Source organism: Pseudomonas sp. CC11G, assembly GCF_056174845.1.
Window position 1 is genome coordinate 1 of the sequence record NZ_JBWBZC010000018.1, and the last position, 56,442, is coordinate 56,442.

47 protein-coding genes, 2 other RNA genes and 7 pseudogenes (1 of these 56 only partly in view) are annotated in these 56,442 nt (G+C 60.0%); 35 read left to right on the plus strand and 21 right to left on the minus strand.

Features of this window, described 5'->3' with window-relative positions; translation table 11 throughout:
- The 3 genes and pseudogenes from AC0V2S_RS19430 to ligA all read left to right on the plus strand — a co-directional run.
- Positions 1–1,046: pseudogene (locus AC0V2S_RS19430) on the plus strand (chromosome segregation protein SMC); the annotation flags it as partial.
- Positions 1,047–1,239: 193 nt separating this feature from the next.
- Positions 1,240–2,069, plus strand: a pseudogene (gene zipA, locus AC0V2S_RS19435) (cell division protein ZipA).
- Between the two features lie 150 nt (positions 2,070–2,219).
- A complete protein-coding gene (ligA, locus tag AC0V2S_RS19440) occupies positions 2,220–4,592 on the plus strand; it encodes an NAD-dependent DNA ligase LigA (protein ID WP_475511154.1) in 2,373 nt (790 codons plus the stop codon).
- A 106-nt stretch (positions 4,593–4,698) separates the two neighbouring features.
- Here the strand turns inward: ligA and AC0V2S_RS19445 are convergent, their stop codons facing one another.
- Positions 4,699–4,977: an HU family DNA-binding protein gene (locus AC0V2S_RS19445; protein WP_475511155.1), complete on the minus strand. Its 279-nt coding sequence runs from the start codon at positions 4,975–4,977 to the stop codon at positions 4,699–4,701.
- Positions 4,978–5,485: 508 nt separating this feature from the next.
- Here AC0V2S_RS19445 and AC0V2S_RS19450 point away from each other — a divergent pair.
- From AC0V2S_RS19450 to AC0V2S_RS19470, 5 genes are all read left to right on the plus strand, one after another.
- Positions 5,486–5,935, plus strand: a complete 450-nt coding sequence (locus AC0V2S_RS19450; protein WP_475511156.1) for a hypothetical protein — start codon at positions 5,486–5,488, stop codon at positions 5,933–5,935.
- A 130-nt stretch (positions 5,936–6,065) separates the two neighbouring features.
- On the plus strand, positions 6,066–6,926 hold the full coding sequence (locus AC0V2S_RS19455) for a methyl-accepting chemotaxis protein (RefSeq protein ID WP_475511242.1): 861 nt from the start codon (positions 6,066–6,068) through the stop codon (positions 6,924–6,926).
- A gap of 60 nt (positions 6,927–6,986) precedes the next feature.
- Complete coding sequence (locus AC0V2S_RS19460) at positions 6,987–8,411, plus strand: PAN domain-containing protein (RefSeq protein ID WP_475511157.1); 1,425 nt, start codon at positions 6,987–6,989, stop codon at positions 8,409–8,411.
- A 123-nt stretch (positions 8,412–8,534) separates the two neighbouring features.
- Positions 8,535–8,631: signal recognition particle sRNA small type (gene ffs, locus AC0V2S_RS19465), an RNA gene on the plus strand.
- 82 nt (positions 8,632–8,713) lie between these two features.
- Positions 8,714–10,123, plus strand: coding sequence for a DUF6538 domain-containing protein (locus AC0V2S_RS19470; RefSeq protein WP_475511158.1), 1,410 nt, complete (start codon positions 8,714–8,716; stop codon positions 10,121–10,123).
- Positions 10,124–10,148: 25 nt separating this feature from the next.
- Here the strand turns inward: AC0V2S_RS19470 and AC0V2S_RS19475 are convergent, their stop codons facing one another.
- A complete protein-coding gene (locus AC0V2S_RS19475) occupies positions 10,149–10,712 on the minus strand; it encodes a type II toxin-antitoxin system Phd/YefM family antitoxin (RefSeq protein WP_475511159.1) in 564 nt (187 codons plus the stop codon).
- A 132-nt stretch (positions 10,713–10,844) separates the two neighbouring features.
- On the opposite strand from AC0V2S_RS19475, the gene AC0V2S_RS19480 reads away from it, so the two are divergent.
- Entirely contained in the window at positions 10,845–11,282 is a 438-nt protein-coding gene (locus AC0V2S_RS19480) for a hypothetical protein (RefSeq protein ID WP_475511160.1), read from the plus strand.
- A 67-nt stretch (positions 11,283–11,349) separates the two neighbouring features.
- On the opposite strand, the gene AC0V2S_RS19485 is transcribed toward AC0V2S_RS19480, so the two are convergent.
- The 5 genes from AC0V2S_RS19485 to AC0V2S_RS19505 all read right to left on the minus strand — a co-directional run bounded on the left by AC0V2S_RS19485 (position 11,350) and on the right by AC0V2S_RS19505 (position 15,279).
- Positions 11,350–11,850, minus strand: coding sequence for a ribonuclease H family protein (locus AC0V2S_RS19485; protein WP_475511161.1), 501 nt, complete (start codon positions 11,848–11,850; stop codon positions 11,350–11,352).
- A gap of 353 nt (positions 11,851–12,203) precedes the next feature.
- Positions 12,204–13,013 (minus strand): hypothetical protein, encoded by an 810-nt coding sequence (locus AC0V2S_RS19490; protein ID WP_475511162.1) that lies wholly within the window; start codon positions 13,011–13,013, stop codon positions 12,204–12,206.
- Positions 13,010–13,267, minus strand: a complete 258-nt coding sequence (locus AC0V2S_RS19495; protein ID WP_475511163.1) for a hypothetical protein — start codon at positions 13,265–13,267, stop codon at positions 13,010–13,012. Before AC0V2S_RS19495 ends, AC0V2S_RS19490 begins: the two co-directional genes overlap by 4 nt.
- A 325-nt stretch (positions 13,268–13,592) precedes the next feature.
- The gene (locus tag AC0V2S_RS19500; RefSeq protein ID WP_475511164.1) at positions 13,593–14,120 is read right to left on the minus strand and encodes a hypothetical protein; all 528 of its coding nucleotides are present in this window, start codon (positions 14,118–14,120) and stop codon (positions 13,593–13,595) included.
- 580 nt (positions 14,121–14,700) lie between these two features.
- Positions 14,701–15,279, minus strand: a complete 579-nt coding sequence (locus tag AC0V2S_RS19505) for a recombinase family protein (protein WP_475511165.1) — start codon at positions 15,277–15,279, stop codon at positions 14,701–14,703.
- Between the two features lie 611 nt (positions 15,280–15,890).
- Between AC0V2S_RS19505 and AC0V2S_RS19510 the strand changes: the two genes are divergently transcribed.
- Positions 15,891–16,604, plus strand: a complete 714-nt coding sequence (locus AC0V2S_RS19510; protein ID WP_475511166.1) for a PIN domain-containing protein — start codon at positions 15,891–15,893, stop codon at positions 16,602–16,604.
- 1 nt (position 16,605) lies between these two features.
- Complete coding sequence (locus AC0V2S_RS19515) at positions 16,606–18,879, plus strand: hypothetical protein (protein WP_475511167.1); 2,274 nt, start codon at positions 16,606–16,608, stop codon at positions 18,877–18,879.
- A 148-nt stretch (positions 18,880–19,027) separates the two neighbouring features.
- Here AC0V2S_RS19515 and AC0V2S_RS19520 read toward each other — a convergent pair.
- A pseudogene (locus AC0V2S_RS19520) lies at positions 19,028–19,306 on the minus strand (NADPH-dependent FMN reductase family protein); the annotation flags it as partial.
- An 860-nt stretch (positions 19,307–20,166) separates the two neighbouring features.
- Here AC0V2S_RS19520 and AC0V2S_RS19525 point away from each other — a divergent pair.
- Positions 20,167–20,850: a hypothetical protein gene (locus AC0V2S_RS19525; protein ID WP_475511168.1), complete on the plus strand. Its 684-nt coding sequence runs from the start codon at positions 20,167–20,169 to the stop codon at positions 20,848–20,850.
- 129 nt (positions 20,851–20,979) lie between these two features.
- Here the strand turns inward: AC0V2S_RS19525 and AC0V2S_RS19530 are convergent, their stop codons facing one another.
- Positions 20,980–21,441: an endonuclease VII domain-containing protein gene (locus AC0V2S_RS19530; RefSeq protein ID WP_475511169.1), complete on the minus strand. Its 462-nt coding sequence runs from the start codon at positions 21,439–21,441 to the stop codon at positions 20,980–20,982.
- A gap of 239 nt (positions 21,442–21,680) precedes the next feature.
- On the opposite strand from AC0V2S_RS19530, the gene ffs (AC0V2S_RS19535) reads away from it, so the two are divergent.
- An RNA gene (ffs, locus tag AC0V2S_RS19535) (signal recognition particle sRNA small type) lies at positions 21,681–21,777 on the plus strand.
- A 155-nt stretch (positions 21,778–21,932) separates the two neighbouring features.
- The gene (locus AC0V2S_RS19540) at positions 21,933–22,133 is read left to right on the plus strand and encodes a hypothetical protein (RefSeq protein WP_475511170.1); all 201 of its coding nucleotides are present in this window, start codon (positions 21,933–21,935) and stop codon (positions 22,131–22,133) included.
- Positions 22,134–22,141: 8 nt separating this feature from the next.
- On the opposite strand, the gene AC0V2S_RS19545 is transcribed toward AC0V2S_RS19540, so the two are convergent.
- The gene (locus AC0V2S_RS19545; RefSeq protein WP_475511171.1) at positions 22,142–23,371 is read right to left on the minus strand and encodes an alpha/beta hydrolase family protein; all 1,230 of its coding nucleotides are present in this window, start codon (positions 23,369–23,371) and stop codon (positions 22,142–22,144) included.
- Positions 23,372–23,531: 160 nt separating this feature from the next.
- On the opposite strand from AC0V2S_RS19545, the gene AC0V2S_RS19550 reads away from it, so the two are divergent.
- Positions 23,532–24,185 carry a peroxiredoxin gene (locus AC0V2S_RS19550; protein WP_475511172.1) on the plus strand — a complete coding sequence of 218 codons (654 nt, stop codon included), beginning with the start codon at positions 23,532–23,534 and terminating at the stop codon, positions 24,183–24,185.
- 69 nt (positions 24,186–24,254) lie between these two features.
- On the opposite strand, the gene AC0V2S_RS19555 is transcribed toward AC0V2S_RS19550, so the two are convergent.
- The 3 genes from AC0V2S_RS19555 to AC0V2S_RS19565 all read right to left on the minus strand — a co-directional run bounded on the left by AC0V2S_RS19555 (position 24,255) and on the right by AC0V2S_RS19565 (position 25,262).
- Positions 24,255–24,578: a hypothetical protein gene (locus AC0V2S_RS19555; protein WP_475511173.1), complete on the minus strand. Its 324-nt coding sequence runs from the start codon at positions 24,576–24,578 to the stop codon at positions 24,255–24,257.
- Complete coding sequence (locus tag AC0V2S_RS19560) at positions 24,571–24,849, minus strand: hypothetical protein (RefSeq protein WP_475511174.1); 279 nt, start codon at positions 24,847–24,849, stop codon at positions 24,571–24,573. Before AC0V2S_RS19560 ends, AC0V2S_RS19555 begins: the two co-directional genes overlap by 8 nt.
- 224 nt (positions 24,850–25,073) lie before the next feature.
- Positions 25,074–25,262: a hypothetical protein gene (locus AC0V2S_RS19565; RefSeq protein WP_475511175.1), complete on the minus strand. Its 189-nt coding sequence runs from the start codon at positions 25,260–25,262 to the stop codon at positions 25,074–25,076.
- A 170-nt stretch (positions 25,263–25,432) separates the two neighbouring features.
- On the opposite strand from AC0V2S_RS19565, the gene AC0V2S_RS19570 reads away from it, so the two are divergent.
- A complete protein-coding gene (locus AC0V2S_RS19570) occupies positions 25,433–26,131 on the plus strand; it encodes an endonuclease (protein WP_475511176.1) in 699 nt (232 codons plus the stop codon).
- Here AC0V2S_RS19570 and chrA read toward each other — a convergent pair.
- The 3 genes from chrA to AC0V2S_RS19585 form a co-directional block, all read right to left on the minus strand.
- The gene (chrA, locus tag AC0V2S_RS19575; RefSeq protein ID WP_475511177.1) at positions 26,111–27,454 is read right to left on the minus strand and encodes a chromate efflux transporter; all 1,344 of its coding nucleotides are present in this window, start codon (positions 27,452–27,454) and stop codon (positions 26,111–26,113) included. The two genes, AC0V2S_RS19570 and chrA, sit on opposite strands and share 21 nt — an antisense overlap.
- 25 nt (positions 27,455–27,479) lie before the next feature.
- A complete protein-coding gene (locus AC0V2S_RS19580) occupies positions 27,480–28,763 on the minus strand; it encodes an arsenic transporter (RefSeq protein WP_475511178.1) in 1,284 nt (427 codons plus the stop codon).
- A gap of 152 nt (positions 28,764–28,915) precedes the next feature.
- Positions 28,916–30,310, minus strand: coding sequence for a DUF1254 domain-containing protein (locus tag AC0V2S_RS19585; RefSeq protein ID WP_475511179.1), 1,395 nt, complete (start codon positions 30,308–30,310; stop codon positions 28,916–28,918).
- Between the two features lie 113 nt (positions 30,311–30,423).
- Here AC0V2S_RS19585 and AC0V2S_RS19590 point away from each other — a divergent pair, with 113 nt between their 5' ends.
- Positions 30,424–30,966 carry a WG repeat-containing protein gene (locus tag AC0V2S_RS19590; RefSeq protein ID WP_475511180.1) on the plus strand — a complete coding sequence of 181 codons (543 nt, stop codon included), beginning with the start codon at positions 30,424–30,426 and terminating at the stop codon, positions 30,964–30,966.
- 3 nt (positions 30,967–30,969) lie between these two features.
- Here AC0V2S_RS19590 and AC0V2S_RS19595 read toward each other — a convergent pair whose 3' ends face one another.
- Positions 30,970–31,515, minus strand: coding sequence for a DUF1003 domain-containing protein (locus AC0V2S_RS19595; RefSeq protein ID WP_475511181.1), 546 nt, complete (start codon positions 31,513–31,515; stop codon positions 30,970–30,972).
- Positions 31,516–31,750: 235 nt separating this feature from the next.
- On the opposite strand from AC0V2S_RS19595, the pseudogene dnaX reads away from it, so the two are divergent.
- The 9 genes and pseudogenes from dnaX to AC0V2S_RS19640 all read left to right on the plus strand — a co-directional run bounded on the left by dnaX (position 31,751) and on the right by AC0V2S_RS19640 (position 42,495).
- Positions 31,751–33,824: pseudogene (gene dnaX, locus AC0V2S_RS19600) on the plus strand (DNA polymerase III subunit gamma/tau).
- Between the two features lie 27 nt (positions 33,825–33,851).
- Positions 33,852–34,177 (plus strand): annotated as a pseudogene (locus tag AC0V2S_RS19605) (YbaB/EbfC family nucleoid-associated protein).
- Between the two features lie 136 nt (positions 34,178–34,313).
- Positions 34,314–34,912 (plus strand): annotated as a pseudogene (recR, locus tag AC0V2S_RS19610) (recombination mediator RecR).
- Between the two features lie 77 nt (positions 34,913–34,989).
- Complete coding sequence (locus tag AC0V2S_RS19615) at positions 34,990–35,511, plus strand: sigma-70 family RNA polymerase sigma factor (RefSeq protein WP_475511182.1); 522 nt, start codon at positions 34,990–34,992, stop codon at positions 35,509–35,511.
- Positions 35,508–36,455 carry a FecR domain-containing protein gene (locus AC0V2S_RS19620; RefSeq protein ID WP_475511183.1) on the plus strand — a complete coding sequence of 316 codons (948 nt, stop codon included), beginning with the start codon at positions 35,508–35,510 and terminating at the stop codon, positions 36,453–36,455. The genes AC0V2S_RS19615 and AC0V2S_RS19620 overlap by 4 nt, the downstream gene beginning before the upstream one ends.
- Positions 36,456–36,568: 113 nt before the next feature.
- On the plus strand, positions 36,569–39,058 hold the full coding sequence (locus AC0V2S_RS19625) for a TonB-dependent siderophore receptor (RefSeq protein WP_475511184.1): 2,490 nt from the start codon (positions 36,569–36,571) through the stop codon (positions 39,056–39,058).
- Between the two features lie 201 nt (positions 39,059–39,259).
- Positions 39,260–40,408, plus strand: a complete 1,149-nt coding sequence (locus AC0V2S_RS19630; protein ID WP_475511185.1) for an acyl-CoA dehydrogenase family protein — start codon at positions 39,260–39,262, stop codon at positions 40,406–40,408.
- A gap of 95 nt (positions 40,409–40,503) precedes the next feature.
- Positions 40,504–41,637, plus strand: a pseudogene (locus AC0V2S_RS19635) (cache domain-containing protein); the annotation flags it as partial.
- A 15-nt stretch (positions 41,638–41,652) separates the two neighbouring features.
- Positions 41,653–42,495 (plus strand): methyl-accepting chemotaxis protein, encoded by an 843-nt coding sequence (locus AC0V2S_RS19640; protein ID WP_475511243.1) that lies wholly within the window; start codon positions 41,653–41,655, stop codon positions 42,493–42,495.
- Between the two features lie 93 nt (positions 42,496–42,588).
- Here the strand turns inward: AC0V2S_RS19640 and rapA are convergent, their stop codons facing one another.
- Positions 42,589–45,435 (minus strand): RNA polymerase-associated protein RapA, encoded by a 2,847-nt coding sequence (gene rapA, locus AC0V2S_RS19645; protein WP_475511186.1) that lies wholly within the window; start codon positions 45,433–45,435, stop codon positions 42,589–42,591.
- A 255-nt stretch (positions 45,436–45,690) separates the two neighbouring features.
- On the opposite strand from rapA, the gene AC0V2S_RS19650 reads away from it, so the two are divergent.
- From AC0V2S_RS19650 to AC0V2S_RS19680, 7 genes are all read left to right on the plus strand, one after another.
- The gene (locus AC0V2S_RS19650; protein ID WP_475511187.1) at positions 45,691–45,990 is read left to right on the plus strand and encodes an aspartate-semialdehyde dehydrogenase; all 300 of its coding nucleotides are present in this window, start codon (positions 45,691–45,693) and stop codon (positions 45,988–45,990) included.
- 10 nt (positions 45,991–46,000) lie between these two features.
- Positions 46,001–46,603, plus strand: a complete 603-nt coding sequence (locus tag AC0V2S_RS19655; RefSeq protein WP_475511188.1) for an alpha-ketoglutarate-dependent dioxygenase AlkB family protein — start codon at positions 46,001–46,003, stop codon at positions 46,601–46,603.
- Positions 46,600–46,764 (plus strand): hypothetical protein, encoded by a 165-nt coding sequence (locus AC0V2S_RS19660; RefSeq protein ID WP_475511189.1) that lies wholly within the window; start codon positions 46,600–46,602, stop codon positions 46,762–46,764. The genes AC0V2S_RS19655 and AC0V2S_RS19660 overlap by 4 nt, the downstream gene beginning before the upstream one ends.
- Before the next feature lie 155 nt (positions 46,765–46,919).
- A complete protein-coding gene (gene ccoM, locus AC0V2S_RS19665) occupies positions 46,920–47,036 on the plus strand; it encodes a cytochrome c oxidase subunit CcoM (protein WP_475511190.1) in 117 nt (38 codons plus the stop codon).
- 260 nt (positions 47,037–47,296) lie between these two features.
- Complete coding sequence (locus AC0V2S_RS19670) at positions 47,297–49,330, plus strand: FUSC family protein (protein WP_475511191.1); 2,034 nt, start codon at positions 47,297–47,299, stop codon at positions 49,328–49,330.
- The gene (locus AC0V2S_RS19675) at positions 49,317–49,523 is read left to right on the plus strand and encodes a DUF1656 domain-containing protein (protein ID WP_475511192.1); all 207 of its coding nucleotides are present in this window, start codon (positions 49,317–49,319) and stop codon (positions 49,521–49,523) included. Before AC0V2S_RS19670 ends, AC0V2S_RS19675 begins: the two co-directional genes overlap by 14 nt.
- A gap of 13 nt (positions 49,524–49,536) precedes the next feature.
- Complete coding sequence (locus AC0V2S_RS19680) at positions 49,537–50,415, plus strand: efflux RND transporter periplasmic adaptor subunit (RefSeq protein ID WP_475511193.1); 879 nt, start codon at positions 49,537–49,539, stop codon at positions 50,413–50,415.
- Between the two features lie 115 nt (positions 50,416–50,530).
- Here AC0V2S_RS19680 and AC0V2S_RS19685 read toward each other — a convergent pair whose 3' ends face one another.
- Together AC0V2S_RS19685 and AC0V2S_RS19690 are read right to left on the minus strand one after the other, a co-directional pair.
- On the minus strand, positions 50,531–51,016 hold the full coding sequence (locus AC0V2S_RS19685; RefSeq protein WP_475511194.1) for a MaoC family dehydratase: 486 nt from the start codon (positions 51,014–51,016) through the stop codon (positions 50,531–50,533).
- Complete coding sequence (locus AC0V2S_RS19690; protein WP_475511195.1) at positions 51,013–51,972, minus strand: lysophospholipase; 960 nt, start codon at positions 51,970–51,972, stop codon at positions 51,013–51,015. Before AC0V2S_RS19690 ends, AC0V2S_RS19685 begins: the two co-directional genes overlap by 4 nt.
- A 275-nt stretch (positions 51,973–52,247) precedes the next feature.
- Here AC0V2S_RS19690 and fadD2 point away from each other — a divergent pair, with 275 nt between their 5' ends.
- Together fadD2 and fadD1 are read left to right on the plus strand one after the other, a co-directional pair.
- The gene (gene fadD2, locus AC0V2S_RS19695; RefSeq protein ID WP_475511196.1) at positions 52,248–53,936 is read left to right on the plus strand and encodes a long-chain-fatty-acid--CoA ligase FadD2; all 1,689 of its coding nucleotides are present in this window, start codon (positions 52,248–52,250) and stop codon (positions 53,934–53,936) included.
- Positions 53,937–54,177: 241 nt separating this feature from the next.
- Positions 54,178–55,866, plus strand: coding sequence for a long-chain-fatty-acid--CoA ligase FadD1 (fadD1, locus tag AC0V2S_RS19700; RefSeq protein ID WP_475511197.1), 1,689 nt, complete (start codon positions 54,178–54,180; stop codon positions 55,864–55,866).
- Between the two features lie 120 nt (positions 55,867–55,986).
- Here the strand turns inward: fadD1 and AC0V2S_RS19705 are convergent, their stop codons facing one another.
- Positions 55,987–56,442, minus strand: the 3' portion of a protein-coding gene (locus AC0V2S_RS19705) for a LysR substrate-binding domain-containing protein (protein ID WP_475511198.1). It continues 393 nt past the right edge of the window; 456 of the gene's 849 nt are visible here — the last part of the coding sequence; its start codon lies off the right edge, out of view — the gene reads right to left on this strand; its stop codon occupies positions 55,987–55,989.

Genomic DNA, 56,442 nt, shown 5'->3' on the forward strand with positions numbered 1-56,442 from the left:
CCACGCGCCAAGCGTTGGAGCGTCTGGAGCTGCAAGCCGAACGCCTGCATGAAAAACGCGAACAGCTGAACCTCGGCCTCGACGAGAGCGCCGCGCCGCTGGAAGAGCTGCGCATGAAGCTCGAAGAGTTGCTGGATAAACGCATGGGCGTAGAGACGAACTCAAATTCGCCCGCCTGGCCTTGGAAGACGCCGACCGCCAACTGCGCGACGCGGAAAAGCGCCGTACCTCGGCCGAGCAGCAATCGCAGTTGCTGCGCACCCAACTCGAACAGCAACGGATGGAATGGCAGTCGCTCACCGTGCGGCGCAAAGCCATTCAAGACCAGTTGCTCGAAGACAACTACGACCTGCACGGCGTACTTGGGACATTGCCCAGCGAGGCGAACGAAAAGTCCTGGACGAAGAGCTGGAACGCCTCGCCGCGCGTATTCAACGCTTGGGCCCGATCAACCTCGCGGCCATCGACGAATACCAACAGCAGGGCGAGCGCAAACGCTATCTCGATGCGCAGAACGCCGACCTGGTGGAAGCGCTGGATACGCTTGAAAACGTGATCCGTAAAATCGACAAGGAAACCCGCAACCGCTTCAAAGAAACTTTCGACCAAATCAACTGCAGGCGCTGTTCCCGAAAGTATTTGGCGGCGGTAATGCCTACCTCGAATTAACCGGTGACGATTTGCTCGACACCGGCGTAACCATCATGGCGCGGCCGCCCGGCAAGAAAAACAGCACCATTCACCTGCTTTCCGGCGGTGAAAAAGCGCTGACCGCACTGGCCCTGGTATTCGCCATTTTCAAACTCAATCCCGCGCCGTTCTGCATGCTCGACGAAGTGGATGCGCCGCTGGACGACGCGAACGTCGGGCGTTACGCGCGGTTGGTTAAAGAGATGTCACAGACCGTACAGTTCATCTATATCACCCACAACAAGATCGCCATGGAAATGGCCGATCAGTTGATGGGCGTAACAATGCATGAACCTGGCTGCTCACGGCTTGTCGCAGTAGATGTCGAAGAAGCCTTGGCGTTGGTAGAGGCATAACTGCTTCGGCGGTGTAAAGTTGCCTTTCGTCGTGCTAGCTTATTGCCCACTTTTTCTAATTTGTGACAAATGCCAGTCAGAACATGGAGTTGATATTGAAGTCTTAAGTTGCTGACGGTGTTTTTGTTAAGTGTTGAGTCAGGGGGCGGATGCCCTTTCTTCATTATTATTTTTTCAGGGGCTACAGAACTACATGGAAATCGGTCTGCGTGAGTGGCTGATCGTCATCGGCATCGTTGTTATTGCTGGCATTCTTTCGATGGCTGGCGCCGTATGCGCGGTGGTAAAGGCAAGTTGAAGTTCAAACTGGATCGGAGTTTCTCCAACCTTCCCGATGACGACGGCGCCCCGGAATTGCTGGGCCCGCCGCGGGTGCTTGAGCGCCACAACGAACCCAAAATTGAAGAAGAAGATTTGCCGGCCATGAGCCCGCGCGAATTGAATCGTCGTCGTGGCAAAGTGGTTGAACCGAGCCAGGGCGACCTCAACCTGGGCATTGAAGAGCCGGTGCCAACCCTGCTCAACCCGGTTGACGACGAACCGAAAAAACGCAACCCCGCGGTGCCGCACGACAGCCGCGATTTGCCGCCGGTTGAAGAAGTGCTGGTGATCAACGTGGTAGCCAAAGAAGGCGAAGGCTTTAACGGTCCTGCGCTGCTGCAGAACATTCTGGAAAGCGGTCTGCGTTTTGGCGAGATGGATATTTTCCACCGCCACGAAAGCATGGCCGGTAATGGCGAAGTGTTGTTCTCGATGGCCAATGGGGTAAAACCCGGCACGTTCGACCTGGACGACATCGACCACTTCAGCACTCGCGCCGTGAGCTTCTTCCTCGGCTTGCCCGGCCCGCGTCACCCGAAACAAGCGTTCGATGTAATGGTGGCAGCTGCACGCAAGCTGGCTCATGAACTGAGCGGCGAATTGAAAGATGACCAGCGCAGCGTAATGACCGCGCAGACCATCGAGCACTACCGTCAGCGCATCGTTGAATTCGAGCGCAAGGCGCTGACCAACAAGCGCTAGGCCACGCGCTACATCGATCCCGTAGGAGCGAGCTTGCTCGCGAAGCTTTTAGAACCATTCGCCAGCACGCTGGCTCCTACGAAGAACGACGTGCAACAGTTTTAATCGAGCAGCTTCGGCTGCTCTTTTTCGTTTCGAGAGCTACGTTCCATGACCGACGCCCAAACCGCCGCCACCCGCATCGCCCAACTGCGCAGTGAGCTGGACGAGCACAACTACCGCTACCACGTGCTGGACGAGCCGAGCATTCCGGACGCGGAGTACGACCGCCTGTTCCACGAACTCAAAGCCCTGGAAACCGAGCACCCGGAACTGGTGTCGCCCGACTCGCCAACCCAGCGCGTCGGCAGCCTGGCGCTCTCTGCCTTCGGCGAGGTGAAGCACGAAGTGCCGATGCTCAGCTTGGGCAACGCCTTCGCCGAAGACGACCTGCGCGACTTCGACCGCCGCGTACGTGAAGGCCTGGCCGATGAGTTGCCGGCCGGCGATTTGTTCGGCGAAGGCGCCACGGTGGAATACAGCTGCGAACCCAAACTCGACGGGCTGGCCGTGAGCCTGCTCTACCGCGACGGTCAACTGGTGCGCGGCGCCACCCGTGGCGATGGCAGCACTGGCGAAGACATCAGCGTAAACGTGCGCACCGTGCGCAACATCCCGCTGAAGTTGCAGGGCTCCGGCTGGCCTGCCGTGCTGGAAGTGCGTGGCGAAGTATTTATGTCCCGCGCCGGCTTCGAACGCCTGAACGCCAGCCAGTTGGAGCAGGGCGGCAAAACATTCGCCAACCCGCGCAACGCTGCGGCCGGCAGCCTGCGCCAGCTCGACTCCAGCATCACCGCCAAACGCCCGCTGGAATTCTGCTGCTACGGCATCGGCCAGGTGCAGGGCGAACTGCCCGATACCCATATCGGCATCCTCAATGCCCTGAAAGCCTGGGGTATGCCCATCAGCCGCGAGCTGAAACTGGCCAAGGGCGCCGAAGAATGCCTGGACTACTACCGCGACATCGGCGAGCGCCGCGACGCGCTTCCCTATGAAATCGACGGCGTGGTGTTCAAGGTGAACAACCTCGCCTGGCAGCGCGAGCTGGGTTTTCGCGCCCGCGAGCCGCGTTGGGCCATCGCCCATAAATTCCCCGCCAGCGAAGAACTCACCGAGTTGCTCGCCGTGGAATTTCAAGTCGGCCGCACCGGCGCCGTAACGCCAGTAGCGCGTTTGCGCCCGGTAAAAGTGGCCGGCGTGATGGTCGCCAACGCGACGCTGCACAACATGGACGAAGTGGCGCGCCTGGGTGTGATGGTTGGCGACACCGTGATCATCCGCCGCGCCGGCGACGTGATTCCTCAAGTGGTGCAAGTGGTGCTCGACCGCCGCCCGGCCGACGCCACGCCGGTGCACGTACCGGAACAGTGCCCGGTGTGCGGCTCCCACGTGGAGCGCACGCAGCTGATCAAACGCAGCAAAGGCCGCGAAACCGTCAGCGAAGGTGCGGTTTACCGCTGCGTCGGCCGGCTGGCCTGTGGCGCGCAGCTCAAGCAGGCGATCATCCATTTCGTTTCGCGTCGTGCCATGGACATCGAAGGGCTCGGCGACAAGAGCGTCGAGCAACTGGTGGATGAGGGCCTGATTCACTCGCCGGCCGACCTGTACAAGCTGACCTTCGAACAGATCGTGGAGCTGGAAGGCTTTGCCGAGCTATCGAGCAAAAACCTGCTGGCCGCTATCGAAAACAGCCGCAAGCCTGAACTCGCGCGCTTTATCTTTTCCCTCGGCATTCCCGACGTCGGCGAAGAAACCGCCAAGGTGCTGGCGCGCTCGCTGGCCTCGCTACAGCGCATCAAGCAGGCGCTGCCGGAAGTGCTCACTTACCTGCCGGACGTGGGCCTGGAAGTGGCCTACGAAATTCATGAGTTCTTCAGCGACAGCCACAACCAGAGCGTGATCGAGCAACTCGAACAGGTGCTGGATATTCAAGGCCAGGGCGAGCTGGGTGCCGAGTACGCTGCCAGCACCACGTTGGCCGGACTGATCGACAAGCTGCATATCTCCTCGGTCGGCCCTACCGGGGCGAAAACCCTGGCGGCCAAGTTCGACGAGTCGCTGGAAAAAGTGCTGGCCGCCGACTGGCTCGACCTTCGGCAAACCCTGAGCGAAAAACCCGCCAACGCCGTGCGCGAGTTTTTCGCAGTGCCGGAGAACCGCGAACGCGCGCTGAAAATCGAAGCACAACTGCGCGACTTCGGCATGCACTGGGAAAGCGAAAAACGCGTAGTGGAAGGCTTGCCGCTAGCAGGCCAGACGTGGGTTCTGACCGGTAGCCTGGAAATCATGAGCCGCGATATCGCCAAGGAAAAACTCGAAGGCCTGGGCGCGAAAGTGGCGGGCTCGGTATCGGCGAAAACCACCTGCGTGGTGGCGGGGCCGGGGGCGGGGTCGAAGTTGGCCAAGGCCAATGAGTTGGGGTTGGAAGTGCTCGACGAGGCCCAGTTTTTGGAGCGTTTGAAGGCACTCGGCATATCGGTGTAACCGTAGGATGGGTGGGGCCGCCTAGGCGAGCGCAGCGAAACCCATCGATTCGCGTAACGATGGGTTTCGCCTTCGGCTCTACCCATCCTACGAGTCGTGCTTTTGCTTAATTAATCGCGTCGGTCAACGCCTTGGCCGGCACGTACTTCACCACTTTCTTCGCCGCAATCTCGATCGCCTTGCCGGTCTGTGGGTTACGGCCGGTGCGGGCCGGGCGGTCGGCCACTTTCAGCTTGCCAATGCCCGGCAAGGTGATTTCGTCGTAGTTCTCCAGCGCGTCGCTGACGATTTCGCTCAGCTGCTCCAGTACCGCACGCACGGTCGCTTTCGAGGCGTCGGTGGCTTCGGCGATATCGCTGATCAATTGGTCTTTGCTCATGGGCATGCTGGTAATTCCTTAAAACAGATATGAAGAGGGTAGTGCGCGAAAGCCGGCACGCTAGCACAAAAGCGTGGCCTGATCAGGCGCGTGGCGGCTAGCGGGCCGATAAAACGGTTAAGAGCGTCTACGCTGCATCTAGTTGTCCTGCCGTTCTGGAGAGTCATCATGCTGCGACTGTTCGCCGACCTGGGTTTCCGCTGGAAAATCGCCTTGCCCATCCTGGTGCTGGCCGTTTTGTTAGTGCTGATGGGCGTGCTTGGGTGCGCGGTATCACCCAGGTAGCCGACTCCAGCAGCAAGCTCACCAACCGCTATCTGCCGGCCATCAGCCTGCTGCTGAACGCCGACCGCGACTTGTACCAGGCCTTTGTTGCCGAGCGCAGCATGCTGGACGAAGGGGCCGCATCGTTTCTGGATGGCCTGAAAAAAGACCACTCCGATAACCTGCAACAAGCCTACGACCGCGTGCACAAGTACGCTGCCATGGGCCCTAGCGACGAAGCCAAAGCCTGGTGGCGCAGTTCGACCAAGGCTTTGCGGTGTGGAAGGCCACCAGCCTCAAGGTTGTGCAACTGGCTACCAGCGAGCCGGATGCCGCCAGCGTGCTCAGCTTCGGCGACAGCGAAAAGCAGTTTCAAACCATGCGCGACGCCATCGACAAACTGGGCGAGCTGGAAGACAACGCCGCCAACGCCGAAGGCAAATCCGCAATCGCCCAAGGCGAACAGCTGACCTGGCAACAAGGTGGCATCGTCGCCTTCGGCCTGCTGGTGTGTCTGATTCTGGTCGTCGGCTTTCCGATTCTGGTTACCCGTCCGCTGGAAAATCTGCTGCACCGCATCGAACAAATCGCTGATGGCGACGGCGATCTTCGTGTGCGTCTGGACGTATGTCCCGCGATGAACTGGGCAAACTCAGCCTGGCGTTTAATCGCTTCCTCGACAACTGCAGCCGCTCATTAAAGAGGTCGGCCGGGTTACTGGCGAAGTGGCCGAGTCTGCACAAAGCCTGGCCGGCATGGCCGCTGCCAACGACCGGCTGATCAGCAGCGAACACGCCGCCGTCGACCAGGTAAGCACTGCCGCCACCGAAATGAGCGCCGCGGTTAACGAAGTCGCTCGCAACGCGCAAAACGCCGCCGACGCCGCCCGTTCCGCCGAAACCCAATCGCGCGAAGGCGCCCAGGTGGTTGGCGCCACCATCACCGCCATGCGCCAACTGGCCCATGAAGTGGAAAGCGCGTCAGGCACCATTCAGACCCTGGAACAGGAAACCGCCAATATCGGCGCCGTGCTCGCGGTGATCAAAGGCATCGCCGAGCAGACCAACTTGCTCGCCCTTAACGCCGCCATCGAAGCCGCGCGGGCAGGGGAGCAGGGTCGTGGGTTTGCGGTGGTCGCCGACGAAGTACGCGCCCTGGCCGCGCGCACCCAGGACTCCACCAAAGACATTCAAAACATGATCGAACGCCTGCAAGTCGGCGTGCAGAACGCCGTGAAAGCCATGGACTCGGGCAGCATCAAAGCCCGTGACAGCGTCGACCGCGCGGCCGGCGTGGACCAGATTCTGTCCGAATCCAGCGACTCGGTCGGCCGCATCAACGACATGGCCGCGCAGATCGCCACCGCGTGTGAAGAGCAAAGCAGCGTCACCGAAGAGATCGCCCGCAACATCAGCGACATTCGCGAACTCTCCAATGAAGCGGCGGCTACGTCGGAAAAAGTACCGAGGCCAGTCAGCGGCTTTCTGAGCTGTCGACCGGGTTGGCCAAGCTCGTGGGCAGCTTCCGCGTTTAACTCCAAAAGCTCGACGCTGAAGCCTCTCCTACAGGGGATCCCAATCCACTGTGGGAGAGGCGGGGCGCCATCCGATTCAGCCTCGATTGGCCAGACCGCAAACGGCGCTCCCATAGCCACACTCAATACATACCCACCAATTTCCATATTGATTTGATAGCCCCCCGGTCATCTGCCTTTTCTACCGTGCGAGCTCCTTCATCGCTACGGAACCGCCATGAAACCAATCTTCCTGAGCCTGTCGCTCGCCGCCTGTTTCCCCCTGTTTGCCCACGCCAGCGGGCTGGCCGATTTCACCCTCACGCCCAACGCCGCCATCTCCGGCAACAACCGGGAAAACCTCACCGCCGTCACTCCCGCGCAATGCGCCGAGGCCTGCCAAGGCAGTGACCGCTCCGGCTGGTGTGTGTCTTTTGACTACAACAAGACCACCAGCGCGTGCGACCTAAGCGACAAGCGCGCTGAAGACGTAGGCGGCCTGAAAACCGACTACAGCGGCAACCCCTACGACCACTACTCGCTCAAGCCCGACCCTCTCAAAGCCTTCGCCCGCGTGCCGAATGCTGCTATCTCCGGCTACAACGTCGAAAACCTGAAAACCGTCATCCCCAAAGACTGCGCCAGCGCCTGTACCGACGCCAGCCGCAGCAGCTGGTGCAAATCCTTCGACTACAACAAAACCACCAGCGCCTGCGACCTCAGCGACAAGCGCGCCAGCGACGTCGGCGGCCTGAAAACCAACTACAGCGGCAACCCGTACGACCACTACTTCATCGTGGCCGGGGAGGGCGTTGCCAGCCCGGTGCCCGGCAACAAACACGTGCTGTTTATCGGCATCGACGGCCTGCGCGGCGACGCCCTGTTCTGCGAAGGCTGCGCCGTAACCCCAGCGCTGAGCGCCCTGGCCAACGGCGGCGCCTTTCACCGCAACGTGCTGGCCGGTGGCCCGCAAGACACCGTGAGCGGCCCCGGCTGGGCCACAAACTTCACCGGCTTCTGGGCCGATGCCCACGGCGTGACCAGCAACACCGAGACGTTGCCTATGCTCAAACCGCACGTGTTCGACCTGCTCAAACAGAGCTACCCCACCGCCACCGTGGGCGTAGTCGGCGACTGGTTCAACATCACCCACAACCTCAAACCCGTGGGTGCCGACTTCGTGGTGGTCAACAGCGCCAAGAACTCGCAACAAGCCACCGACACCGTCAAAGGCTGGCTCGGCTGGAAAAACCCGCCGACCGCGATCTTCTACTACCTGCACAACGTCGACATCCACGCCGCCAGCTACGCGCCGTTGAACGCCAACTACCAAAGCAAAATCCGCGGCGAAGACGCGCAAATCCAGCAAGTGCTCGACACCCTGGCCGCGCGCCCCGGTTACGCCAACGAAGAATGGCTGATCGTGGTGGCCTCCGACCACGGCGGCCTGAACAGCGGCCACGGCGGGCAGAGTGCCGGGGAGCGCGACACCATCCTGATCCTCAACAACACCTACCAGAACCCCGGCAAAACCGCGTACTGCATCGGCGATATGAGCGCCACGCCGCTGCTGCAAATCGACGGCGCCACCCCGCATATCCTCGACTTCCTCGGCCTGCCGAATGCCACGGCCGGGCACAAGTATCCCGGCTGCGGGCAGTAAGCCGCGCAACGCAAGTGCTTGTAGCGGATGATTTTTTAAACCGCACGAGGCGGTTGTAAGTTATCGGCAAGCCGGTACAATGGCGCGGCCTTCAGCCTTGAAGGCACGCGTTATGGTGACCCCCATCGGTCCCCCCGCAACGATTACCCGTGAACCTGGTCAGATCCGGAAGGAAGCAGCCACAGCGGGAACATTGTGTGCCGGGGTGTGGCTGGTGGGGGTTGCCTCCAGTATTCTATCTGGTTGATTTATAAAGGTTTTTCGCTCCGAAACCACGCGGTGGTACAAGGAGTGATACAACCGTGTCGACCGTCCCAACCTATCTTCTGTTGTCCCGCCACTCGGTCTACTACTTCCGAATCGTGGTGCCGGATGTTCTTCGCCCATTGTTTCCCCGCAGGGAGATACGGCGCTCCCTCCAGACCCGTTGCAGACGCGAAGCCTTGATACGTGGGCGTGAGCTCTTGGTTCAGGTTCAGCGGCTGTTCACCGAGGCATTCCAGGGCATCAAGCCGGCTGTTGAACGGCTTTGTGGTGCCTGGGAATCGGGTGGCAAACGGGTCGCCAGCTGGGCGCTATGGCTGCGGCAACAGCAGTTGGAGTCGTTGTCTTCACACGTACTCCCAGCGCTGCCGGAAAGGCTCGCAGCGGCCCCTATTGCGCAGGTTCCGGTGAAGGTTGTGGCCTTGGCACAGGAAGCACCAAGCGCCTCTCTAACGCTCTTGCAGGTCGCTGAAGAACACCTCAAGAATCAGCAGCGCGAGGGCTTACCTATCAAGACCCTGGACGACAAGCGCGCTGTGGCGACTCTGTGCGCCCGCATCATTGGCGACCTGCCTGTCGACCAGGTAACCCGCAAGCACGCCCACCAATTCAAAGAAACAGCGCTGAAGCTGCCCCCGCGCATGCACCAGTTGCCCCCGCAGTCGCTGGAGAAAACCATCGCTGAGGCCAAGACGACCATCACCCTGACCACCTTCAACAACTACGTGAAGAACCTGACGTCGTTCTTCAACTATGCCGTGCGAGAGGGCTACTGCCCACGTAACCCGTTCCTTGGTCTGCGAGTTCGGCAGCGGCGGAAGGCCAGCGAGGAGCGCAGCGCGTTCTCGACCGAAGACCTCCAGAAGTTGTTCAGCAAGGTCACCTACGCGCCTGCGAAGTCGCCCCAGCCGCACAAGTACTGGTTGCCCCTGTTGGGCCTGTATACGGGCGCACGGCTCAACGAGCTATGCCAGCTCTACCTGGACGACGTGGTGACGGTGAACGGCATCCAGTGCATCCACTTCCGCGAAACCAGGCCGGACCAGAAGTTAAAGACGGTGTCGTCTGAACGGTTAGTGCCCATGCACTCCAAGCTGCGAGAACTGGGTTTTCCTGAGTTCATTAAGGCACAGCAGGAGCTTGGCCATCAGCGTGTGTTCCCGGAGCTGACCTGCCACAAGAAGCACGGCTACAGCGCCGCCCCGTCGAAGTGGTTCACGCGTGTGCGGGAGCTGCATGGCTTCCGGGATGACGGTGCGAAGAAAGACTTCCACAGCTTCCGCCATACGCTGGCCGACCACCTGAAGCAGAAGGGGGTCACGGAGGCGTTGGTTGGCGGTGTGCTAGGTCACCTGACTGGGGGGATTACCTTTGGCCGGTACGGCAAGGACTTCCGGCCGGAGGTGTTGGTCGACGTGATAGAGCAGGTCAGCCTGGAGTCATTGTAAGCGTGCCGCTCGTTAATCCAGAGCGTCAGTTGCGTGTGTCCTTGCCCTCGAATAGGTCGGCGTAATAGTCGTCCTTGTCGTGGCCTTCATAGTCGGCCAGGTTGAGCGGTAGGTTTGGCAACCCGCTGCCCTGGAAAGGCAACCTGGTAGAGGAGGCGTTCTTCTCTGCTAGGTCTGGAAGCAGCGTGAACTCGCGACCTTCAAACATCGCCTCGATTTCCGGGTTCATGTAGTGCATGCCGGAGTCTGGAACTGCGTACTTCGCCAACGACCCGAAACGGAGCCTGATTGGTTCAAGGCGAGCATGGGGACGCCCCTCCTTGGTGACGATAATCGACTCCCCTGGAGCAAGCCCATCTACGATGGCTTCCAGGTCGTTCTGCAACTCCAATATGTCGATTTCTTTGGTCGCCATCGAAGCGCCCTCCAGCAAACAGTCGTTTAAGCCTACCCCACCGATGGGGCTACTGCCATGCTGGTCGTTATAGAGCTTCACCAGGAGCTGCTGCCCCTGCTCCAGGACGACGATTTTGGAGCGTATGACCAGCTTGTAGAGGGCTGCCTCGGAAACGGTGTTTTGGCTTCGCACCCTCGCTTAACCTGACGCCAGAGGCCTGCGAGTGGATGGCCTTGACGGACGACCCGCTGCGTAGGATATGAAACCGTGTGCCCTATGCCTGCGCTTGAACTTGAGGCGTATTTGGCGACAAGTACTTAAATCATGGACGAGGTGTATGAAGTGACGCTGATAGGAGAAAAGCAGGTCAAGGTGCAGTTGCTCAAGGGGGCGAATGTAAGCGCCGCGTTGCTTTGCTACGGCCAGGAGGCGATGGACTGCGTGATTCACTTAACCTACGGCGACCGAGTCCTCACCGGCAGTGCCCGTGACTTCTTCGACGCCCTATGTGAAGTCCGCAAAGAACTGGAGAAGGATGACGTTTTCCTGAACTGTTATGGCGCCAGTCTCAACGTGTTTCCATCCGGTATGGGGCGCGACATGGGGCGAGGTCTGAAGCCGTACAGGATGACGATTGGTCAACCTGCTCAGAGGTCGGACCAGGTGGGGCTTTTTGAAACAGGGCCGGATGCACTGCCGACAACAGTGCAGGCCCAGCATGAGCACTTCCAGGCTTGGCTAAGCGCGCTCCAGCAGCCTTAGAAAACATCAGGGGGTCGTAGACGAGGGCTTCGGTCAAGGGACCCCGTTAGGGGCCCCAGGCATGCCGCTACGCGGTGACGACCGGGTCTGCATTGGTCAGCACACGGTGCGGCTTCTGAAACATCGCTGCGTTCTCCGCCAGGGTGTTGGCTTTCTCGTTGCCCGTGTGGCCGCTGTGGCCCTTCACCCAGTTGACCTTGACCTGATGGAAGGCCAACAGCCTGTCGACCTCCAACCATAGATCGAGATTGTCCAGAGGCTTGTTCGCTGCCTTCTTCCAGCCCCTGGCCTTCCAGCCTGCCATCCACTCGTTGATGCCCTTCACGACGTATTCACTGTCGGACGTCAGGTCGAACTGTGCCGGCTTGGAGACGGCCTTCAAAGCAATGATGGCGGCGGTAAGTTCTGCCCGTTGGTTGGTCTGGCGTTCGCCATCGAGGGGGCCGGCGATTTCCAACGTGTCCCCCTGTGGGTTGTGTAAGAGGGCTCCCCAGCCGCCACGGGCATTTGCTTTTCCGTTGTTGATGCAGGCGCCGTCGACATAGGCGGTGTAGGTGTTCGAGGTCATGTTGGTGTTCCTTGTAAGTTTGTGGGTGTGAGTAGTCCCGCAGCCTCGGGATCGAGAACGCGTGATAGGGGCGGTGGTTGGTTATGGAGCGGGTGAGACCTGGTTGGCGGACCAATTCCCGACATAGATATAGGTGGTCCGCTCTGGCGGAGGACCAAGTCATTGTGGCGGTGGAACTAGGTCAGGGCGGTCGTGGAAGACGGGCAGTCGCGCAGCGGCTGTCGGCTTTCCGAAGAGACCAAGCCCAGGAGCGGGGATTGAAGATGAGGGAGGGTGGACTATGAACCAGGTCATCTTGGTCTTCCCCCTCCAGTGTCTTACGGTTGGTACGGCTCTACCGCCCCAGCCAGCCGCTACGCGACTGCCTGTGCCACGCCGTCCCTCTGTGGTCTGGCAAAGGAGGACGGCGTCCTAGGCCGTAGGCCCTCATGGTCTCCATTAGGTGTGTCTTCTATAAAGTATGCGGCGTTAATTCGGTGGTCAGGATCGAAGGCGTCCTCACCCAGGTCTCTATGTAATATGGCTAGGTCTTCCTTAGATGGCGGTGGCACGTCGTCCAGCAGCTCCAGGTAGGTATCTCGGATTTCCTTCCTATAGGCAGCGTTAACAAACACGTCCTCGGGAAGATTCATCTCGTAGACCAGCAGCTTTGGTCGAGACTTCAACAGGAAGGGCAGGGCCAGCTCAATGGCTTTGACGTAGCGCTGGGCCTGTCGTGCCTTTGTTTCAATGATTTCCGCAACGCTTTCTGTCGTTATCTCCTCGACCTCTGCCAGGATGACCATCAGGGACCGCACAGAGAGCGGTTTGGACGATCCCCCTTTGCCGATGGGGCGGTCATGCCAGTCGAGGCGAGCAATACCTTCGATGATTTCCTGCGTGAAGTATGGGTATCGCCCGTACCCTGTTGCCGGGCCAATCAAACCGTAGAAAGGATTGGTTATTCGCTTGGCTGGCCTTCCCCTCTGACCGGCAGGTTTGGTCTTCGGCACGGCCTTCTGTTTGAAGCTTCGCTCGGTCTGCTTTTCCTGATGCTCTTGGATTAGGCGGTCAGCGTTTGCGGTGATTCTTGCAGACAGGGCGTCAAGCTCGAGTTGGGTCAATGGTGGGGGTTCCGGCTTCTTTGGCTTTTCTGGCGTCTCCGGTTTCGACTGGGCCTTCATGCCTTGTGCATCCTTGTCCGCACGATTGGGCCTAGAGCGAGCCAGCACGGCTCCTCCCGGTCGGTCTTGGTGAGGTCCAGAAGGTCGCCATCGTCCCAGGCAAGGCCGGCGGTCAATACCAGGTCCATTGCTTCAGCAAGGCGTGTGTCGCGGCGCTTATGTCTGCTCAGGGCGTTGGCCAGGGTGGTCAATCGGTCGAGGTGGTCGGAGCGCAGGTGCAGGTTGAGGCGCACCGGCTTCTGCGGGGTGTTCATGGATAGAGGTCCTTTTTGATAGGTGTGTAAGCACGTCCCGCCTGGTTGAGTCCGGGCAGGGCACGAGTCGTTACTAGGGGGAGGTTATTTAGATGACGCGGAGGAGAAGCGGGCGGGGTAGGTGGGTTTCGTACAAGGCTTGGCCGAAAATGGATTCAAGCCGCCCGGATAGGCTGCATGGCGTCCAACTTTGCCCTCCTACTACAAGGACTGGCCCTAAATCAGGTTAGCCAATTCCCGGAGGCCATATCGCGCTATACGGTTCTCTTCCTTAAGACTGGGGGTAATTCTTGGTTACCCCCCTAGACCGCCGTCCAGTAGCCCTTTACCCGGCAGCCTTTGCGTTCTTGATGGCTCGCATGACCGTGCTGGTGCTTACGTTCAGGAGCCTGGCTGTTCCCCGGACACTGGTTCCTTTGCCGACCAAGGCCATGATGTTGGCATGCTTCTGCTTGTCGACTCCCCGGCCTTTTTTGTAGGTGCCTTCCTTCGCTGCCTTAGCGATGCCTGTAGCTCGGCGGCTATGACGGACTAGGGCTTCCAGTTCCGACCTCTCACGCAAAATCCGGTGTTCAAGTTTTTGTAAGCTATTCAGAGTATCGAGCAGCATTTTTTCTAATGCGGGTGCCACTACTGCTGGGAGGAACGGGAGTTCATGGAGCACGAAGATAAGAAAATCTTCAGCTGCCTCGCTTTTGTCTACCCAGTAGGTCGAGAGCGCGACCTCTACTAATTTCCCCTGTGTGGCATTAGGAAGTGGATACCGGGTGCCAGGTTTGGGGATGTGATGGGCGCTTTGGGTGTTGTAGAACGCAGCAACGGAGCGGGGTTTTGTGATGTGGTTAGTAGTCATTAGTCGATTCCTTTGATTTTTTTTTGGGGGGGCGGACTTTTCCCGTCAGGAAGTCCTGACAGAATGTGTGTCCGCATCTGGGGTACACGGCACCGACGATGGGTGCGTTCTGGATAGACTGGCTGTAAATACCCAGAGATAGGCTGAAGCCCAGGTATGGCGGCGGGTTGCGGCAGTTTTAGAGTTGTTAGAATTAGCCGGCCGTTCCGTCCTGAGGTGGGCTAGAAACAGAGCCTTAGAATTTCCAAACAGCACCGACGATGGGTGCGTTGTGGATAGACTGGCTGTAAATACCCAGAGATAGGCTGTAGCCAGCGAATGGTGGGAGTTACGGGCCGTTTTGGGATGCAGGAGAGCTCTTCGACCCTCATACCTTGGTAGGTAGGGGGGCGAGGTCGCGGGGTTCCCACGCAGCACCGCAGGTGGGTGCCTTGTGGATAGACTGGCTGTAAATAGCCGATGGGCTATAAAACCTGCATTCACCGGGCCTGTAGCGGATAGGCCAGGTGAGTTCTTGATGATAGGGCTACCGTGGGTCGCCAGGTCGTCAATAGAGCCGGGAAAAAATACACGGCCCTTGTCAGTTGACGATTTGACCTGCTCGGCACGCACGCTTAACAGTTGCCGTCGACACCTTCCAGTGGTTAGCGGTGGCCTGGATACTTGAACCCGTCTCCTTCCTCCACGCGGCGATGGCTGCATCATCATGCTGCTTGGGGGCACCCAGCTTGCGTCCGTCGGCCTTAGCCTTCTCGATGCCGGCCATCTGCCTTGCCTTGATGTTCTCCCGCTCCAATTCCGCGACGCCGGCTAGCAGGGTCAACATGAGCTTGCCAGTGGGGTTGGACAGGTCGAAGCCCTCCCGCATGGAGATGACAGTGATGCCCTTCTTCTTAAGCGCCTCTACCGTCTCCAGCACGTCGATGGTATTCCTGCCCAGGCGGTCGATGGCAGTGACAACGATCGTGTCGCCCTTCCTGGCGTAGTTGAACAGCGCAGCGAAGCCCCTCCGTTCCATAGCCTTGGTGGTGCCGCTAGTTGCCTCGTCGGTGAACCAGCCGTCCTCTGAAACCTTGTAACGCTGGCCGTGGCGTGGTGCTGGCGCTTCGACAGACTGGCCGTCGGAGCTGACGCGGGTGTAGGCGATGATAGCGGTCATGGGTGCATGTCCTGGATCGGAATCTAGGCTCACAATCTATAAGCTGGGTCGTAATAAATCAACACTTATGATCCAGTCTGAAGACCGCGCCGCTGCGCTCGGGTTACGGGCCTGCCGACCTGGCTCACAAGGTGTACTTAATGAGCCATCTGCCGAAGCGCCGAAGTAAGGTTTATTTACTGCTAACTGGATGGTGCACTGGAAATGTTCGAACAGGCGCAGCTCGGGTCCGGCGAGGCTTGAGAGACGACACTTCTCTGGTCTGCCAATGCGAAACACCAAGCGGCAGGTCTGGGGGTCACCGAGCAGAGGGGGTAGGGGGGGGAAGAACCGAGCGCACTACTTACTAAGGTCGAAGAGATTTTTGACCAAAAAATAGTCCTGATGTTTTTCGTGCTTACGGAGGTCGGTCGCGGACTGTGCGTTGGCGGGCTTTGATGCTCGTATGATAACGTCGGACTATTCTCATGCTTCACTGAATGTAGGTAGGAAGGAGCCGCTTGGCTCCACACGCTCGGAATTTCTGAGGCTCCGAGCCGCACACTTCTATACACGAAAGGACGCGAGCCCTGTTCGTATTGTTGTATTAGGGTTTATCAAGGAGCGGTTAATTGAAGGTTTCAGTCTGCATCGACTACGACAATTTACTTCCATCCCAAAAAGATGCTGGGATCTTGGATATAGCCCAGAAGATCTTTCTAAAGCTACGTCATGTTTTACAGCCTGGGCGGGCAAGTTGCGAAATACGCTTGTACGGTGGCTGGTACGAGAGAGATGCAATGACTCCACTTTCTCAACAGGTTTCCGCGACAATACAAAAAGAATTTCCGGCTGTAATTCGCATCCCTACTATTGAAGGCGATGTGTGCTCTCTAGTCACGTCTGCAGAGCTTGCAGTTGCGCTACTAGAAGAACCTGGGCATCACCTTTTTAATACGTTCAGAAAAAAAGGTCGACCCAGCAATATCCGTGTTGAAACTCCCAGTAATGTCGGATGTACAAACTCTGGCTGTATTTTGCCTTTAGCAAAGAAGCTCTTTCAGACAGGAGGTTGTGCAGTCGCTGGATGCGGGCCCAAAAGCTTGCCTCTAGTATTCCGGCATGAGCAGAAGATTGTAGATACGATGCTCACCTGCGACCTAATATATTTGGCTCAGCAAGAATGTGATGTTTTGTTGATCGTGAGCAATGATGATGATTTTCTTCCTCCCATAAGGACGCTTTTGCTGCGTGGGGTAAATGTAATTAGGGTCCACCCTGAGATAAGTGCGTTACAAATGCCGATTCATGTTGGTGGGGCCAGATTGCAGGAGATAGGGGTTTAATATGCAAATTGATCAATTTCGAGAAGCGATTTCGACATTTTCTGACCCTGGTACAGAAATTTTATATGACAAGCAGCGAGTTGTTTTTTCAGTAAATGGAGTCGTTATTGATGTTTTAGTAACTCCAAGGTCTGGCGATATTTTTGTTAGCGAAAATGGTGTGGAGTTTACCGCCAGCAGTTGGGTGCTGAAACGTCTTGCAAATCTGCCCTTGTTAGCCTCACGGTTGATCGACCAAATTCCGACACATACAAATTTTGTTTCGCCTGCGGCGAGGCTTCTTCCATCGTTAGAGTCGAGTCCCGATGGGAATTACTTGGCGACTGAGGATGCGCTCTCTGCAACGCTTGATGCTCTTTCAGACAGGAGTCCATTTGAAACGTCTGTGTTGTATGTGACAAGTGATGCGGGCGAGGGGAAAACTTCGTTAATAAACGCTGCAGCTCGAAAGCAGGCGCAAAAGTTTAATTCTGGAGAGTCGGATTGGTTGCTTGTACCGATTATCCTAGGCGGTCGCCATTTTTTGCGTTTTGACGATATTACAGTCGGCGCGTTGCAGAATATGTACAGATTTCCCTTCCTCTACTACAACTCTTTTTTAACCTTGGTTCGAATGGGAGTGGTAGTCCCTGCTTTCGACGGGTTCGAAGAAATGTTCGTGGAGAACAACTCTGGCGAAGCTTTATCCGCGATGGGGATTCTGGTTGGCGCGCTAAACTCGACAGGCAGCGTGGTGATTGCTGCTCGGAAAGCATATTTTGAATTTGAAAATCTGAAATCGCAGGAAAAACTTTACGATACCATCAGCAAACATCAAGTTGGCTTTTCAAAACTTGAGCTATCCCGTTGGGAGCGTAAGCAGTTTTTGGCCTACTGCATTAATCGAAACGTAAAAAACGCCGAGAAAATCTACGAACTTGTCAGTGCTCGACTTAGAGAGGACCACTCTTTGTTGACGCGCCCTGTTTTGGTTAGACGCTTGGTAGATATCGCCGAGCAAAGTAACTCTCTTGAAGCTTTTATTGAAAAAATTCACGACTCCGGAGCTGATTTTTTCTCCGTATTTGTGCATGGAATCATTGATCGAGAAGCTACGGAGAAATGGGTCGATAGATCAGGAGAAATGGGCGCTGCGTTGCTTACCTCAGAGGAGCATTGCGAGCTGTTATCTTTGATTGCTATCAATATGTGGGAGTCGCGCGTTGACTATCTGAAGCGAGACCACCTTGAAGTGGTGGCGGAGTACTTTTGCGAATCAAAAAGAAAACCCTCGCTCCAGTCTCAGCAGATATTAGAGCGAGTAAGGGGGCACGCGCTTTTAATCGCCTCGCCAAATGTGTCGTCAGCAATCGAATTTGACCATGATGAGTTTCGGCAGTTTTTCTTAGGTAATGGGCTTGCTGATCTAATTAGTCCGGCTAATTCGAATGTTCGCTCCGAAGTTCATAGTGTTCTCCGTCGAGGGGTACTTCCGGAGAACTCTCAGCTGGCGTTTATACGTGCCGTCGATAGAAGTGACGGGTTAACACCGCTCAACGTAGCTAACCTGCTTCTCGATATCAGCAAGATGGACGGTCAGGCGTCATATACTCAAGAGAATTGCGGCAGTTTGTTAGTTCGTTTGGTTAGTCGGATTGATGCATGTGGATTATTGATTCAAAAATTGTCGTTTGGAATTGATTGTCTGCGAGACGGCCACTTCAAGAACGTGAAGTTTGAAAATTGTTACTTTGCGCAGGGAAGTTTAGAAACCACCAGCTTTGAAAACTGCTCGTTTAAAAATTGCAGTTTCGGGCAGATTCGCCTTTTTAACTCAACGAGCTTTGAGAACGTGGTCTTTGAGGATTGTCTTATCGACGCTGTCCGTATCGAAGAGACTGGGTTGGAGATTTGGCAGCCCGCGTCCATCAAAAAGCTGCTAAGCGACCTGGGTGTTGCAATGGGGGCTCAGAGCGACCTGCAACTTGGAGAGGATGTTAACCTCCAAGTGGACGAAGAGCTTACTGACGTTGAAAAATTACTCCGGTATTTTATGCGCAGTACGCATATAAGCGAGTCGGTGATTAAAATCAAACTCGGTGATCGAGGCCAGAGCTTTCTTGATCGAAGCCTTCCGGACTTGATGGAAGTGAATGTGGTTAAAGAAATCGAGAACAGAGGAGGCATTAACCAGCGTCGTTTCAAGCTTGGCCTTCCGCTGCAGCATCTTAATGCTGCCCTCGTAGCGGCTCAGGGCTCGTATGAAACGTTCCTAAATCTCTGCTCCAACGAGTAAAAGGCACTTCTACCATTGCCTCGTGGGAGCCGTGATTTGACTGTTTGCGGCTCTTGCGGCGTGCTGGCAATGCGTGCACTGAGTGTGCGCTCGCTATCCACGCCGATCTACAAGCGCATGCCTATCGGCTTCAAAATCAAATGGACCGCTAATTGACCCGACGGGACAGTTCGTCCGTCGCCGCCTTTCGCTCGGAGTAGCGGTCGACCAGGTCGGGTCGTTCTCGCAGCAGCAGGATGAACTTCACCAGTTCCTCCAGAACGTCGACGACGCCGTCGTAGTAGGCCGATGCCTTCATGCGGTCCTGGTCGTCAAACTCCAGGTAGGCCTTCGGCACAGACGACTGATTGGGGATGTTGAAAATGCGCATCCAGCGGGCCAGGACGCGGTGCTGGTTGACCACGTTGAACGACTGCGACCCGCCACACCTCCGGTCAATTAGGTAGGCTGCGTGTTTAACACGTCCCGCAGGTAGAGCTTGAGATGACCCATCAGGAGCTACAGCAACACCTTAAGCGCCAGATTACCTTCCTCCGCAATTCCGCTGCCGCATATGACCAAGGGTCCCCGGAGGAAGGCATCCGTATCGCAGTTGTCCTTCGCGTACTTTTCTATGACACGGGCAGTTGCACGTCCCTGCTCAAGCAGATGGGCCAGAAAGACACCGTTCAGTTGGTGACCACCGCTGGCACGCTGCCTCCCAGCGTGGCCGCCCAGCCCTTGGAGTTCGGGGAGCTGCTGAGGGGGGTGGTCTTGGGAAAAACGATTCACTATGCCCCAGTCCCTGCTGGCTCCCCAACCCTTACATGCCGGGACTGGTGCAGATAGGTCATCTACATCCACGACAACAAGCCATACAGCCGGGCAGATGTGTTTCTAACCGCCGCCCACCTGGACGGAGGCGCGCACGTTAGTGAGCCGGATGCAGCTCTCAAGGCCCTGCGAGACAGCTTCTGGATGAAAGTAACCAGGGATGCCAATGGTGTGGCGGTACATGAGCTTATAGGGGACACCCACTTCCGGATGCTACGCCGGCTTGCCGATGAGCTGCTTCATAGCCCCGACCTGCTCGGCCTAGCAACGTAACGGTAAGCCCAACCGATGCCTCAAGGGGGTACGGGGGAGCTCGCCATCGACATTACTTACAAAGGCCGCTTGAGTTTTTCGCCAGGAAATAGTCCAAACCCGCAATCGTGCCAAGACCCTCCGTAAGCCGCTGCCCATTGGGTGAAATACCCGATGGCTGGTAGTCTGAAACACTGATTCCTTGAGCGGGAGGGGGGCAAGATGCCAACTAACGAAAGCATGACAATCAATCTGCAACGAGTAGAGCCGGACCAGGCACAAGAAGTTCTGCCCGAAGGCCAGATTCACATGTTCGCTATCCGACACGAAAGCGCACGACGCTGGGTAGACCTCGGCCTTCACCTTTCCGATCTTGAAGTCACGCTCAGTTGGCTTGACCTTCTCATTCATAAACACACTCAGCAAACGCCAGAAGCAGATGCTCTATGGACGGCCGCGCTCACCATGTTTTTCAAGTGTTTCAAACGCAGCGCAAGTCGGGCCAAGCTTGACGCCGCACTAGTCCTCGCGAACGAGCCAGAGGAAGGTCGCGCGCAGTTTCAGGTCCTCCAGGCATTGAGGGATAAGGCAGTTGTGCATGATGAAAATGCGTACACGCAAGGCGCCGTGCTGGTGCCGATTGCCAACCCCGATGGACCGGTGGCAAGGGTGGGCCCACTAGCTATGACTCTCTTTAAGGCATCAACGCTCGATGATTGGCACATCAGCAATCTACGGCTGCTTACCTTGGCATCAATCACTTACGTGAATGCTGCGATTGCAACGGCTTCAGCAGAGGTCGAGGCTTACATGCGCTCGGCTTCCCGTGCGGACCTTGTGGCTGAAGGCCCATACCTCTACAAGTCACCCTCCGTGGAGACAGCAAGCCAGCGCAGAAGCGATTAATCAAAAGCGTCTGGGGCGTAGCCACGTGTTCAGGCCGTCCCCTGTAAGCACCCCGAAAGCCTTATTACAACGGGTTTCCGGGTTTCCGGGTCTCCAGGCCGTCTCGGCAGTTCGATTTCTTTCGCCGAGTCAGCTGTCACTATCCGGTTGGAACGGGGGCCTCGTACTCGCCTCTCTGAGGTAGCTGATTGCGCGCTGAAGCACCTCGTCTGAATCCTTCAGCAGGCCCAGTGCTCTGTTGCAATTGTGACAGAGCAGGCCCCTGACGAGCCCGCTAGCGTGGCAGTGGTCAACCACCAGCTTCATCTTGTGGTGACTCGCCATGACAAAGCCCTCACGCCGACATATGGCACACAGACTTTGCTGCCTTTGGCGCAGGTCCTCGTAATGGCTAAGCGTGATGCCGTAGCACCGCTGTAGGTAGCGGCTCCAGAGCATTCGGTCAGCACAGGTTTGACTGCAGGCGAGGTGAGACGGCGCCTTGGGTGAGAATGTCTCCCCGCACTCCCTACAAGGCTTGGGCTTGAAGTATCCCTCCGGATATCTGATAGCCATCTCTGCCTGGGGCTTGTTCTGCATCGCGTAAACCATAAGTGTCCTTAGTGCTGGTTTGGTTGGCTGCTCTATACCAAGCGACCCGATGCGCTGTCCCTCAAGTGGTACAAAAGTGAGGCATGTTGGTGGTACAAACAGGGCTTGCTGGCCTCCCAGGTGGTTGGCCTACAATGGCGCCGAATTCAATTTCGTGTGGTCGGTGAAGAACCGAATCAAGACGCTAGCCACGGCCTCGAAAGGCTCTAAAACGCCGTAGGCACGCGTTATGGTGACCCCCATCGTCCCCCCGCAACGATTACCCGTTAACCTGGTCAGGTCCGGAAGGAAGCAGCCACAGCGGGAACATTGTGTGCCGGGGTGTGGCTGGTGGGGGTTGCCTCCTTCTAGAGTCCTGTTTTTTCTCCATCTTCTCCAGCCAGCTTCGTCACTCTGTCTACGCTTTGCAGTCAGCGGTGTTGATTACTCGTGCGTGTCGAGTTGATGGCGGCAGGCGGTGGGCTAAACCGGATGGGCAAAGGTGAAACTGTATGAACGACCTCCCAGAAAACGAAAAACAAGTCGCCCTGGCGGTCATTCGTGAAATGGCCAAGTCCAAGCGCAGCCTGCAAGACACCCAGCGCGCCGCCGACGAAGTATTGAAGGTCTACCGCAAAGTCACGGCGCCGAAAGGGGGTAACCGCGTACTGGCGGTTGTTCGGCGCATCGTGCTGCCGTTTGGCAGTCGCTGAGTTCTGTTTTATCGCGCGGCGGGCAACCGCCCCTGCGCCCACTCCATTGCATCCCCCATCGCCGTCGGCACCGTCGCCTGGTGGTTGGTGCGCGCCGTGCCCTTGTCGCTGATCTTGTAATTACGCGCGTCCACTTCCACGCCTAGCGTTTTAAACCGCGCGACCATCTTGGCAGTGAGCGGTGCAGGCACCACTTCGTCGTTGTCGGCTTGCAGCACTAATAGCGGCACTTGCGGGCGGGTGTTTTCGGTGTCGGCGAGGCTCGCCAGTGCGCCGTTGAAGGCGGCGTAGTCGGCGTTGGCGTTTACCAGTTCGCTGGTTTTCAGGCTCCAGGCGTCCGGGGCGGACAGGCCGACCACGCAGCGTTCTTCCACCAGTCGAATCCGCTTTTTACCTTCTGCGGTCAGCATGGCGTTGGTGTCCAGCCCCGGTGCGCCGGCGCCGATGCCGACGGTCATCAGGGCGCCGAAGCCGTTGGCGTTCATATCCGGGTGAGCTTGGCTGTACGCCACCAAGGCGCTCAGGTGCGAGGCTGGGGCGATGGCGATGGCGCCTTTGAGGGTCAGGCCCTGGCCGTAGTCGGGGGCGCGGGCGGCGGTGTAGATGGCCGCTTGGCCGCCTTGGGAGTGGCCCATCACCAGCCAGTTTTGGCTGAGGGTCGGGTTCAGTTGGCGGGCGGCCAGCACCATGTCGATGGCGCCGCGCGCTTCGGAGTCGCCGACCAGGTACGGGTGGGTGCCGGGTGTGCCGAGGCCTTGGTAGTCGGTCTGCACCACGGCGTAACCGCGCTGTAGCCAGTGGTCGAGGCTGGCGCTCATCAGGTTGACGTAGTCGCGCGCGGGGTACTCAGGACTGTTACGCGACGGGGCGCAGATGTCGGCGATGCCGGTGGTGCCGTGGGTCCAGCTCAGTACCGGCCAGCCGCCGGCGGGCGGGGTGCCGCTGGGGATGGCGACGGTGCCCGATACGGCAATCGGCTGGCCGGCGACGTCCGTGGAGCGATATAGAACCAGCCAATTTTGCGCGGCGCTGGGAAGGGCGGCCTGGCTGGTAAGGGGGCGAGCCCAGATCAGGTCGCCGTGGTTACCGGCGGCCAGGGTGGGCGGGGTGTAGAAGGCATCGCCGGCCGGGCCTTGGGGGATGGCGGTGGGCGCGGTGTTATTGAGCTGCGCGCAGCCGGCGAGTAGGGCCAGGGTGCTGGCGGCGATCAGGTGAAGACGGCGGGTTTGAAAGACCATTGTTGTTGTCCCTGTTGGGTCCTGCGGGGCTTTGATAGTGGGCGCCGTGGTCGCCTCGGGGTACGGAAATAGGTTGTTGTGATGGCCGGCTAACACGCAGATAAATCCCAGCTACCCTTTGACCGGGTTTCCCCTCCAACCTTTACAAGGAGCAGTTGCCATGGCTTTGCGCATCAACGACTTGGTCCCGGACTTCAGCGCCGACACCGACCAGGGCCCCATCCAATTCCACGACTTCATTGGTTCGAGCTGGACCATTCTGTTTTCCCATCCCAAAGACTTCACCCCGGTGTGCACCACCGAGTTTGGTGCTGTCGCGCAATTGGCCGCCGAGTGGGCCAAGCGCGATACCAAGGTGATTGGCGTGTCGGTGGATGGCGCCGAGTCGCACACAAAATGGAAGGGCGATATCGAGAAAGTGTGCGGCGCAGAAGCCTCGTTCCCGATCATTGCTGATGAAGCGCTGGTGGTATCTAAGGCCTTCGATATGTTGCCAGCCGAGGCCTATCTGCCCGACGGCCGCACGCCGGCTGACACCGCCACGGTGCGCTCGGTGTTTATCATCGGGCCGGACAAGAAGCTCAAGCTGTCGATGACGTACCCGATGTCGGTCGGCCGTAATTTTGCCGAGGTGCTGCGTGCGCTCGATGCGTTGCAGCTGACGTACAACGTGCCGCTGGCAACGCCGGCCAACTGGGCGGTGGGGCAGGATGTGATTGTGGCGCTGGCTCTCAATGATGAGCAGGCCCGCGAGAAGTACGGCGCGCTGGATATCAAGTTGCCGTATCTGCGTACGGCGAAAGCGCCGAAGTAGGCTTTGTCGGGGGGCGCGCGCGTCCGCGTGCGGACCGGCCCGCCCCTGCAAGGGCAAAGGCCGCGGTGTTTACAGCCAGCCGAAGCCCTTGGCCATCATGCTAGCCAAACCCAGAGCTACCATGACAAGTGCGCCGAACAGGATGCGAAAGTCTTCGCGTACTTCTTTGCGGAATTCCTTGACGTCGGTAACGACCTCATCAAGATCTCGGCGAATGTAGTCAAAATGCGATTCGAGTTTGGTTACACGCGTTTCCACACCATTGCCTCCAGGTGGTTCGTTGCCACTGCCAGTATGGTCGCCACCACGCGCGTTGTCAGCGCTCCGATTCTTTTCGCGCTCGGATTTGAGTTTTGCAAGATCTTCCAGAGCGCTTGTATCTACGTTACTCATCAGCGTCACCCAAAAACGTTTTTACGTCGAACGCGTTTTTGTCTATGCCAATCATGGCTTCATCTAGTTTGAGGATCAGTCGGTCGATGTTTTGAAGCGCCTTGTTGGCGATATCTTGGGTGTCGGGTGACAGGCTCTTTTCATTTTTCACTGCGGTGGCGAGATCAAGCAGGATGCTAGTTTGGATAATGCTGATCGTGTAGAGCCTGCCTATTTGCTCTCCAACTTCGCTGGCAAACGCATCTAGAAAATGTCGAGTTTTGCTATCCATCACAGGTGCTCTTTGAGGTGAGCCGTTTCCCGCTTTCGAGCTGGCTCCGGCGGGTGCCGAGAGCCAACACTACGGCACGTCGGGACGGATTCGCTGCAAGATGGGGTTGGAAGCGACGTGGGAATGAGAGCGATGTGAGGGCGAAGCGTCACGATCTATAAACGTTTGCCCGCTAACCGCAATGGTGCGCGGGGCACACCCTGCCGAGGCAAAAGCGTTGGCGCTTACAACCAACCCAACCCATTAACCATCAACCCCACAAACACCAACGCCACCACCACCAATGCGCCAATCAAAATGCGGGTATTGCGCCGGTTTTCCCGATTGATTTCGCTCACGTCGTTGGCGATGTCATCGAGGTTGCGGCGGATGTTTTCGAATTGGGATTCCAGTTTTTGCTCAGGCGGTTCCACGCCATTTCCTCCAGATGATTTTTTTGCAGCTGACTCGTATCGACACAGGCTGCCAAGGTCGAAGCTAATTCGCCACCATTGAATAGTCCTACAGCTTTGTAGGAAGATTGCCAAATAACTGTATGCGTATACAGGTTTTTGCTGTCTTCCTGATGCCAAGGACATACCCGATGTCGCGTTGTTTGTTGCTGTTCTGCCTGCTGTTCTCCCTTTCCGTCACCGCCGCCCCCCGCACCTTTGCTGAAGCCAAGAAAGCCGGTTGGAAGCTCTACGCCGCCAACCCGGTGGAGTTTTATTGCGGCTGCCGCTTTACCGGCAACAAGGTGGATTTGAAAAGCTGCGGTTACGTGCCGCGCAAAAATGCCCAGCGCGCCGAGCGTATCGAGTGGGAGCACATTGTGCCGGCCTGGGTGATTGGTCATCAGCGTCAGTGCTGGCAGAAGGGCGGGCGTTCCAATTGCTCGCGCTCGGACCAGACCTATCGCCTGGCCGAAGCGGACCTCCACAACCTGGTGCCAAGCATCGGCGAAGTGAACGGCGACCGCAGCAACTTCGGCTACGGCTGGCTGCCGCAAAAACCGACCCAGTACGGCGCCTGCCCGATGGTGGTGGATTTCAAGGCGAAGAAGGCCATGCCCCGCCCCCAGGTGCGCGGCATGGTGGCGCGCACGTATTTCTATATGAGCGAGCGCTACGGCCTGCGCCTGTCCAAGCAGGACAAACAGATGTACACGGCGTGGAACAAGCAGTACCCGGTCAAAGCCTGGGAGCTGGCGCGCAATCAGAAGGTGGCGTGCATCATGGGCCGCGGTAATCCGTATGTGGGCAAAGTGGACCTCACAGCCTGCTCACCACAGGCGAAGCGCTAAGCCGAGCAGGGCGCAGCTCACCAGCACTTCGATCACCCCGCGCTTCAGGCGGAACAGGGCCACGAATGCCCACAGTGCAATCAGCGCCGCCGGCCAATCGAGCTGGCCGGCAAAGCCTTGCGGCCAGAACACGTGGTAGGCGAAGAACAGCGCCAGGTTGACGATCACCCCTACCACGGCGGCGCTGATGGCGGTGAGTGGCGCGATAAATCGCAGTTGGCCGTGGGTGGATTCCACCAGCGGGCCGCCAACCAGAATGAACAGGAACGACGGTAGAAAGGTGAACCAGGTAACCAGGCACGCGGCTACGGCGCCGGCGAGAAACAGCTGGTCCGGGCCGAATACTTGTTTAGCAAAACCGCCGACAAAGCCGACAAACGCCACCACCATAATCAGCGGGCCCGGGGTGGATTCGCCCAGGGCCAGGCCATCGATCATCTGCCCCGGCGTCAACCAGCCGTAGTGGCTCACGGCGCCTTGGTAGATATAGGGCAACACGGCATACGCGCCGCCAAAGGTGAGCAGAGCGGCCTTGGTAAAAAACCAACCCATCTGGGTGAAGGTGCCGTGCCAGCCGAACAGCGCGGTTAGCGTCGCCATGGGCACGCACCACAGCGCAGCCCCCACCATCAGCAACACGACCAGTCGCGACGGGCGAAAGCGGGCATGGGCCGGGGTAGGCGTGTGGTCGTCGATCAAGGCAGGGCGATGGGCTTCGCTCTCGGTGCTGGCATGGCCGCCAAGGTTGAAAAACTCAGGCCGCCAACGCCCACCCAGCCAGCCGACAACTCCTGCAGCCAGCACGATCAGCGGGAAGGGCAGGTGCAGGGCAAAAATCGCCACAAACGCCGCCGCCGCGATGGCCAGCAGCCAACGATTTTTCAGGGTGCGTGAGCCGATGCGGTGAGCGGCGTGCACGACGATGGCCGTCACCGCGGGTTTGATGCCGTAGAGCAGGCCGGCCACCACGGGCGTTTCTCCCAGGCTCACGTACAGCCACGACAGGCCAATCAGCATCAGCAGCGAGGGCAGCACAAACAGCCCGCCGGCAATCACGCCACCCCACGTGCGGTGCATTAGCCAGCCGATATAGGTGGCCAACTGCTGCGCCTCGGGGCCGGGCAACACCATGCAAAAATTCAGGGCATGCAGAAAACGCCGTTCGGACAGCCAGCGGCGGCGCTCCACCAGTTCTTCATGCATCAGGGCGATTTGCCCGGCCGGGCCGCCGAAGCTGATAAAGCCGAGCTTCAGCCAGAACCAGAAGGCCTGCGCCAGGCTCACGGGCTGGGGTTTATCGAGGTCTGCCGAAGGTGTGGTCATCCATTACCTGCCGTGTTTTTTTCCGCTACCAGCTCAGCCGTAGGGCAAGCGCCGCGAGGGTAATCAGCAGCACCGGCAAGGTCAGCACAATGCCGACCTTGAAGTAATAACCCCAGGTGATGCGAATACCCTTGCGCGCCAATACATGCAGCCACAGCAGCGTGGCCAGGCTGCCGATGGGGGTGATTTTCGGGCCCAGGTCGCAGCCAATCACGTTGGCGTAAATCATCGCTTCACGCACCACGCCGGTGGCCGCCGAGTCTTGAATCGACAGGGCGCCGATCAGCACGCTCGGCAGGTTATTCATCACCGATGACAACAGCGCGGTGGTCAGCCCTGTGCCGATGGCGGCGCCCCACAAGCCGTAGCCGGCGAAGTAGTCCAACGCTTGGGTGAGGTAGGCGGTAAGGCCAGCGTTTTTCAGGCCGTACACCACCAGGTACATGCCCAACGAAAACACCACGATCTGCCAAGGCGCATCGCGCAGTACGCGGCGGGTGGAAATCACATGGCCGTGAGCGGCTACGGCATACAAGGCAGCGGCGCAGACGCCGGCAATGACGCACACCGGTACGCCCAGCGGTTCGAGGGCGAACAGGCCGAGCAGCAACACCACCAGCACGCCGACGCCGACGATAAAGGTCGGGCGGTCGCGAATCGCTTCGGCGGGCAGCTTGAGGTCGCAGGTTTCATAGACCAGCGGAATATCGCGGCGGAAAAACAGGTAGAGCACGGCCAGGGTGGCTGCGACGCTGACCACGTTCACCGGCACCATCACCGCCGCGTAGTCGTTGAAGCTCAGCTTGAAGTAGTCGGCCGAAACGATGTTCACCAGGTTCGACACCACCAGCGGCAGGCTCGCCGTGTCGGCAATAAACCCTGCGGCCATTACGAAGGCCAGGGTGGCGGCGGGGGAGAAGCGCAGGGCCAGCAGCAGCGAGATGACGATGGGCGTAAGAATCAGCGCTGCGCCGTCATTGGCAAACAGCCCCGACACGGCCGCGCCCAGCAGCACGGTAAACGCAAACAGACGCCGCCCATTGCCCCGCGCCCAGCGCGCCACATGCAACGCCGCCCATTCAAAAAAGCCCGCCTCGTCGAGAATCAGGCTGATCACGATCAGGGCAATAAAGGTGGCCGTGGCATTCCACACGATGGCCCACACAGTGGGAATGTCGTGCAGGCCTACGACCCCGAAGGCCAAGGCGAGCAGCGCGCCAATGGTGGCCGACCAACCAACGCCGAGGCCTTTGGGTTGCCAGATAACCAAGAGCATGGTGAGGGCGAAAATGGTGAAAGCGATAAACATGAAAGTACTCGGGCGAGAAGAGCAAAAGCATCGAGGCTGACCGGAGCGCCGGCCCGGCCGCTCCTACAAGGGACCGCATTCCCCTGTGGGAGCGGCTTCAGCCGCGATTCCTGCAAACGATATAACTAGAAGGTGACGGCGAGCAGCCCAATTCAGGGCTGCACTGTAATCGCTGGCGGCTTCCATTGCCCATTGGCAACTTCCGGCCCCGGCTCATACAACCGCAGCACCCCATAGAACGGCCCCGGCGGCACTGGCATCCAGTTGCTCTCCACGGCGATGCCGGGCGAGAGGCGTTGCAGATACAAGGTCAGCCCGCCATCGGGATCGCGTTGCAGGCGGTTCAGCATCCGGGAGTTCACCAGGTAGCGATTCAGGCGGTTGTCGATCAGCAGTTTGGTGTTGGCGTCGTACAACGTCAGCGACCAGAAGGCGTCCACCGGCGGCAGCTGGTCGGCGGCAAAGTGCAGGGCGTAGCGGGTGCGCAGGCCGTTCAGCGGGCGTTGGTATTCGTCGTTGAAGTAGCCGATGAAATTGGCTTCCTCGGCGGAGGCGGCGAATAGGCCGACGGCGGCGCCCGCATAGCGGGCCAGGTAGTTGTTGGCCAGGTGCTCGCGGTCGCCGAATAGCTCCGTGGTGGGGATTTGTCCGCTGTCGACTTCGGCACTTTTAAAGGTGATGAACTCGCCGCGTGCGTCATTGATGCCGGCTTGCAGCGCGTTGTATTGGCCGGCCGTGAGGCGGTCGGGGTAGAACGGTTGATCGCTGTTGATGCCAATGCGGGACAGGCGCCGGCGCAGGGCCACTTCAGATGGGTGGGGCGGGGCGAATTGCAGCAGAAAATCCATCAGCCGAAACACATCCGGCGTCGGGTTGGCGTCGGGGCTGGGCACCGGCCAGTCGAGTTTCGGCGCGGTGGGGCGGGCTTCCAGTTTCAGAAAGCTGCTTAAGGTTTGCAGGGTGTAGCCCTGTTGCACCTGGCGCATCTTGGCCATGTCGCGTTCGTCGAACAGTTGGGTGCGGTATAGCGCGTACACCAGGCTGGTTTCGCTGCGCACCACTTCGTCGATGTTCTCCGGCACCGTGCCGTCCCACTCCGGCCCCACAATCAGAAAGCGGCCGCCTTTGCTGCCGGTGGTGCGTCGGCCGAGGTAGGCGAAGTTTTGGGTGAAGAGGTCGGTGAGCTGCACCGAAAAATACCGCTCGCTGTCCACGGCCGGCAGGGTCAGCACGATGGGTTCGGCGCGCAGGTCGAGCCAGGCGAAGGAGTAGCGGGTGTCGGGGATGGGCGACTGCACCGAGGTGTTTCTGGCGTTGTACACGTCGGTATTGTGGGCGATGCGGTTGAGCGGCGCCTGGTAGGCATTGCTCTCGGTGTCGATGGCCTGGATATAAAGCGTTTTATACAGCTCCAGCATGGGATAGCCGTAGATGTACGCCTCCTTGGCAATGGCCTCGGCTTCCAGCGGCTCCACTTTGACCTCGGCATGGGCCACCACGCTTGCAAGCAGGCCAATGCACAACGCGAGACGGGCAAGTGATTTCATGCAGGGCGCCTATGGCTGGTGAGTCCGGTTTCACACGCTGGCCGCAATGCCATTGTCGAGCTCCTTGGCTTCAGGGATAAAGAACGGCATTCGACGATTTGGGTTCCGTGTATATGTCTAGCATTCCCGCTGCTGTCCTGCGCTTGGCGTTGTTCGTTGCTGTGTGCGCGAACGCACAGGCCGACGACTTTCCGTTGCCCTGCTTCTATTCAGCGGCCGATAGCGAAGAAGGTTTAGCCGATCACCCGCAGTGCGCCCAGCGCAATGGCGACACCGTGCACCTGGCGCCTGTGCATTTCAAGAAACTGGACTTCGACAGCGACGGCCTGGCGAGTGTGGCCATCGACGGCGGCATGTTTTACGTCAACCGTCAGGGTGCGGCATTGCATGTACTCACCTTCGATAACGGTGCTGACTATTTCGCAGAAGGCCTGACGCGCGCCTGGGTCAACGGCAAGGTGGGGTATTTCGACAAGGCGTTCAACCAGGTGATCGCGCCGGTTTACGACTGGGGCACGCCGTTCGCCGATGGCCGCGCCGAGGTTTGCCAAGGCTGCCAGCGCGGGCCCGCCGATGGTGACGGGCACTGGGCCATGGAAGGGGGGAAGTGGGGAGTGATTGATCGCAGCGGCAAGGTGGTGGAGCCGCTGCGCTAAGGCTTACTCGACTTTCGAGCTGGCTGTGCGTTGTTCCAGGTTGGTCAAAATCCGATCCAGCCGCTCGGTAATCGCCAAATCGATTTTCTCGTGCAACCGCATGATTTCGAGCTCCGCGCGCAAGTTCACCTCGAAGTCCAGGCTCGCAGCCAGGCGGTCTTTGGACGCTTGGCGGTTCTGGCTCATCATGATGACCGGCGCCTGGATGGCGGCGACGGTGGAGAGCATCAGGTTGAGGAAGATGTAGGGGTAGGGGTCGAAGGCCATGCCGAAGTGGGCGAGCACGTCGGTGTTGAGCAGCATCCAGCCGAGCAAAATTACCGAGAACGCGATGATGAACTTCCAAGAACCGCCGATTTCGGCCACCCGGTCGGACAGGCGCTGGCCAAAGGTGGAAATGTCGTCGGCGGCATCGGCGGCGTCGCGGCTGACCGGGCGGTGGTCGGTCATATGTTCCAGTACATTGACTTCTTCGGGCTCCAGTTCCGAGCCGTCTTTGCCGAGAAATTGGGTGGCCAGGTGGTGCAGGGCTTTTTTGTTGGCGGTCATGGCGGCAGTGTCCGTAAAGGAAAGTAACGGTCTGGTTTGCGGCGGTTAGACAGGCCGATCAAGCCGAGTTCAATGCCCTGGGAAAGAGTTTTCAACCGGCTGTCGGCCCGAAATCATTTACCACAGGGTAGGCGTAAACGCGGCCCGCCGGGCGATACGCCAAGCCGGATGCAATTTGCCCCGTGCTCCGCTAGGATTAGCCCCACTTCTTGCCCCCCAGCTGCGACGGTTTTCGATGAGTTATCAGGTTCTTGCACGTAAATGGCGTCCGCGCTCGTTCCGCGAAATGGTCGGCCAGACCCATGTGCTCAAGGCCCTGATCAATGCGCTGGACAGCCAGCGCCTGCACCACGCGTATCTATTCACCGGTACGCGCGGCGTCGGCAAAACCACCATCGCGCGCATTATTGCCAAGTGCCTGAACTGCGAAACCGGCATCAGCTCCACGCCGTGCGGTACCTGTTCGGTATGCAAAGAGATTGATGAAGGCCGCTTTGTTGACCTGATTGAAGTCGACGCCGCCAGCCGCACCAAGGTGGAAGACACCCGCGAGCTGCTCGATAACGTGCAGTACGCGCCCAGCCGCGGGCGCTTCAAGGTTTACCTGATCGACGAAGTGCACATGCTCAGCTCGCACTCGTTCAACGCCTTGCTGAAAACCCTCGAAGAGCGCCACCCCCGTCAAGTTCCTGCTGGCGACTACCGACCCGCAGAAGCTGCCCGTCACCATTCTTTCCCGCTGCCTGCAGTTCTCCCTGAAGAACATGCCGCCGGAGCGTGTGGTCGAGCATTTGACCCATGTGCTGGGTGTGGAACAGGTGCCGTTCGAAGACGACGCGCTGTGGCTGCTCGGCCGTGCGGCCGATGGGTCGATGCGTGATGCCATGAGCCTTACCGACCAGGCGATTGCCTTTGGTGAGGGCAAGGTGTTGGCCGCCGATGTGCGCGCCATGCTCGGTACGCTCGATCACGGTCAGGTGTACGGCGTGCTGCATGCGTTGCTCGAAGGCGATGCGCGCGGGCTGATTGAGGCGGTGCGTCATCTGGCCGAGCAGGGCCCGGACTGGGCTGGCGTGCTGGCTGAAATTCTTAATGTGCTGCACCGCGTGGCCATCGCCCAGGCGCTGCCCGAAGCGGTGGACAACGGCCAGGGCGACCGCGACCGCGTGTTGGCATTGGCTGAGGCCTTGCCCGCCGAAGACGTGCAGTTCTATTACCAGATGGGCCTGATCGGCCGCCGCGATTTGCCGCTGGCGCCGGACCCGCGCGGTGGCTTTGAAATGGTGCTGCTGCGCATGTTGGCCTTCCGCCCGGCGGATACGGGCGATGTGCCGAGGGTGGCGCTAAAGCCACTCGGGATTAGCCAGGCCACTGCTGATCCCCGACCTAACCCAGTGGCCGGCGCAGCTATGGCTGCGCCGGTTGCCGCTATTGTTCCTGCTCCTGCTCCTGCTCCTGCACCGGTTGCGCCTGCGCCTGTCGTGGTGCCGGAGTCTGTGGTGGCTGCACCGGTTGTAGCTGCCCCTGAGCCCGAGCCGGTCGCGCCGGTTGCCGAGCCCGCGCCGGTAGTCGCTGCGCCTATCGATTTGCCCTGGGAAGAACCAAAGCCTGCCGCTGTAGCGCCTGCGGTTGTGCCGATTCCCGAGCTGATCAACGTGCCGGCCGAAATCGCCCCAGCGCCGCTGGTTCCGGTACCTGCGCCGGTGGCTGTGCAAACCGAAGCCGCCGTGGTGATCAACACCCCCGCCGACGTCAGCGACGACGATGACGACGAGCCGCCACCCGGCGACGACGATTACTACGTTGCCGAAGGCGAAACTGACGCCTACCTCGACGCCCTGGACTCCATGGGCATCGAAGCGCCCGCGCCGGTCGACCTCGCGCCATTGCCCGCCGCCAAACCGGCTACCGGGCTCGCCGCTGAATGGCTGGAGCTGTTCCCGCGTCTGGGCATTACCGGCCTGACCGGCAGCATTGCCGCCAACTGCAGTCTGGTGGCGGTGGAGGGCGACACCTGGACCCTGCACCTGGACCCCGGCCAGAGCGCACTCTTTAATGCTACCCAGCAGCGTCGCCTGAACGAGGCGCTGGATGCGTACCACAAGCGCCCGATCAAGCTGGAAATCGAGCTGCGCACCCCCGAGCAGGAAACCCCTGCCCAGGCCGCTGCGCGCAAACGTGCCAACCGTCAGCGGTCGGCCGAAGCCTCGATTCATGACGATCCGCTGGTGAAAGAAATGATTCAGCAGTTCGCCGCGATCATTCGCGACGGCACCATTGAGCCTGTTGACGCCCCCGTGGCGTCGTAACGCTTTAACTAACTTGAGGTGATTCCCATGATGAAAGGTGGCATGGCCGGCCTGATGAAGCAGGCGCAGCAAATGCAGGAAAAAATGGCCAAGATGCAGGAAGAACTGGCCAACGCCGAAGTGACCGGCCAATCGGGCGCCGGCCTGGTGAGCGTGGTGATGACTGGGCGTCACGACGTCAAGCGCATCACCCTCGATGACAGCTTGATGCAGGAAGATAAGGAAGTGCTGGAAGACCTGATTGCGGCTGCCGTTAACGACGCAGTGCGCAAGGTTGAAGCTAGCAGCCAGGAAAAATGGGTGGCATGACTGCGGGTATGCAGTTGCCTCCAGGCTTCAAGATGCCATTTTAAAAGGTTCTGCCAGCAAACCTTTGTTTGCAGGAATCGAGGCTGAAGCCTCTCCCACAAGTGACTGAGAAACCTGTGGGAGAGGCTTCAGCCTCGATGCGTTTGATCCTCTGTTTACCTTCACACCGGACCCTCTGCCATGAGCTTCAGCCCGCTGATTCGCCAACTCATCGACTCCCTGCGCATTTTGCCCGGAGTGGGGCAGAAGACTGCTCAGCGTATGGCGTTGCAGATGCTGGAACGCGACCGTAGCGGTGCGCTTCGTCTCGCCCAGGCGCTGACGCAGGCGATGGAGGGCGTAGGCCATTGCCAGCAATGTCGCACCCTCAGCGAAGACGCGGTGTGCCAGACCTGTCAGGACCCCGTCGCGACGACAGCATATTGTGCGTGGTGGAAGGGCCCATGGATGTGAATGCCGTGGAGCAAACCGGTTTCCGCGGCCGCTACTTCGTGCTCAAGGGCCACCTCTCGCCGCTCGACGGCCTGGGCCCGGAAGCCATTGGCGTGCCGGAGCTGTTGGCGCGTATCGAGGCGGGCAATTTTGCCGAAGTCATTCTGGCCACCAACCCTACGGTGGAAGGCGAAGCCACGGCGCACTACATCGCCCAGTTGCTCAGCAACAAAGGCCTGATCGCCTCGCGCATTGCCCATGGCATGCCGCTGGGTGGCGAGCTGGAGTTGGTGGACGGCGGCACCCTGGCCCATGCCCTGGCGGGCCGTCGGCCGATCAACCTGTAGTTTTCCGTGCTAATCGCTACGCGGAGCTAGTAATTCGCACTTGAGAGGAATTACCATTTGCACACTTTTCGTGGGCAATGGATTTTCCTGTGCACGCTTCGACCGCCGAGCAATCCCTGCAGCAGCTTTACAGCGAGCATCACGGCTGGCTGAACGCCTGGCTGCGCAAGCGCCTGGGCTGTGCTCACAATGCGGCCGATCTGGCGCAAGACACCTTTCTGCGCGTGCTGAGCAAAGAGTACGACCTGCCGGCCATTCGTGAGCCGCGTGCGTATTTGTCCACCATTGCCCATTCGCTGATGGTCAATTTCTGGCGCCGCCAAGCCATCGAGCGCGCCTACCTCGACGCCCTGGCCCTGCAACCCGAGCACTACGCGCCGTCGCCGGAAGAGCGCGAGCTGATCATGGAAACCCTGTTGGCCATTGACGCCATGCTGCTGCGCCTGCCGCCCAAGGTGCGCCAGGCGTTTTTGTGGTCGCAGCTCGACGGCCTGACGTACGCGGTAATTGCCGAGCGGCTGTTGGTGTCCGAACGCATGGTGAAGAAATACATGGCTCAGGCGATGCTGCATTGCCTGTTGCTGGAGCAAGCCTGGTGAAAGTCCCGGCGCTCGATTACGCCGTGCTGCAGCAGGCCGCCGATTGGTTCGCCACGTTGAGCGGCGGGGCGGTGAGTGAGCCTCAGCGTCAGGCCTGGCGACTGTGGCTGGCGGCCAGCCCCGAACATGCGGCGGCCTGGCAGCGGGTCGAGGCTATCAGTGGACAGTTCGAGCGATTGCCTACGGACCGCCGCCGCGCGGCCGGTCAGGCGCTGAGTGCGGCGGGCAGCAGCCGGCGCCGCGCCATCGGCATGCTGGCGCTGCTGTGTGGAGGCGGCCTGTTGGCCCTGGCCACTGCCCGTCGCAGCACGTTGCAAGGCTGGGCGGCCAATGAACGCACCACCACCGGCGAGGTGCGCGAAACCCGCCTGGCCGATGGCACCCAGCTGTGGCTGAACAGCAATAGCGCCGCCGATATCGACTACTCCGTCAGCCTGCGCCGGGTGCAGTTGTTCCGTGGCGAAGTGCTGCTGGAAAGCGCCCACGACACCCTGGTACCGGCGCGACCGCTGGTGGTCGATAGCCAGCAAGGGCGCATGCATGCGCTGGGTACGCGATTTAGCGTGCGCCAGGGCGATGGCTACACCCAGCTCAGCGTGTTTGACGGCGCGGTGCAGATCAATGCGTCGCAGGTGATCACGGCAGGCCAACAGGTGCGTTTCACCGCCGCCAGCATCGGGCAAGTGCAAGCCGCTGAGCCCGGTCGCCAAGCCTGGAGCAAGGGCGTGCTGCTGGCCGACAACATGCGCCTGGAAGACTTTATTGCCGAGCTAGCCGACTACACGCCGGGCTACCTCGGCTGCGACCCACGGATTGCCGATTTGCGGTTGGTCGGCGCGTACCCGCTGGCCGACCGCGAGAAGATTTTCGCCGCGCTGCAAAGCAGCTTGCCGGTGCGCATCAACCAGCGCGCGCCGTGGTGGACCACGGTCGAGCCCATCTGACTCGGTCCTCTGAAATAATTTTCAATTTGCGGTTCCCCTTTTCCCCTCTCGCTTGGCCTCTGGTGCATAGGGCCTGCGCAACGCGTGCAGCCACTCACCAAACGGAATCACCCATGGCTCTGAATACCTTCCTGTTGTCCACCACTGCCAGGGCTGTGCGCCTGACTTTGCTGGCGTTGCCTCTGGCGACCTTGCAACCGCTGTTGGCCCAGGCAGCCGACCCGGTGGCCGCACAACAGGCAGTACGCAGCTATCAGATTCCCGCTGGACCGCTGTCGTCGGCGCTCAGCCGGTTTGCCGGTGAAGCGGGCGTGTTGTTGTCAGTGGATGGCCGTTTGACCGAAGGCAAAACCACCCGGGGCCTGCAGGGCGAGTTTGGCGTGGAGCAGGGGTTTGCCCGACTGCTATCCGGCACGGGCCTCAGCGCCGGCCGAGACGGGCAGGGCGGTTACACCCTGAAAGCCGGCGACAGCAGCGGCGCAGCCGAACTCCCAGCGGCATCGATCAGTGCCTTCGCCCTGGGTAACGCTCTGGGCAGCATGGAAGGCTACAACGCCACCCACAGCAGCGTGGCGACCAAAACCAGCAAGGCGCTGCTCAATACCTCGCAATCGGTGTCGGTAGTCACCCGCGAGCAAATGGACGACCAGGGTTCGCAAACCGTTTCCGAAGCCATCCGCTACGCCCCGGGCGTGCTGACCAACCCCTACGGCGCCACCCACCGCTACGACTACGTGGCCATGCGCGGCTTCAACGACGGCTCGGTCGACAACATCATCGTCGATGGCCTCAAGTCGATGAGCGACGCGGGCACCTACAGCAGCTTGCAGGTGGACCCGTATTTCATCGAGCGTATCGACGTGCTCAAAGGCCCGTCGTCCGTGCTATACGGCCGCAGCAACCCCGGCGGCCTGGTGGCCCTGACTACCAAGCGCCCGCAGTTCGAGGCCAGTAACGAAGTGGAGCTGTCGGCCGGTAGCAACGACTACAAGAGCCTGGGTTTCGACTTCACCGGCCCGCTGAACGACAACATCGCCTACCGCCTGGTCGGCCTGGCCAAAGACACCGACACCCAGTTCGATTACACCGAAGAAACCCGCTACACCCTGATGCCCAGCCTGCTGATGAACCTCAGCGAAGACACCTCGCTGAACGTCTATGCCTACCTGCAAAGCGACCCGCAAGCCGGCTACCACGGCGGGCTGCCAGCCTCTGGCACGCTGACTACGCATAACGGCAAGCGCATCTCCACGTCGTTCTTCGAAGGTGAGCCGGGCAACGACACCGCCAGCCGCGACCAGCAGATGTTCGGCTACGAATTGCAGCACCGTTTCAATGATGTATGGAGCGTGCGGCAGAACTTCCGCTACCTGGATTCCGACCTCACCCAGAAACAGGTGTATGCCTACGGCTACGCGGCGGGCGATGACCTGACCCGCTACTACACCGGCGCCGACGAAAAGCTGCATTCGTGGATCGTCGACAACATGGTGCAGGCCGAATTCGACACCGGCGCGGCCGCGCATACCGTGGTGATGGGCGTCGACTACCAGCGCATAAAAAACGTGGTGGATTGGACCAATGGCGTGGCCAGCAACCTCAATGCCTTCGACCCGAAATACGGCAACGAAACCATCACCTACTACCCGCCGTATGACTTCAACAGCTACCTGCGCCGCAAAGAGCAGACCGGTGCCTATGTGCAGGATTTGATCGAGGTGAACAACTGGAATATCTCGCTGGGCCTGCGCAAGGACTGGTTCGAAGTTTCGGAAGAAAACCGCGTTGACGAATACAGCGGCGTCACCGGCCTGGTGAATCGCCCAGCGGGTACCGAGAACTCGCTCAACGACAGCAAACTCACCGGCCGCGCTGGCGTGCTGTACCAGTTCGATAACGGCATTGCGCCCTACGTCAGCTATTCCGAGTCGTTCAACCCGTCCACCTATAGCGACGCGGCGGGCAGCCTGATCGAGCCGTCCGAAGGCAAGCAGTGGGAAGCGGGCATCAAGTACCAGCCGGTCGACACCGACGATCTGTACACCGTGTCGGTGTTTCAGATTAACCAGGAAAATGTCGCCACCAAGCTGGCCAACGAAGGCTTCTACCGCAATGCCGGCGAAGTGGAATCCAAGGGTGTCGAGTTCGAAGGCCGCCTGCACATCACTGACAGCCTGCGCCTGTTGGGCAGCTACACGTACACCAAAGTGGAATACGCCAAGAGCTACTTCAGCTACTTCAACGGCGTCGATAGCGACGTGAAAGGCAACACCCCGTCGCAAACGCCGAAGCATATGGCCAGCCTGTGGGCCGACTACCGCTTCAACAACGGCGGTTTGGCTGGGCTGGGCCTGGGGGCCGGCGTGCGCTATGTAGGCGAGAGCTGGGCCGATGCTGAGAACACCGTTCATGTGCCGTCGTACACCTTGTATGACGCCTCGATCAGCTACGACCTGGCCAACGTCGGCCTGAAGGGCACCTCGGTGCGCCTGAATGCCAACAACCTGACCGACGAGAAATACGTCGCCTCGTGCGGCAACCTCAACTACTGCTACTACGGTGAGGAGCGCAATGTGATGGCGACGGTGGTGCAGAAGTTCTAAAACTCCGCCAACGTCCAAAACTATCGAGGCTGAAGCCTCTCCCACAGTGGATCGCGTGCCTTTGTGGGAGAGGCTTCAGCCTCGATTGGCCGGTCCTGCTACCACCGGGTTTGCAGTCAACCCATCCCACCTAAATCGAAAGTTTGTTGAAAACCAAGCAAGCGCTCGGTATGTTCGGCCAAACCTTTGCGGGAGCCCGCCATGTCTGCCTTTCAGGAATACTTCGACGAATCTCACCAGCTCGTTCGCGATTCGGTCCGCCGTTTTGTCGAGCGTGAGATCCTGCCGCACGTGGCGGATTGGGAGGAGGCCGAGAGTTTTCCCCGCGAGCTGTACCTGAAAGCCGGCGCTGCCGGCATTCTCGGCATCGGTTACCCCGAGCAATTCGGCGGTAGCCATGAGGGCGACTTGTTTGCCAAAGTGGCGGCCAGTGAAGAGCTGATGCGCTGCGGTTCCGGCGGTTTGGTCGCCGGGCTCGGTTCGTTGGATATTGGTTTGCCACCCATCCTCAAATGGGCACGCCCGGAAGTGCGTGATCGTGTGGTGCCGCAGGTGCTCAGCGGCGAGAAGATCTGCGCCCTGGCCGTCACCGAGCCCAGCGGCGGCTCCGATGTCGCCAGCCTGAAAACCCGCGCCGTGCGTGACGGCGATTTCTACCGCGTAACCGGCAGCAAAACCTTTATCACCAGCGGCGTGCGCGCGGACTATTACACCGTGGCGGTGCGTACCGGCGGCGATGGGTTTGGCGGTGTAAGCCTGCTGCTTATCGAAAAAGGCACGCCCGGTTTTACCGTTGGCCGTCAGCTGAAAAAAATGGGCTGGTGGGCCTCCGATACGGCCGAGCTGTTTTTCGATGACTGCAAGGTGCCGGTGGGCAATCTGATTGGCGTGGAGAACATGGGCTTTGCTGGCATCATGGCCAACTTTCAGTCCGAGCGGCTGGCGTTGGCGATCATGGCCAATATGACGGCCGAGCTGGCGTTGGAGGAGTCTCTGAGTTGGGCGCGGCAGCGTGAGGCGTTTGGCAAACCCATCGGCAAATTTCAGGTGCTCAAGCACCGGCTGGCGGAGATGGCCACGCAGTTGGAAGTGTCGCGCGAATTCACCTATCGCCAGGCGGCGAAGATGGCGGCGGGCAAGTCGGTGATCAAGGAGATTTCCATGGCCAAGAACTTCGCCACGGATATTGCCGACCGCATTGTGTACGACGCGGTGCAGGTGGCCGGCGGTATGGGTTTTATGCGTGAAAGCCTGGTGGAGCGGCTGTATCGCGACAATCGGATTCTGTCGATTGGCGGCGGTACGCGAGAAGTGATGAACGAGATCATCAGTAAGCAGATGGGGTTGTAGCGCGCCGCCGGTTCGCGGTTGCCAGCTCGCCGCATCAAGTAATGGGGCGGCCAGCCGATAGGCGTTTACCCACCAGCAATCGCGGACTCCGGCTCATGTTGAAAACCATCCAGGCGCGTTACACCGCCACCCTCGTTTTATTCGTGTTGCTGATCGGTATCCTCACTGCGGTGGGCATCAACCTGTGGATCACCCCGAGCCTGACCGCCACCGACCAGCGTCAGCTGATCGATCAGGCGGCGCAGATCGGCGATGTGATCAAGACCGAACTGGCGCGCGTGCAAGCGCAGCAACGCGCGATCACCGAAATCGTCCCACAGCTAGACAATGAAAGCATCGACCGCCTGCTGCCCACGCTGGTCAATCAATACGGCGAGGCCAAGGTGTTTGGCGGCGGCATCTGGCCGCTGCCGGACAAACGTGAAGCCGGGCGGGCTAAATACAGCACCTTCTATCACCGCGACAGCAGCGGCAAACTGATCGTCAACACGCACTGGAACTCGCCCGAGTCGCTGAATTATTTCGAGCAGCCATGGTTTCTCGGCGGCCTCAAGGCGCCGGCCGGCCAGTGCAACTGGGCCAACGCCTACCGCGATGACGCCAGCCCCGAGCCGCGCACCAACTGCGCCATGGCCATCAGCAAGAATGGCGCAGCGTTTGGTGTGTCGACCATCGACGTGACCCTGGGCTTTTTCAACGACTTGGTGGCGCAGAAGGAACGCGAAATCCACGCGCTGGTGATGATCGTCGAGAAAGACGGCAAGGTGCTCAGCAACCAGCCAGAGATTGCCGGCAACAACGTGTTGAAGAATGTCTCTGACCTGGCCGGGCAATACCCCTTTGCCGCCGCGCTGCAACGCGCCCTGCGCGAGCCGTCCGCCACCGACCTGAGCCGCAGCACGTACACCGACAGCGACGGTGAAGACTACAACCTGTTCCTGCAACCCATCGCCGGCACCCCGTGGCTGCTGGCCGTGGCACAGCAGACCAGCCTGTTGACGGCGCAGAGCAGTAAGGTGTTGAGCACCCTAGCCGGGTTGCAGATTCCTATGGTGATCGTGCTGCTGCTGGTAACCGTATTCGCCCTCAGCCAGCTGATGAAGCGTCTGGCGGTACTGCGCGCCAATATCGACAAACTGTCGGCCGGCGATGCTGACCTGACCCAGCGCATCGTGATCCGCGCCGAAGACGAAGTGGGCGCGGTCGGGCATTCGGTGAACCGTTTTATCGTTTACTTGCAGACGATGATCAGCGAGGTGTCGCAATCCACATCAGTGATTGCGCAAGGCATCGAGCAACTGCGCGGGCAGTCGCACGGAACCAACCAGATTCTGATTCGCCACGCCAGTGAAACCGATCAGGCCGTGACCGCGATCACCGAGATGAGCTCCACCGCCGACGAGGTCGCCCGTAGCGCCGCGCAAACGGCGAGCATGACCCAGACCGCCAACGAAAATGCCCGTCACTCCAAGGTAGTGGTCGAGGATGCGTCCAACAGCGTGCGCGAATTGATCGGCGAAGTGGAGCTCGCCACCGCCAAGGTGCGCGCCATGGAGCAGGACGCCGGGCGCATCAACTCGGTACTGGGCGTAATTGGCGAGATCGCCGGGCAGACCAACTTGCTGGCGCTGAACGCCGCTATCGAAGCCGCGCGCGCTGGCGAGCAAGGCCGAGGCTTTGCCGTGGTGGCCGATGAAGTACGCGCACTGGCCGGGCGCACGCAAACCAGCACCTCGGAAATCAACGAAATGCTCGCCCGCCTGCAACAGGGTGTGGCAGCGGCCGTGGTGGCCATGGAGAACACCAAGCAAAGTTGCCAGGCCACGGTCGACAAGACCTCCAAGGTCAACGAGGGCCTGGATGTGATGACCGAATCGGTGGTGCGCATCAACGACCTGAGCACCCAAATCGCCACGGCGGCGGAAGAGCAGAGCGCGGTCAGCGAAGAGATCAACCGCAACATGGTCGCGGTGCGGCATATCGTCGAAGAGCTGGTCTCAGGCGGTGCCGAAAGCGAACACAGCACCGCTGCGCTCGCCGCGTCGAACGACAAGTTGATCGCCGTGGTGCGGCGCTTCAAGGTGTAACCGTCGCGCGGTTTTGCGCCGGCATAAAAAAGGCCACCCCTCTTGCGAGGAGTGGCCTTTTTTTGGGCGTGCTAAGCGCACCCTACAAGAGCGTTAGCCGGCCACGAGGACTCGAATTGCTTCGAGGCGCAGCGCCGCTTTATCCAGCATCGCCAACCCTTGCTCGCACTGGCTACGCAAGGTTTGCAGCTCGCTGTCACGCACGCTCGGGTTCACCGCCTGCAAAGCAGTCAGACGCGCCAGCTCTTCCTGGGTGTCCGCTGCCAAGCGACGTTTGGCTTCTTCAACACGCTCAACATGGCGTGGGCTGATCTTGCCTTCGGCCGAGTTAAGTTGCTGGTTGAGGCTGTCACGTTGCGCCTGCACGAACTTGTTGGCGCTGGCACGCGGCACGCTTTCCAGCTGGTCGTTGAGCTTCTCGAAGGAAACCTTGGCGGCCAGGTCGTTGCCGCTGGCATCCAGCAGGCAGCGCAGAGCAGCCGGTGGCAGGTAGCGGCCCAGTTGCAGGGCGCGCGGGGCGACGACTTCGCTGACGTACAGCAGTTCAAGCAACACGGTGCCGGGTTTCAGCGCCTTGTTCTTGATCAGCGCGACGGCGGTGTTGCCCATCGAGCCGGAGCGCACCAGGTCCATGCCGCCTTGCACCATCGGGTGTTCCCAGGTGAGGAACTGCATGTCTTCACGCGACAGCGCCTGGTTGCGGTCGTAGGTGATGGTCACGCCTTCGTCGTCGCCGAGCGGGAAGCTGGCGTCGAGCATTTTTTCGCTGGGGCGCAGAATCAGGGCGTTTTCCGAGTGGTCTTCGCTCTCGATACCGAAGGCTTCGAACAGCTCTTCCATATAGATAGGCAGGGCGAATTCGTCGTCTTGCTCGTGAATCGCTTCCACCAGCGCCTGGCCTTCGCCCGAACCGCCGGAGTTGAGTTCCAGCAAGCGGTCGCGGCCGCTGTGCAGTTCACCTTCGAGGCGAATGCGCTCGGCCTTGGCTTCGTCGACCAGCACTTGCCAGTCGCCGTCGTCGGCGCTTTCCAGCATCGGCAGCAGGCGCGGGCCGAACTGATGTTGTAAGGCGTTGCCGGTCGGGCAGGTGGCCTGGAAGGCGTTCAGCGCCTGGTGGTACCACTGGAACAGACGCTCCTGCGGGGTGTTTTCCAGGTACGGCACGTGCAGCTGGATGGTGTGCTTCTGGCCGATACGGTCGAGGCGACCGATACGCTGTTCCAGCAAATCCGGGTGCGCCGGCAGATCGAACAGCACCAGGTGATGGGAGAACTGGAAGTTGCGGCCTTCGCTGCCGATTTCCGAGCAGATCAGCACCTGGGCGCCGAATTCTTCGTCGGCGAAATAGGCCGCCGCGCGGTCGCGCTCAAGAATGTTCATGCCTTCGTGGAACACCGTGGCTGGAATGCCGGAGCGCACACGCAGGGCGTCTTCCAGGTCCATCGCGGTTTCGGCGTGGGCGCAGATCACCAGCACTTTGACGCGCTTGAGCATCTTCAGGGTGTCGATCAGCCAATCAACGCGCGGGTCGAATTTCCACCAGCGTTCTTCTTCGCTGGCTTCCGGCTGGGCCTGGAAGCTGACTTCCGGGTACAGGTCGGCGTGCTCGCCCACCGGCAATTCCAGGTACAGGTCTGGGCACGGCAGCGGGTAGGGGTGCAGTTCGCGCTCGGGGAAACCCTGCACGGCGGCGCGGGTGTTGCGAAACAGCAGGCGGCCGGTGCCGTGGCGGTCGAGCAACTCACGCACCAGACGCGCCGAGGCTTCGATATCGCCATCGCTGACGGCGGCCAGCAAGGCTTCGCCTTCGGCACCGAGGAAGCCGTGGATGGTTTTATGCGCGGCCGGGGACAGGCGGCCCTGGTCGAGCAGCTCTTGCACCGCTTCGGCCACCGGCTTGTAGTTGGCGCTTTCGGCGCGGAAGGCTTCCAGGTCGTGGAAGCGCGCCGGGTCGAGCAGGCGCAGGCGGGCGAAGTGGCTGTCCTGGCCAAGTTGTTCCGGGGTGGCGGTCAGCAGCAATACGCCGGGAATCACTTCGGCGAGTTGCTCAACCAGCTGGTATTGCGGGCTGGCTTGTTCTGGGTGCCAAACGAGGTGGTGGGCTTCGTCGACCACCAGCAGGTCCCAGCCAGCGGCGAACAGGGCGTCTTGCGCCTTGTCGTCCTCGCACAACCATTCCAGGGCCACGAGAGCGAGCTGGCAGTCTTCGAACGGGTTGCTGGCGTCGCTTTCAATAAAGCGTTCGGCGTCAAACAGCGCTACTTCCAGGTTGAAGCGGCGGCGCATTTCCACCAGCCATTGGTGCTGGAGGTTTTCCGGCACCAGAATCAGCACGCGGTTGGCGCGACCGGACAACAGCTGGCGGTGGATAACCAGGCCGGCTTCGATGGTTTTACCCAGGCCCACTTCGTCGGCCAGCAATACGCGTGGTGCGATGCGGTCGGCCACTTCGCGGGCGATGTGCAACTGGTGCGCGATCGGCTGCGCACGCACGCCGCCCAGGCCCCAGAGCGAGGACTGCAACTGGCGGCTGGTGTGTTCCAGGGTGTGGTAGCGCAGGGCGAACCAGTTCAGGGGGTCGATCTGCCCGGCGAACAGGCGGTCGCTGGCAAGACGGAACTGAATAAAGTTGGAGAGCTGGGTTTCCGGCATGGTCACCGGTTGGTGCTGCGCGTTGAGGCCGTGATAGATGAGCAGGCCGTCGATGTCGTCGACTTCCTGAACGGTGAGCTTCCAGCCTTCGAAATGGGTGATTTCATCGCCCGGGGAGAAACGCACACGGGTTAGCGGCGCATTGCGGGTGGCGTATTGGCGGGTTTCACCAGTGGCCGGGTAGAGCATGGTGAGCATGCGGCCGTCCTGTACCAGGACCGTGCCCAAGCCCAACTCCGCTTCGCTGTCACTAATCCAGCGTTGCCCCGGTTCATACTGCTGCGCCATGCCTGTCTCCCGCGATGAAAAAGCCGGCTATGGTAACGGAACCCGGCGGCCCTGGCCAAAGGCGATGAACATCAATTGCTTACTGGCCATTTGCTTTGAGTGCCATTGACCGCGTCAAAAAGGGCCAAATCGACTATTCATATGCTAAAAGTGTAGCGATGCGCGGCTAAAGTCGTCGATTTACTGGCCGACAGCCTGATCAAGGGTAGGTTTATTTACCTGCGCTCCACATGTCGTGTTGAAGGATAGCTGCTGATGCTTCCCCCCATTGCGCCGCACCTGGTTACGGTGCCGACTCAGCAAGACTCGATCAAACCGGTGCCTGCGGTGCCGGTGGTTGTGCCTGTTGAAAGTACGGCGCAGGAAAACGATGTGTCGTTTGAAAAGCGCAACGAGCAGGAAGCCGAGGAGTTGCTCTGGGAAGAGCAGCGCCGGCGGCGGCAACGGCGCGGATACAGCGCGGCGGAGTTGGCCGAAGGTGAAGTGGCCGAGGAAGATCAGGAGCTGATCGAGCAATTGCCGCGTCAAGGTTTGTGGGTCGATGTAGAAGTGTAGAGCGCGTTTTTTGGACCTTTTCGATACAGCCCCGATTTCCCTTCCCCATGCTGACCTGCGCTACACCCCGCACTGGGTGGATACGCGTACGGCAGACCAGTGGCTCGCCGAACTGTTGGCCCACACGCCGTGGGAGCAGCCCCAGGTTTTTATCCATGGCCAGCATTTTCCGGTGCCGCGCCTGCTCGCCTGGTATGGCGACGATGACGCCAGCTACCGCTATTCCGGCATGACCCACCAACCGCTGCCCTGGACGCCGCTGCTCGCCGAGATTCGCGAGCGGGTGCAGACGGAAGTGGGCGAGCGCTTCAATGGGTCGCTGATCAACCACTACCGCGACGGCCAGGACTCTATGGGTTGGCACAGCGATGCCGAGGCGGTGCTGGGGGCGAACCCGACGGTGGTGTCGCTTAACCTCGGCGGCACGCGGCGCTTCGACCTGCGCCAGGTGGGCGGCACGCGCATCGAGCACTCGCTGGAACTGGAACACGGTTCGCTACTGGTCATGGCCGGGCAGACGCAGCATTATTGGCAGCATCAGGTGGCCAAAACGCGCAAACCCTGCGCGCCACGGCTGAACCTCACTTTTCGTCTTATCCGGTCCCAGCCATGAGCAACGACAGCAAGCTGATCGACTTCGCCGCCGAGCGCGACAAGCGCGTTCACGACCTCAACGACAAACGCTTGAAAGAAGTGCGCGACGCCTTCGAGCAGGCCATGCCGCTGGGCAAAGCCAAAAAGAAAAAACCCAAGAACAAACCAAAAAAGCCCTGATCGCTCCCCGCGCGTTGCCGCTGCCTGGCGGCAACCGAAGTTATTTTCCCCGCGTAACCTGCCACCTCATTTGCCGTTGACTCAGATCAAGTTCGCCACCGAATCGGCTGCCTATTCTGTGCCCATTGGTTTCACGGGCACATCTGGAGGCTCATATGTATGTCGATATCGCAGTGTTCGCAGGGCTGGCCGTTGTGGCCCTGACCCTTGGTTTCTTCGGTGGTATTGGTTGGTTTATCCGTAGCGACATCCGTAAGCACAAAGCGCATTAACGAGGTTTCTACGGTTTCACAGGCACGCAAGGCTTTGGGGCAACTTAGGTTGCCCCTTTTTTTGCCCGCTCGCTTTGTGGTCGTCGGCCTTGCTGCGTTGGGAACGCTCCAAAAATGCTCACGTACAAGTGTACGCTCCGCTTTTTATCCCGCCCCCGCCTTGTCTGGCCTTAGCCCACGAACCTCGCACCGTCACCGCGTATCCCCTTTCCCTCGCTCACCAGCTATCTTGCATAGGTATTCCCTGACAGGTTCCTGCCGTGCGTACTCCCTTGCAGGCGTTCTTTGCGCCTGATCTTCCTGCCGTCAAATTTGCGATCAAAACCCTGATAGGCGCCGGCCTGGCGTTGTGGTGCGCGATGCGGTTTGGGTTGGAGCAGCCGCAGTGGGCCTTTATGACGGCGGTGATCGTCGCTCAGCCGTTGTCGGGCATGGTCGTGCAGAAGGGCCTGGCGCGGTTGTGCGGCACCTTGGTCGGCACGGTGATGTCGGTGGTGGTGATGGCGTTTTTTGCGCAGACGCCGTGGCTGTTTCTATTAGTGCTGGCGACCTGGCTGGGTATCTGCACCGCCGCGTCTACGTTGCTGCGCAGTGCCTGGTCGTATGCCTTTGTGCTGGCCGGTTACACGGTGGTGATCATTGCGCTGCCCTCGATCAGCAATCCCTTGAATGTGTTCGACCAGGCCGTGTCGCGCTGCACGGAAATTTCCCTGGGCATTGCCTGCGCCACGGTGATCAGTGCCTTGCTCTGGCCGCAGCGCGTGGAGCAGTTGCTCGCCAAGCAGGCCCGCGATGCCTGGGCGGCCGGTATTCAGGCGTCCAACGCGGCCTTGAGCGGCGAGCGCCAGGAACGCCAGGGCTTGCTTGGCGCGCTGGGTCGTATCGTGGCGGTGGACGCGCAGCGCGAGCACGCCTGGTTTGAAGGCAACCGCGGCCGGCAGCGAGCCGTTGCGTTGCGGGTGCTGAGTCGTGACTTGCTTACCCAACTGCGCCTGGCCCGCGGCGTGGCCCGCCAATGGCGGCAGCTGTCGCCGGCGGAAGCTGCGCAGGTGCAGCCATGGTTGGTTGAGGTGCAGCAGGCGCTGGATGATCCACAACAAAGCGTGCTGCTGACGCTGCGCGACCGCCTGCTCGCCGCCGTCGATGACGCCGCGTTACCGACCGTGCAGCAATATTGCCTGGGCCGTCTGGCCTTGCTGGTGCGTCAGGTGCTCGTTGCGCAGCAAACCCTGGATGCGGTGGAGCAGGGCGTGGCCCCGGAGGATGCGCCGCGCGCCATGTCCTGGCACCGCGATATACAAATGGCGTCGCTGTATGGCTTTCGCAGCGGCCTGGCATTTTTGCTGATTGCCACTTTCTGGCTGGCCACGGGCTGGACCTCCGCCGCCGGTGGCCTGACCATGACTGCCGTGCTCTGCAGCCTGTTCGCCAACCGCGAAAACGCCGCACAAATCGGCCTCGGTTTTCTGCGCGGGGTGATTTACTCGTTGCCGGTGGCTTTCGTGGTCGGCCAGTTGCTGCTGCCGCAACTCAGCGGTTTTCCGTTGCTGTACCTGGCCCTGGGAGTGCCGCTGTTCTTTGCTGCGCTGGGCATGACCAAACCGGCCGTTGCCGGCACCTGCACCTCCTTCGCCCTGCAATTTATCGTGCTCTGCGCGCCGCAGAATCTGATGCGTTATGACGTGGCGTCCTTCCTCAATCAGGCCGTGGCAATCGTGCTCGGCGTCGGGTTTGCTGTGCAGATTTTTCGCGTGATCGATCTGCGCAATCCGGTCTGGCACGCCCAGCGTCTGCTGCACGCCATGCTGGTCGACCTCAGCCGCCTGCCGCAGCGGCCGCTGGCTGGCGCCGAGAACTGGTTTGGCGGGCGCATGGCTGATCGCCTGTTGCAACTGGCTCGCCATTACCCAGTGCTGCCGGCGCATTCGCGCAGCCGTTGGGACGACGGCATCAGCGGCCTGGATCTGGGCGACGAGCTTCTGCATTTGCGCCGCTGCCTGGAGGTGTCCGACTCCCCGGATATGCACGACGCGGAAGCACGTTTTATGCGCGCCCTGGAACCGATTTTGCTCGAAGGCCCGCAAGGGCATTCGGTGTCAGCGCTGGATAAACCGGTAGTCGATCTGCTCGGCGCCCTACGCGGATCCGGCACCAGCATCGACCGCCGACTGGCCCAGGCCGCACTGCTGCAATTGCAATTCAGTTGGCGGCTGTGGTGCGAACAGTCGGAACTCAATCCCTATACCCCGCAGGAAACTGCGCCGACAAACGAGGCGAAACATGGGCTTGCGTGAGTGGGCACTGGGCGGCGTATTGCTCAGCCCTTTCTTGTTGTATGTGCTGTTGGCGTTGCTGTGCACCGGGCTGTTGCGCCTGGGCTTGCAGCGCGTGGGCGTGGCCCGCTGGATCTGGCACGAGGCGCTGTTCGACACCGCCTTGTTCGTATGCGTACTGGCGGCCGTGGTTGCCGTCACGAGTCGTTGGTAAGGAGGAGTGCGGTATGCGTTCAACCCTGCGGGTGGTGATCACCCTGTGTCTGGTCGCGGTGGCCGTCTGGGCCGGCTATGACTTGTGGCGGTATTACATGCTGTCGCCCTGGACCCGCGACGCGCGCATTCGCGCCGATGTGGTGGTGATTGCTCCGGATTTGTCCGGCTGGGTGGTCGACCTCAAGGTGCACGACAACCAGGAAGTGAAAGCCGGCGACCTGCTGCTTAGCCTCGACCGTCAGCGCTACCAGGCCGCCCTGGATAAAGCCCAGGCCGTGGCCAACACCCGTCAGCAGCAACTGCGCCTGCGCGACCACGAAGCTCAGCGCCGCGCCAGCTTGGGCCCGCAAGCCATCAGCGCGGAGCTCAAGGAAAACGCGCAGATCACCGCTGATATCGCCCGCGGCTCGCTGAAAGAAGCCCAGGCCGATGTGGCGCTGGCAGAACTCAACTTGGCGCGCAGCGAAGTGCGCGCGCCGCGTACCGGGCAGATCACCAACCTGCGGCTGGCCCAGGGCAACTACGTGACGGCCGGGCAGCCGGTGATGGCGCTGGTGGATGAAGAGTCGTTTTACGTGCAGGCGTATTTCGAGGAAACCAAGCTGCCGCGCATTCGGATCGGCGCGCCGGTGAAGGTCTGGCTGATGAGCGAAGGGCAGGCGTTGACCGGCAAGATTGAAAGCGTGAGTCGTGGCATTACCGACCGCAATGCGATTCCCGATGCGCAGCTGTTGGCCAACGTGGAGCCGACCTTTAACTGGGTGCGCTTGGCGCAGCGAATTCCGGTGCGGATCAAGCTCGACCCGTTGCCGAAGGATATGCAGCTGAGTGCGGGGATGACGGCGAGTGTGCGGGTGAGCGAGGAAGGGGAGGCGAGCGAGAGGCCGTAAAAATTTGTATCGGACTCCAGATTCTTGATCCCGGCCTGCGCCGGGATGACGGTGGTGTATTAAAGCCCACCGTCATTCCCGCGAAGGCGGGAATCCAGAATCTCGCAGGAAACGCTTAACCGATCTTAATCGCCGGCAGTTCAGTAAGGGTCACCGTCTGCTGCGAACGTGGCGCCAGAATTTCCGCCTCGCCATCTACCACCAATTCATCACGCTGGTTGAACACGCGAGTCGCCACGCGCACGCGAAACTTTGGCAGCTTTTCCAGAATTTCCAAACGCACGGTCAGGGTGTCGCCCAGTTTTACCGGCAGGGTAAAACGCATGGTCTGGCCCAGGTAGATGGTGCCCGGCCCAGGCAATTCGCAGGCTACGGCCGCGCTGATCAAGGCGCCGCTGAACATGCCATGCGCAATGCGCTCTTTGAACATGGTGCCGGCGGCGTATTCCGCGTCCAGGTGCACCGGGTTGTGGTCGCCGGATACCTCGGCGAACAGTTGGATATCACGCTCTTCTACGGTCTTGCTGTAGCTGGCGGTCTGGCCGACTTCGAGGGCTTCGTACGGGGTGTTAGTGCTGGTTTTAGCGGCTTGGGGGCTCATGCAGGCTCCTGGGTTTCGGGGTGGCTACGGCGGCTGTGGCTCAGAGCCTTGTCCAGCCAGCCGAGCAGGTCGGCCGTCACCTCGTCGCGGTTGGTCTCGTTGAGCAACTCGTGGCGGGCGTCCGGGTAAATTTTCAGCAGGGTGTTCTTGTGGCCGGCTTCGCGCAGCGCAGCGGTCAGGTCTTCAAGACGCTTGCCCTCGCTCACCGGGTCACGGCTGCCGCCAATAACCAGCAGCGGCAGGTCGGCGTCGATCTGCTTTAGGTGGTTGACCGGGGTGATCTGCTGCAGGCCTTCGAGCAGGTCGATCCACAACTGGTTGGTGCAGCGGAAACCGCACAGTGGGTCGTGGACGTACTTGTCCACTTCCTGCGGGTCGCGGCTGAGCCAGTCGAATGGTGTGCGGGTTGGCTTGAAGGCCTTGTTGAACGAGCCGAACGACAGAAACTCCAGCACCGCACTACGCCCGGTCGCGCCCTGGCGCCAGCGCTCGAAGCGGGCGATGGTCGCCGCGGCTTTATAGAGGCCCACCGGCTGGTAGTTGGAGCCCGACAGAATCGCGCCCTGCAAGCTGCAGCTGTGGTGCATCAGGTAGGCCTGGCCGATGTAGCTGCCCATGCTGTGGCCGAGCAGAAAGATCGGCGTGTTGGGGTGCTGTTGGCGGATATGGTGATTGAGGTTGGCCAGGTCATCGACCACGCGCTGCCAGCCTTTGTTTTCGGCGTACATGCCGAGCACACCGCGTTGAGCGGTTTTGCCGTGGCCGCGTTGGTCATGGGCGTACAGTTCATAACCGGCCGCCACCAGCGCTTCGCCCAAGCGGGCATAGCGACCGCCATGTTCGGCCATGCCGTGGGACACCATTACCACCGCTTTGGGTGCCTGTTCGGCGTACCAGCGGTTCACATATAAGGGTGCGGCATCGCTTGCCGTGAGCCAGAAGTCATCATGAAGCATGGGCAGTCCTCGTTCCTTGTTCTGCCAGGTAGGTTCTGCGCAAAGGTCTGTGGCAACAAATTCACAACAGAGCCGCTTTGGCAGGTTGGGCATTGTAGGGCCAGCGTGGACCCTTGTCCCAGCCCGGCGTCGTTTAGTCTGCTGCTACGAGTTGAGCAAGATTCACGTAATAAATGACGCTGCCTTTGGTATTTGCGCTGTGTGCCAGAGCTGCTAAGTTCCCGTCAGCCCCGAATGCGCGGGCCAGACACTCTCAGGTAACGAGGATAAAAATAATGCAACCTGATTTCTGGAGCGACAAACGCCCGGCCGGCGTCTCTAACGAGATTGACCTGGCCGCCTACAAGTCAGTCATTGAGGTGTTTGAGCGCTCCTGTAAGAAGTACGCCGACCGTCCGGCGTTCTCCAACATGGGCGTAACCCTCACGTACGCCGAGCTCGACCGCCTCTCCGCCGCGTTCGCCGGTTACCTGCAAAAGCACACCGATCTCAAGCCCGGTGATCGCATCGCCGTGCAATTGCCCAACGTGCTGAACTACCCAATTGCCGTGTTTGGCGCCATGCGTGCCGGTCTGGTGGTGGTCAACACCAACCCGCTTTACACCGCGCGCGAAATGCGCCACCAGTTCAAGGATGCCGGCGTTCGTGCGCTGGTGTACCTGAACGTGTTCGGCAAGCTGGTGCAGGAAGTGCTGCCCGACACCGACATCGAATTCCTCATCGAAGCCAAGATTGGCGACCTGCAACCGGCCCTCAAAGGCTGGCTGATCAACGCCGTCGTCAAGCACGTGAAGAAAGTCGTGCCTGAGTATCACCTGCCGCAAGCGGTCGGCTTCAAAGACGTACTCAAGCAAGGCCGTGGCCAGCCGTTGAAACCGGTGAAAGTCGGTCTCGACGACATCGCCGTGCTGCAATACACCGGCGGCACCACCGGCGTGGCCAAGGGCGCGATGCTCACCCACGGCAACCTGGTGGCCAATATGCAGCAGGTGGATGCCTGCCTGGCGCAGCTCGGCCCGGATGGCCGGCCGCTGATGCAGCCCGGTCAGGAAGTGATGATCGCGCCGCTGCCGCTGTACCACATCTATGCATTCACGGCGAACTGCATGTCGATGATGGTTAACGGCAACCACAACGTGCTGATCAGCAACCCACGTGATATCGGGGCCTTTATTAAGGAACTGAAGAAGTGGCGCTTCTCCGCGCTGCTGGGGCTGAACACCTTGTTCGTGGCGCTGATGGAGCACCCCGAGTTCAAGGACGTCGACTTCTCCAACCTCAAGGTCACCAATTCCGGTGGTACCGCGCTGGTGAAAGCCACCGCCGAACGTTGGAAAGCAGTCACCGGTTGCACCGTTGTGGAAGGTTACGGCCTGACTGAAACCTCGCCGGTCGCCAGCACCAACCCTTACGGCGACAAAGCGCGCCTGGGCACCGTCGGTATTCCGGTACCGGGCACCGCCTTTAAGGTGGTCGACGACAATGGCGTTGAACTGCCACTGGGCGAGCGCGGCGAGCTGTTGATCAAGGGCCCGCAGGTGATGAAAGGCTACTGGCAGCGCCCAGACGCTACCGCCGAGGTGCTGGATGCTGAAGGCTGGCTGAAAACCGGCGACATCGCGGTGATCGACCCCGACGGCTTTACTCGTATCGTGGACCGCAAGAAAGATCTGATCATCGTCTCCGGTTTCAACGTGTACCCGAACGAAATCGAAGACGTGGTAATGGCTCACCCGAAAGTGGCGAGCTGTGCAGCCATCGGCGTGCCAGACGAGAAGTCGGGGGAGGCGGTGAAGCTGTTTGTGGTGGCGCGCGAAGGCGGTTTGACTGCCGAAGAGCTCAAGGCCTACTGCAAGGAAAACTTCACCGGCTACAAAGTACCCAAGCACATCGTGTTCAAGGATTCGCTGCCGATGACTCCGGTCGGCAAAATCCTGCGCCGCGAATTGCGCGACATCGCCTGAAAACCTCGGCTTAAAGCCGCTCGTCGGCTTTAAGCGGGTTTTGTTCAAAACGTGACCGGCAGCCTAGCTCTCGGTCATTTTTTGACCGGTGAGGCCATGTTTGGTGCTGGTCCCCCCAGTTCAAAGCTGCTAATCTCGGCGCGCTTTTTGGCCTGACAGCACGGTCAAAAATGCACGAAAATCACAAAAAACATCCGTCATCGCGCGGTGAAGATTAGCTGTTGCTTAGGAGTGGGCTTCCATGATCGAAAACTTCTGGAAGGATAAGTACCCTGTTGGGGTTGCTGCCGAAATCAACCCCGATCAGTACCCGAATATTCAAACGGTACTGAAACAGTCTTGCGAACGCTTCGCCAACAAGCTGGCCTTCAGCAACATGGGCACGTCGCTTACCTATGGTGAGATGTACGCGTTGTCGGGTGCTTTTGCCGCTTACCTGCAACAAAACACCGATCTGCAGCCGGGCGACCGCATCGCCGTGCAGCTGCCGAACGTTCTCCAGTATCCCGTCGTCGTATTCGGTGCCATCCGTGCAGGCCTGGTGGTGGTCAACACCAACCCGCTGTACACCGCCCGGGAAATGGAACACCAATTCAACGACTCTGGCGCCAAGGCCCTTATCTGCCTGGCGAACATGGCGCACCTGGCTGAAGCCGTGCTGCCGAAAACCGGCGTCAAGCATGTGATCGTCACCGAAGTGGGCGACATGCTGCCGCCGCTCAAGCGCCTGCTGGTCAACAGCGTGGTCAAGTACGTGAAGAAGATGGTGCCGGCCTACAACCTGCCGCAGTCCGTCAAACTCAACGACGCACTGGCCAAAGGCCGTGGCCAGGCGGTTAAAGAAGCCAGCCCGCAAAGCAGCGACATCGCCGTACTGCAATACACCGGCGGCACCACCGGCGTGGCCAAGGGCGCGATGCTTACCCACCGCAACCTGATCGCCAACATGCTGCAAGTGAAGCAACTGATGGGCGCCAACCTCAATGAAGGTTGCGAGATCGTCATTTCGCCGCTGCCGCTGTACCACATCTACGCGTTCACCTTTCACTGCATGGCGATGATGCTGTTGGGCGGCCACAACGTGCTGGTCACCAACCCGCGCGACCTGCCGACCATGGTCAAAGACCTGTCCAAGTTCAAGTTCACCGGCTTTGTCGGCCTGAACACCTTGTTCGTCGCCCTGTGCCACAACGAAGGCTTCCGTCGCCTTGACTTCTCCGCGCTGAAACTCACCGTTTCCGGCGGCATGGCCCTGCAACAAGCTACCGCCGAACGCTGGAAAGAAGTCACCGGCTGCGCCGTGTGCGAAGGCTTTGGCATGACCGAAACCAGCCCGGTGGCCACGGTTAACCCGTTCAACGCCATTCAGCTGGGCACCATCGGTATTCCGGTACCGTCGACCCTGTGCAAAATCATCGACGACGACGGCAAAGAGCTGGAAATCGGCGCCGTGGGCGAGCTGTGCGTCAAGGGCCCGCAAGTGATGAAAGGCTACTGGCAGCGCCAGGACGCCACCGATGAAATCCTCGACAGCGACGGCTGGTTGAAGACCGGTGACATCGGCCTGATTCAGGAAGATGGCTACCTGCGTATCGTCGACCGCAAGAAAGACATGATTCTGGTGTCCGGCTTCAACGTGTACCCCAACGAACTGGAAGACGTGCTCGCCACCCTGCCAGGCGTGATGCAGTGCGCGGCCATTGGTGTGCCGGACGAGAAGTCCGGTGAAGCGATCAAGATTTTCGTGGTCGTGAAACCGGGTGCCAGCGTTACCAAAGAACAAGTCATGGAGCACATGCGCGCCAACGTCACCGGCTACAAGGTGCCCAAGGCCGTGGAATTCCGCGACGTATTGCCGACCACCAACGTGGGCAAAATTCTGCGTCGTGAGTTGCGTGATGAAGAGCTGAAGAAGCTCGGCAAGAAGTAAGTTCTCGCCATGTGAAAACGCCACCTTCGGGTGGCGTTTTTGTTTGCGGCTGCTCTTTGTGGGGTGTGCTGCGCGCACCATGGGGTACACGCCGAAATCGCCTGGTGCGCGCAGCACACCCTACAAAATCCTTTCCACCAACCACTCGCTAAAACTGCGGGTCAACGGACTGCTCTCGCTATCCCGATGAATCAACCACGCCCAATTCGGCCCGCGAATACTGCGCGGCACCAGCGGCAGCAATTGCCCGCTCGCCAACGCCGGCTGCGCCAATAACTCACTTACCAACGCCATCCCCAACCCATTGCACGCCGCGTCCAGCAGCAACCCCGGGTCGGAGAAATTCAACCCGTGGCTCTGCTGCCCCAGGTCTTCGCCGTCTTCCACCTGCCAATGGCTCCAATCCATTTCCCGCTCGCCATGCAAGGTACTGCGCGTGGAGGAATCGAGGAGGGCAGGGCTGCACACGGGATAAAGCCGGTCGTTATGCAGCACCCGAAACGCACATTCGGCCTGGGCGCTGACGTCGTCGCGCACGGCAATGTCGATGGTTTGCGTGGTCATGTCCGGGGCTTC

What these genes read in the sequence shown, in the direction of transcription:
- ligA (WP_475511154.1), top strand. Translation starts at nt 2,220, where the DNA reads ATGACCGACGCCCAAACCGCCGCCACCCGCATCGCCCAACTGCGCAGT.
- AC0V2S_RS19445 (WP_475511155.1), bottom strand. Translation starts at nt 4,977, where the DNA reads ATGCCCATGAGCAAAGACCAATTGATCAGCGATATCGCCGAAGCCACC.
- AC0V2S_RS19455 (WP_475511242.1), top strand. Translation starts at nt 6,066, where the DNA reads ATGAGCGCCGCGGTTAACGAAGTCGCTCGCAACGCGCAAAACGCCGCC.
- AC0V2S_RS19460 (WP_475511157.1), top strand. Translation starts at nt 6,987, where the DNA reads ATGAAACCAATCTTCCTGAGCCTGTCGCTCGCCGCCTGTTTCCCCCTG.
- AC0V2S_RS19480 (WP_475511160.1), top strand. Translation starts at nt 10,845, where the DNA reads ATGGACGAGGTGTATGAAGTGACGCTGATAGGAGAAAAGCAGGTCAAG.
- AC0V2S_RS19485 (WP_475511161.1), bottom strand. Translation starts at nt 11,850, where the DNA reads ATGACCTCGAACACCTACACCGCCTATGTCGACGGCGCCTGCATCAAC.
- AC0V2S_RS19490 (WP_475511162.1), bottom strand. Translation starts at nt 13,013, where the DNA reads ATGAAGGCCCAGTCGAAACCGGAGACGCCAGAAAAGCCAAAGAAGCCG.
- AC0V2S_RS19495 (WP_475511163.1), bottom strand. Translation starts at nt 13,267, where the DNA reads ATGAACACCCCGCAGAAGCCGGTGCGCCTCAACCTGCACCTGCGCTCC.
- AC0V2S_RS19500 (WP_475511164.1), bottom strand. Translation starts at nt 14,120, where the DNA reads ATGACTACTAACCACATCACAAAACCCCGCTCCGTTGCTGCGTTCTAC.
- AC0V2S_RS19505 (WP_475511165.1), bottom strand. Translation starts at nt 15,279, where the DNA reads ATGACCGCTATCATCGCCTACACCCGCGTCAGCTCCGACGGCCAGTCT.
- AC0V2S_RS19515 (WP_475511167.1), top strand. Translation starts at nt 16,606, where the DNA reads ATGCAAATTGATCAATTTCGAGAAGCGATTTCGACATTTTCTGACCCT.
- AC0V2S_RS19525 (WP_475511168.1), top strand. Translation starts at nt 20,167, where the DNA reads ATGCCAACTAACGAAAGCATGACAATCAATCTGCAACGAGTAGAGCCG.
- AC0V2S_RS19530 (WP_475511169.1), bottom strand. Translation starts at nt 21,441, where the DNA reads ATGGTTTACGCGATGCAGAACAAGCCCCAGGCAGAGATGGCTATCAGA.
- AC0V2S_RS19540 (WP_475511170.1), top strand. Translation starts at nt 21,933, where the DNA reads ATGAACGACCTCCCAGAAAACGAAAAACAAGTCGCCCTGGCGGTCATT.
- AC0V2S_RS19545 (WP_475511171.1), bottom strand. Translation starts at nt 23,371, where the DNA reads ATGGTCTTTCAAACCCGCCGTCTTCACCTGATCGCCGCCAGCACCCTG.
- AC0V2S_RS19550 (WP_475511172.1), top strand. Translation starts at nt 23,532, where the DNA reads ATGGCTTTGCGCATCAACGACTTGGTCCCGGACTTCAGCGCCGACACC.
- AC0V2S_RS19555 (WP_475511173.1), bottom strand. Translation starts at nt 24,578, where the DNA reads ATGAGTAACGTAGATACAAGCGCTCTGGAAGATCTTGCAAAACTCAAA.
- AC0V2S_RS19560 (WP_475511174.1), bottom strand. Translation starts at nt 24,849, where the DNA reads ATGGATAGCAAAACTCGACATTTTCTAGATGCGTTTGCCAGCGAAGTT.
- AC0V2S_RS19570 (WP_475511176.1), top strand. Translation starts at nt 25,433, where the DNA reads ATGTCGCGTTGTTTGTTGCTGTTCTGCCTGCTGTTCTCCCTTTCCGTC.
- chrA (WP_475511177.1), bottom strand. Translation starts at nt 27,454, where the DNA reads ATGACCACACCTTCGGCAGACCTCGATAAACCCCAGCCCGTGAGCCTG.
- AC0V2S_RS19580 (WP_475511178.1), bottom strand. Translation starts at nt 28,763, where the DNA reads ATGTTTATCGCTTTCACCATTTTCGCCCTCACCATGCTCTTGGTTATC.
- AC0V2S_RS19585 (WP_475511179.1), bottom strand. Translation starts at nt 30,310, where the DNA reads ATGAAATCACTTGCCCGTCTCGCGTTGTGCATTGGCCTGCTTGCAAGC.
- AC0V2S_RS19590 (WP_475511180.1), top strand. Translation starts at nt 30,424, where the DNA reads ATGTCTAGCATTCCCGCTGCTGTCCTGCGCTTGGCGTTGTTCGTTGCT.
- AC0V2S_RS19595 (WP_475511181.1), bottom strand. Translation starts at nt 31,515, where the DNA reads ATGACCGCCAACAAAAAAGCCCTGCACCACCTGGCCACCCAATTTCTC.
- AC0V2S_RS19615 (WP_475511182.1), top strand. Translation starts at nt 34,990, where the DNA reads ATGGATTTTCCTGTGCACGCTTCGACCGCCGAGCAATCCCTGCAGCAG.
- AC0V2S_RS19625 (WP_475511184.1), top strand. Translation starts at nt 36,569, where the DNA reads ATGGCTCTGAATACCTTCCTGTTGTCCACCACTGCCAGGGCTGTGCGC.
- AC0V2S_RS19630 (WP_475511185.1), top strand. Translation starts at nt 39,260, where the DNA reads ATGTCTGCCTTTCAGGAATACTTCGACGAATCTCACCAGCTCGTTCGC.
- AC0V2S_RS19640 (WP_475511243.1), top strand. Translation starts at nt 41,653, where the DNA reads ATGATCAGCGAGGTGTCGCAATCCACATCAGTGATTGCGCAAGGCATC.
- rapA (WP_475511186.1), bottom strand. Translation starts at nt 45,435, where the DNA reads ATGGCGCAGCAGTATGAACCGGGGCAACGCTGGATTAGTGACAGCGAA.
- AC0V2S_RS19650 (WP_475511187.1), top strand. Translation starts at nt 45,691, where the DNA reads ATGCTTCCCCCCATTGCGCCGCACCTGGTTACGGTGCCGACTCAGCAA.
- AC0V2S_RS19660 (WP_475511189.1), top strand. Translation starts at nt 46,600, where the DNA reads ATGAGCAACGACAGCAAGCTGATCGACTTCGCCGCCGAGCGCGACAAG.
- ccoM (WP_475511190.1), top strand. Translation starts at nt 46,920, where the DNA reads ATGTATGTCGATATCGCAGTGTTCGCAGGGCTGGCCGTTGTGGCCCTG.
- AC0V2S_RS19675 (WP_475511192.1), top strand. Translation starts at nt 49,317, where the DNA reads ATGGGCTTGCGTGAGTGGGCACTGGGCGGCGTATTGCTCAGCCCTTTC.
- AC0V2S_RS19680 (WP_475511193.1), top strand. Translation starts at nt 49,537, where the DNA reads ATGCGTTCAACCCTGCGGGTGGTGATCACCCTGTGTCTGGTCGCGGTG.
- AC0V2S_RS19685 (WP_475511194.1), bottom strand. Translation starts at nt 51,016, where the DNA reads ATGAGCCCCCAAGCCGCTAAAACCAGCACTAACACCCCGTACGAAGCC.
- AC0V2S_RS19690 (WP_475511195.1), bottom strand. Translation starts at nt 51,972, where the DNA reads ATGCTTCATGATGACTTCTGGCTCACGGCAAGCGATGCCGCACCCTTA.
- fadD2 (WP_475511196.1), top strand. Translation starts at nt 52,248, where the DNA reads ATGCAACCTGATTTCTGGAGCGACAAACGCCCGGCCGGCGTCTCTAAC.
- fadD1 (WP_475511197.1), top strand. Translation starts at nt 54,178, where the DNA reads ATGATCGAAAACTTCTGGAAGGATAAGTACCCTGTTGGGGTTGCTGCC.